This window comes from Massilia mucilaginosa (assembly GCF_011682145.1).
GTDB lineage: Bacteria > Pseudomonadota > Gammaproteobacteria > Burkholderiales > Burkholderiaceae_D > Telluria_A > Telluria_A mucilaginosa.
In genome coordinates this window covers 1-48,064 of sequence record NZ_WHJH01000055.1, presented here as the reverse complement: position 1 = coordinate 48,064, position 48,064 = coordinate 1, and the positions used below count along the sequence as shown (strand labels likewise).

The following is a 48,064-nucleotide window of genomic DNA, read 5'->3' as shown; positions in this document are numbered from 1 at the left end:
AGCTGCTCTGAGGTAGAATTCATGTCGGGCAAGGTGGCGTTTTTGTTGATAGCTGTGTTTCTCGATAACTCACATTTTATCAATCACTTACGGCATTCTTGCCCTTTTTTATGCAAAATTCAGGCTAAGTGCCGCGCAGGGTCTGCAGCGGCGGCTGGCGCAGCACGTTGCGCAGTCCGAGCCAGCCGCCGATGATCGCGCACAGCGCGCCCACCACCAGGCCGGCCAGCCACACCATCGGGCTGAAGGTCCACGGGAACTTGAACTGGTAAGTCGCCAGTGCCCAGCCCAGCGCCGCCGCGCCCGACGCCGCCAGCAGGCCCGCCAGGCCGCCCACCAGCGAAAATTCGATCCACTGCGCGCGCGCGAGCTGCTTGCGCGTGGCGCCCAGCGCCCGCAGCAGGCCCGACTCGCGGGTGCGCTCGTCCTGCGACCCCATCAGCGCCGCGTACAGCACCAGCACGCCCGAGGCCAGGGTGAACATGAACAGGAATTCGACCGCGGTCACCACCTGGTCCAGCACTTCCTGCAACTGGCGGATGATGCCGCTGACGTCGATCACGGTCAGGTTCGGAAAATCGCGCGTCAGGCCGTTGGTGAAGGTGCTCTGGGCCGGCGGCAGGTGGAAGGCGGTCATGAAGGTTTGCGAGGTCTTCTCCATCGCGGCCGGGTTGATGATGACAAAAAAGTTGGCGCGCATCGAGCCCCATTCGAGCTTGCGCAGGCTGGTCACTTTGGCGTCGACCAGGGTGCCGCCGACATCGAAGCGCAAGGTGTCGCCCAGTTTCAGGCGCAGCGTCTTGGCGATGCCCTGTTCGACCGAGGCTTCGGCCACGTCCGGTCCATCCTTGTACCACTGGCCCGCCACGATCTCGTTCGAGGCCGGCATGTCGCTGGTGGTCGAGAGGTTGAATTCGCGGTCGGACAGGCGGCGCGCATTGTCGTCGTCGTAGGTGGCGGCGGTGATCGGCTTGCCGTTGATGGCGGCCAGGCGGCCGCGGATCATCGGGAACAGCTGCGCGTCGTCGACCCTGGCGGCGGCGATGCGCCTGGCCACGTCATCCTTCTGCTCGGGCAGGATGTTGATGATGAAGCGGTTCGGCGCGTCCGGCGGGGTGGCGCTGCGCCAGGCGGTCATCAGGTCGCCGCGCACCACGGTCAGCAGCAGCAGGGCCATGAGGCCGAGCGCCAGCGACACCACCTGCACGATGGTCGCGCCCGGACGGCGCTGCAGCGAGGTGACGGCGAAGCGCCAGCTCTGGTTGTCGATGGCGCCGCGCAGCGTCTTGAGGGCGGCCAGGCCGCCCCACGCCACCAGCGCGAAGACGGCGAAGCCGCCCAGGAAACCGGCCGCGGTGGACAGCGCCAGCTTGACGTCGCCCGCTTGCCACAGCAGCAGGCCGACGAATACCACCAGGCCCAGGCCGTAGGTGGCCAGCGCCATCGGTTTCGGCGCGGCCTGTTCGCGCCGGATCACGCGGTTGTGCGGCACGTTGCGCAACTGCAAGACCGGCGGCAGCGCAAAGCCGACCAGCAGCAGCATGCCGGTGGCGATGCCCTGCACGGCCGGCAGGAAGGACACCGGCGGCAGGTCGGTGCTGAGCATGGCGCCGATCAGCTGCATCAAGACATAGTGGCCGCCGAATCCGACCAGCACCCCGAGCGCGCTGCCGACCAGGCCGATGAGCGCGAATTCGATCAGGTACAGCAGGGTGACCTGGTTCTGGGTCAGGCCGAGGCAGCGCAGCATGGCGCAGGCGTCCAGGTGGCGCAGCATGAAGCGGCGCGCGGCCATGGCCACGGCGACCGCCGCCAGCATGGCCGAGAGCAGCCCGACCAGCGACAGGAAGCGGTCGGCGCGGTCGAGCGTGGAGCGCATTTCGGGACGGCCGTTTTCGAGCGATTCGACGCGCACGCCGCGCACCTTTTCAGCCTCGATGCGCTCGCCGATCCATGCTTCGTAGTCCTTGACCGCCCTGGTGTCCTTGTTCGAGGGGGCGCTCACCTGCAGGCGGTAGGTCACGCGCGAGCCGTTGTCGACCAGGCCGGTGGCATCGAGATCGGCCAGCGGCAGCATCACGCGCGGCGAAAAATTGGCGAACGAGGGGCCGCGGTCGGGCTCCGAGGCGATCAGCTGGGCGATCGTGAATTCCTTGTCGCCGACGCGAATGCGGCTGCCGACGGTCACTTTCAAGGCGCTCAGGATATTGGGATCGACCCATACCGTGCCCGCCGCGGGCGTGGCGTCGGTTTTCTCGCCCAGGGCGGCGCTGGCCTGCTCCAGGCTGGTGGTGATGCGCAGCTGGCCGCGCAGCGGGTAGCCGGGCGAGACGGCCTTGATGGCCGCCAGCTGCGAGACCGACTGCTCGCCCTCGCCCGCCTGCGCCATGCTGGGAAACGTCACCGTATCGGCCAGCACCAGGCCGCGCTTGACGGCTTCGGCGCGCCAGGCCGGATCGAGCGGCTGGTCGGCATTGACCAGCAGGTCGGCGCCGAGCAGCTGGTGCGCATCGCGATTGAGGCCGTTGCGCATGCGGTCGATGAAAAAACCCACCGCCGACAGCGCCGAGACGGCGATGATCAGGGAGATCAGCAAAAAACGCAGTTCACCGGCGCGCCAGTCGCGCGCGGTCATTCGAAGCGATTGAATCAGCATGGCGGGGTGGGCAGTCTGTTAGAGGGAGACGTTGGCGTTGGCGCTGGCGTTGGCGAAAAACTGGTCGACCTCCGCAAGGAAAGCGCGCTTGGCTTCCGGTTCCAAAAAGGCCGCCGTGAAGCTGTTGCGGGCCAGCTGGCGCGCGTGGACGGCGGTGAGGGGCAGCGCCTCGAACACGGCCACGAAGTTATCATTCATGTAGCCGCCGAAGTAAGCCGGGTCGTCCGAGTTGACGGTGGCGACCAGGCCGGCCTCGAGCAGGGTCAGGAGATTGTGTTGTTCCATCTCGCCGAACACGCGCAGCTTGACGTTCGACAGCGGGCAGACGGTCAGCGCGATCCGCTCCCTGGCCAGGCGCGCGCTCAGCTCCGGGTCTTCCAGGCAGCGCACGCCGTGGTCGATGCGTTCGACATTCAATACGTCGAGCGCGGTTTCGATGTAGGCCGGCGGGCCTTCCTCGCCGGCGTGGGCCACCAGGCGCAGGCCGAGCTGGCGGCAGCGCTCGAACACGCGCGCGAATTTTTCGGGCGGATGGCCGCGCTCGGACGAGTCGAGGCCGACGCCGATGAACTTGTCGCGGAACGGCAGCGCTTCTTCCAGGGTGGCAATGGCGTCGTCTTCGCTCAGGTGGCGCAGGAAACACATGATCAGGGTCGCGCTGATCGGACCGTCCTGGCAGGCGCGCCAGATGCCGTTGATCATGGTGTCGAAAGGCACGCCGCGCGCGGTATGGGTTTGCGGGTCGAAAAAGATTTCGGCATGGCGCACGTTGTCGGCGTGGGAACGCACCAGGTAAGCCATGGTCATATCATAGAAGTCCTGCTCCTTGAGCAAGACGCTGGCGCCGGCGTAGTAAATGTCGAGGAAGGATTGCAGGTCGCTGAAGGCGTAGGCCGCGCGCAGCTCGTCCACCGAGGCATAGGCCAGGGAAACACCATTTCTTTGCGCCAGCGCAAAGATCAGCTCCGGTTCGAGCGACCCTTCGATGTGGATGTGCAATTCAGCCTTTGGCATCTGTTGCACAATATTTCTCATCTGGTCGTTCAGCATGGGTTTCTCCGTCGGTAATGGGTGTGTCGTCAGACCGCAGTGTAGCGCAAGCGCACGCCGCAAGCGCAGGCCGCAAGCGCGCCACCGCTAAGGGTCCCCTAAGTGCGGGGCGGAAAATGTGTGTCACGAAGCGTGATTTTCGTGCGCCATCGGTCGCAGAGTTCGTGCACTATCCAATCACCCGCGATGGTGGCGCTGGCGTTCTTTCATTGGTGCAGGAAACCTTGATCAAGACGGCATGCATAACAAACCTCCAAGGCAAAAATGAGACAACAAAATGGACCGTAAACATACTGTTTTTTCTTTTTAAATCAACCACTTGGAACCGTTACATCAGCTTGCTCTACATTACTTTGACTTCCGCAACTATTAGGCACATAATAAATTTCACAGGCGTAAGAAGAGCTTGTCGATACGCGCAAATCACCGGGCAACACCGGTAAAAACAATAAATATCGTTAGCCGTTTTTTGTTTCGGAATTGCTGGAACAGGAAAGCCGGCGGCGGCTCGCAAGGAGCACCCAACAACCAGGGCTGACAGCACGCCTGCGGTAAGACTGCCAGTGACAGTGAAGTAGCACATTAAAGGACATTCAAATGACCATTTTTGACAACTACGCAGCTCGCTACGAGCGTACCCGCGAAGAGGAGTATTCCCTCTCTGAGTATCTGGCACTGTGCAAAAAGGACAAGCTGACGTACGCCAGCGCGCCCGAACGCATGCTGGCGGCGATCGGCGAGCCGACCCTGGTGGACACGCGCAACGACACGCGCCTGTCGCGCATCTTCGCCAATAAGGTCATCAAGATTTATCCGGCCTTCCGCGATTTCTACGGCACCGAAGAAGTCATCGAGCAGGTGGTGTCGTACTTCCGCCATGCGGCGCAGGGGCTGGAAGAACGCAAGCAGATCCTGTATCTGCTCGGCCCGGTCGGGGGCGGCAAGTCGTCGATCGCCGAAAAGCTCAAGGTACTGATGGAACAGGTGCCCTTCTATGCGCTGAAAGGTTCGCCGGTGAACGAATCGCCGCTCGGCCTGTTCAACGAGGAAGAAGACGGCGTCATCCTCGAAGAAGATTACGGCATTCCGCGGCGCTACCTGCGCACCATCCCGAGCCCGTGGGCGGTCAAGCGCCTGCACGAATTCAATGGCGATATCAACCAGTTCCGCGTGGTCAAGCGCTATCCCTCGGTGCTCAAGCAGATCGCCATTTCCAAGACCGAACCGGGCGACGAGAATAACCAGGATATTTCTTCGCTGGTAGGCAAGGTCGATATCCGCAAGCTCGAAGATTATGCCCAGGACGATCCGGACGCCTACAGCTATTCGGGCGGCCTGTGCCTGGCCAACCAGGGGCTGATGGAATTCGTCGAGATGTTCAAGGCGCCGATCAAGGTGCTCCATCCGCTGCTGACCGCCACCCAGGAAGGCAATTACAAGGGGACCGAGGGCTTCGGCGCGATTCCTTTCGACGGCATCATCCTGGCGCACTCGAACGAGTCGGAGTGGAAAACCTTCCGCAACAACCGCAACAACGAAGCCTTCCTCGACCGGATTTACATCGTCAAGGTGCCGTACTGCCTGCGCGTGTCCGACGAGATCAAGATCTACGACAAGCTGATCCGCAATTCCTCGCTGGAGCAGGCGCCGTGCGCGCCCGGCACCATGAAGATGATGGCGCAGTTCGCGATCCTGTCGCGCCTGAAGGACCCGGAAAACTCGAGCGTCTTCTCCAAAATGCTGGTCTACGATGGCGAAAACCTGAAGGACACCGATCCCAAGGCCAAGTCGATGCACGAGTATGTCGATTACGCCGGGGTGGACGAAGGCATGAACGGGCTCTCGACCCGCTTCGCCTTCAAGATCCTGTCCAAGGTCTTCAACTTCGACAATACCGAAGTGGCGGCCAATCCGGTGCACCTGCTGTATGTGCTGGAACAGCAGATCGAGCGCGAGCAGTTCCCGCCCGAAACCGAGCAGCGCTACTTCTCGTATATCAAGGAGCACCTGGCGCAGCGCTATGTCGAATTCATCGGCAAGGAAATCCAGACCGCCTACCTGGAAAGCTATTCCGAATACGGCCAGAACATTTTCGACCGCTATGTGACCTTCGCCGACTTCTGGATCCAGGACCAGGAATTCCGCGATCCCGACACCGGCGAGAGTTTCGACCGCGATTCGCTCAACAACGAGCTGGAAAAGATCGAGAAGCCGGCCGGGATCAGCAACCCGAAGGATTTCCGCAACGAGATCGTCAACTTCGGCTTGCGCGCCCGCGCCACCAACGGCGGCAAGAATCCGGCCTGGACCAGTTATGAAAAGTTCCGCACCGTGATCGAGAAGAAGATGTTCTCGAATACCGAGGAACTGCTGCCGGTCATTTCGTTCAATGCCAAGGCCAGTGCCGAGGATGCGAACAAGCACGCCGACTTCGTGGCGCGCATGGTGGATAAGGGTTACACCGCCAAGCAGGTGCGCCTGCTGTGCGAATGGTATCTGCGCGTGCGCAAGTCGTCGTAAGGCGGCCGGATAGCGGGCCGTCGCGGTCCGCCCGGCACGCTACGGCGCTTGCCCGGGCGCAAACAGGATTTGAAGCAGGAGGCCCGTTTTGACTTACCTCATCGACCGACGCTTGCAAGGCAAGAACAAGTCTGCGATCAACCGAGAGCGCTTCTTGCGGCGATACAAAAGCCAGATCAAGGACGCTGTCGGGCGGGCCATCAAGGGCCGCTCGATCACCGATATCGAGAATGGCGAGAAGGTATCGATTCCCGTCAAGGATGTGAACGAGCCGAATTTCGGCCACGCCCACGGTGGCGTGTGGGAAACCATCAACCCCGGCAACAAGGAATATCAAAAAGGCGATCAATTCAACCGGCCCAAGGGCGGCGGCGGCGCCGGGCGCGGCAAGGCGGGCAACAGCGACCAGCAATCGGAAGACGATTTCATCTTCGAGCTCTCGCGCGAAGAATTCATGAATTACTTCTTCGAAGACCTGGAATTGCCCAACATGGTCAAGACCCAGCTGACCGCCACCACCGAATTCAAGAACCAGCGCGCCGGCTACAATATGTCGGGCACGCCGTCCAACATTCACGTGCTGCGCTCGCTGCGCGGAGCGCTGGGACGGCGCATCGCGGTCGGCGGCAGCTCGCGCAAGGCGGTGCTGGAGGCCGAGAACGAACTGATCGCGCTGCTCGAAGAAGGCACGCCGCTCGACGATCCTCGCGTGGTCGAGCTCAAGCGCCTGATCCATCACCTGCACACCAAGCTGCTGGCGATTCCCTTCATCGATCCGTTCGACCTGCGCTACAGCAACCGCATCAAGGTGCCCAAGCCGATGACCCAGGCCGTGATGTTCTGCATCATGGACGTGTCGGGCTCGATGGACGAGAGCCGCAAAGATACCGCCAAGCGCTTTTTCATCCTGCTGTACCTGTTCCTGAAACGCGCCTACGACAAGATCGAGGTGGTGTTCATCCGCCACCACACGGCCGCGTCCGAAGTGGACGAGGAAGAATTTTTCCATTCGCGCGAATCGGGCGGCACCGTGGTGTCGTCGGCGCTGCACCTGTTGACCAAGGTCATCGGCGAGCGCTACGGCAGCGGCGAGTGGAACAGCTACGTCGCGCAAGCCTCGGACGGCGACAACTGGGACAACGACTCGGTGCTGTGCAAGCAGTTGCTGATCAATACCATCATGCCGGCGGTCCAGTACTACACGTATGTGGAAATCACCGACGGCCCGCCGCAGAACCTGTGGGAGCAGTACGCCGAAGTATCGGACCACCATCCGAACTTTGCGATGCAAAAAATCGTCACGCCGGCCGATATCTATCCGGTCTTCCGTGAACTATTCAAGAAGCAACCGAAATAAGCAACTCGCCGGCACCAGGAGAGCACAGCCATGCCAAGAGACCCCAAACACCCGCGCGCCCTGCCCGAACAGTCGGAATGGACTTTCGACCTGATCGAGCACGCGCACGAAGAAATCCGCCGTGTCGCCAGGAACTTCGGCCTCGACACCTACCCCAACCAGCTCGAGATCATCACCGCCGAGCAGATGATGGATGCCTACACCTCGGTCGGCATGCCGGTTTCGTACAACCACTGGTCTTTCGGCAAGCATTTCCTGTCCACCGAAAAGAGCTACAAGCGCGGCCAGATGGGCCTGGCGTACGAGATCGTCATCAACTCGAATCCCTGCATCGCCTACCTGATGGAAGAGAACAGCCTGACCATGCAGGCGCTGGTGATCGCCCATGCTGCCTACGGGCACAATTCATTTTTCAAAGGCAATTACCTGTTCCGCACCTGGACCGATGCCGACGCGATTGTCGACTATATGGTGTTCGCCAAGAACTACATTGCCGAGTGCGAACAGCGCCACGGTATCGACGCGGTCGAGCTGCTGCTCGACTCCTGCCATGCGCTGCAGAACTACGGCGTGGACCGCTACAAGCGTCCGGCCAAGCTGTCCTTGGCGCAAGAAAATGCGCGCCAAAAAGAACGCGAAGAATATGCCCAGTCGCAGGTCAACGCCCTGTGGCGCACCGTGCCGCGGCGCGACGAAGAAGCGGCCGACGTGGCGATCCCGCGCTTCCCGCCCGAGCCCGAGGAAAACCTGCTGTACTTCATCGAAAAATATGCGCCGCTGCTCGAACCATGGCAGCGCGAAATGGTCCGCATCACGCGCAAGATTTCCCAGTATTTTTATCCGCAGCGCCAGACCCAGGTGATGAACGAAGGCTGGGCCACCTTCTGGCACTACACGATCTTGCAGGAACTATATAAGGAGGGCATCGTCGGCGACGGCTTCATGATGGAGTTCTTGCAGAGCCACACCAACGTCGTCTATCAGCCGCCCGCCACCAGCCAGTACTACAGCGGCATCAATCCGTACGCGCTGGGCTTCGCCATGATGAGCGATATCCGCCGCATCTGCGAGAACCCGACCCAGGAAGACCGCGACTGGTTTCCCGCGATCGCCGGCACCGACTGGCGGGTGGCGCTCGACTTTGCGATGCGAAATTTCAAAGACGAAAGTTTCATTGCCCAATACCTCTCACCGAAACTGATCCGCGACTTCCACTTCTTCGCCGTGCTCGACGACGACAAGAACGAGAAGCTGACCATCTCGGCCATCCACGACGAGCGCGGCTACCGCTACGTGCGCCAGCAGCTGGCCGAACAGTACAACCTGGGCAACCGCGAACCCAACATCCAGGTCTGGCAAGTGAACACGCGCGACGACCGGGCCCTGACCTTGCGCCACACCCAGTTCCAGCGCCGTCCGCTCAACCAGCACGCCCAGGAAGTGCTCAAGCACGTCGCGCGCCTGTGGGGCTTCGACGTCCATCTGGACACGGTCGACCCTTCCGGGAACATCCTCAGCAGCCTCGAATGCAAGCGCGAAAAGCGCAATCGTCCTTAGCGAGCGGGCCGGCGCAAGGCCGGCTGCCGGGCGCTCCACCCGGCCCTACCAGATGAGCGCAACAGAATCGTCCATGTCCGCGCAAAAAAGACTGGTACGCGCGCATCAATATGCTATATTGCTGACGTGATGACAGTCATTAGCCAGGCGCATAGCTTGGCGCGCCAGACTGGTCCGGCATCCCCGCGATGACGACCATTCCGGCGCTGCGCAGCCAGCCTTTCGACAGCAAGTTCCCGGATGCGCAACCGTGGCTTTCAACAGTACGCCCCCCATGACTGAAACTAGCTATAGTTAGCATAATCGCCACGGCGGGGTCGAATGTTATTTGGCGGAGTGTCAGCAAAGTGTAAGAAACAACGGGTTCAATCGATTGTTCCATGCATTTTCTACGTTTTAGCATGCCCTTCACATGACGTAGCATTTTAGTATTGCTTTTTTTACCGGAAGATGCAGGTCATGGCTCTAGCGAGGCCTTTGACAATCGTTTTCACGCTCTGAATCGACCCGGTTTGGCGCCGTAAAAATGTATGGTAAAAAAAGGATTCGTAGGTATAATTCGCCGACGTCCCGGATGCGGCTCAAGGTCTTGTCGTGTTTTGTGGGTTTAGTAGCAACAAAAAGAGTTGGTATTGGAGAAAGCAGGCATGAATTTTTCGCATGATAAGAACCCCGGGAAGAATTTCACTGGCATTGCGGTCGTAATTGCTATTCACGCGTTGGTGGCTTGGGGGATCGTAAGCGGTCTGGGTACCCGCATGGTCACTAAAATGGCTGAAGCAGTGGAAACCAAGATTGTCGAAGAGGTCAAACCGCCTCCTCCGCCGGATGTTCCGCCACCGCCGCCGCCGCCTGAAATGAAGGCGCCTCCGCCTCCGTTCATTCCGCCGGTCGAAGTCAACGTACAGCAGCCGCCACCGGTCCAGAACACGATCGCCGCGGCGACCAATGTCAAGCCGGCCACGACGGAACTGCCACGTCCAGCGCCTCCTGCGCCACCAGCGCCACCGGCGCCGGCCAACCCGAATCCAGTCCGCATCGCTGCGGTCGCCGATTTCAACACTTGCGCAAAACCGGAGTTCCCAAAAGCTTCCTTGCGTAACGAAGAAACCGGCACGGTCACCCTGTCTTTCCTGATCGGTACCGACGGTCGCGTCGCCGATTCGAAAATTGTCAAGTCGAGCGGCTTCAGCGCCCTGGACAAGGCAGCGAAAGAAGGCATCGGAAAGTGCAAGTTCAAGCCAACCATGGTTGATGGCAAGCCGGAACAAGCATGGATGCAAATGCAATACGTCTGGACGCTGGATTAAGAACCGAGGCGGCAGTTTAGTCTCACTACTGTGATTTTCGTTGTCATTATGTTCAGCGAACTGATTATTTTATAAATTTGGAGGAAGCATGTTTAAGAATACCCGTTTGTCCGCTGCACTGGCGGCTGTCCTGTTCTCGGTTACAGCAGCTTCGGCGCTGGTCTCCGCACCAGCTTTCGCTGACGCTCCTGCTCCAGCGGCAGCCCCTGCGGCAGACGCAGCGGCTCCAGCTGCGGCGCCAGCACCGGAAGCGGCTGCTCCAGCAGCGCCGGCAGCTGAGGCTCCGGCAGCGCCAGCAGTCAAAGAAGGCGAAAAAGAAGCGGTGCACAACCCGTACGGTATCGAAGCACTGTGGGCCGAAGGCGACTTCGTTTCCAAAGGCACGCTGATCATCCTGTCGCTGATGTCCATGGGTTCGTGGTACATCCTGATCACCAAGCTGATCGACCAGGCTAAAATTTTCAAGCAATCGAAAGAAGCCCAGGCCAAGTTCTGGAAAGCATCGTCGATCGCAGCTGGTTCGGCTACCCTGAAAGAAGGCAGCCCATTCCGCTTCATCGCTGAAACCGGTACCAAGGCAACCAATCACCACGACGGCGCCCTGCTTGAGCAGATCGACCTGTCGACCTGGGTGACGATGTCGATCCAGCGCGCTGTTGACAAAGTTCAATCGCGTCTGCAAGACGGCCTGTCGTTCTTGGCAACCGTTGGTTCGACCGCACCGTTTATCGGTCTGTTCGGTACGGTGTGGGGTATCTACAATGCACTGACCGCCATCGGTATGTCGGGTAACGCATCGATCGATAAAGTTGCAGGTCCAGTCGGTGAAGCGCTGATCATGACCGCGTTCGGTCTGTTCGTTGCGGTTCCTGCGGTTCTGGGTTACAACTGGCTGGTTCGCCGTAACAAGTCGGCCATGGAAGATGTCCGCTCGTTCAGCGCTGACGTTCACTCGGTCCTGATTTCGGGTGCGATGTCGACCAGCGAAGCTGGCCGTGCTGCCGGCGCTAAAAAGATCGGATAATTCACCATGTCCATGAGCGTCGGCTCCGATAGCGGAGAAGAAGATGCAGTCATGTCAGAAATCAACACGACGCCGCTTGTCGACATCATGTTGGTTCTGCTGATTATCTTCTTGATTACGAGCCCGGTGGTTCTGAAGCTGCAAACGATCGCGTTACCTTCAGAAACCAACCAGGCATTGAAACCTAAGCCAACCACGGTGAACATCGTCGTCAATAAAGAAGGCGACATGTACTGGAACCAGACCCGTTTGAACGATACGAACGAGCTGTTCGAGTTCCTGAAAAAGGAATCCGTCAAGATGCCTCAGCCTGAAGTACACGTACGCGGCGACCAGCAAACGCGTTACGAGTTCATCGGCAAGGTGATGTTCACGGCACAGCGTGCTGGGATTCAGAAGGTCGGCTTCATTACGGAACCACCAGATAAAACTGGTAACACCCGCTAAGCCCTCCTTCAGCAGGGCGCGGGACCAGCGGCACCGGTCCCGCGCCCTGCGGGTTCCAACATTAGAAAAGGAAACATCATGAGTATGAGTGTCGGTTCTCCCGCCGCAGGCGCGGATCCGGAACCAATGATGGAAATGAACATGACTCCCTTGATCGACGTGATGTTGGTCTTGATTATCATGTTGATCATCACGATTCCGAAACAAAACCATGCAGTCAATCTGAACATGCCTGTCGGTCCTGCCTCGGTACCGCCGAAGCCGCCTGTGGTCATCACGATTGACGTCGACTTCGACGGCACGATTCTGTGGAACAACGAGGTCATCGCTGACCGCGCTGCCCTGGAAGCGAAGATGAACGCCGTTGCGGCAATGCCGGATGCGGACCAGCCTGAAGTGCACATGCGCCCTAACAAGCTGGTTGAGTACAAGTATGTTGCCGGCGTGATGGCAACTGCCCAGCGTCTTGGCGTGAAAAAGATTGGTATGGTTGGTAACGAACAGTTCCAATAAGCGCTATTGCTAATTGACGATACGGCAGGGTAATCCTGCCGTTTCGCTTTTGATTGAAAGAGTTCCAATGATCAAGTTTCGTCTCGCACATCTCGGCCTCGCCATGGCCGCTCTTGGCTTTACCGCAGCAACGCCCGTCGTCGGACTGTCCACTGCCTATGCAGCAGAAGCGGTGCGCGCGGAAATTGGTGGTCCTTTGCAGGCTGCCCAGAAAATGATGCAAGCCGGACGCGCGAAGGACGCGCTGAACGAACTGCGCAAGCTCGACAGCAAAAACCCGACCGCGAATGAGCAATACCTGATCGAAAGGGTGCGCGCTGCCGCCGCCTCGACCGCCGGCGACTACGATACGGCCGCCCGCTCGTTCGAAAAACTGATCGACTCGGGCAAACTGTCCGCCAGCGAACGCGCCAATTTCTCCGAAGGCCTGATCGGCATCTACATGCGCGCCAAGGAATTCGGCAAGGCCAACGCCGCCATCCAGAAATCGCTGAAAGAGCGCGACGATCCGAAGCTGCGCGCCTACCTGATCCAGAATTACATGTCGATGGGCAACACCGCAGAAGCCACCAGGCTGCTTGAATCGGATCTGCGCGCCTACGACAAATCCGGCCGCACGCCGCCGGAAGAACCGCTGCAAATGATGGCCAATCTGCAGAACAAGAGTGGCGACAAAGTCGGCTATGTGGCGACCATCGAAAAACTGGCTGCCCACTATCCGAAGGCAAGCTACTGGGCCGACCTGCTCAACCGCATCACCAGCAAGCCTGGCTTCGCCGACCGCCTGCGCGTGGACGTCTCGCGCCTGCAACTGGCCAACAACCTGCTGAAAAAGCCGAGCGAGTACATGGAGCTGGCCCAGCTGGTCCTGCGCGATGGCGCCGCCGCCGAAGCGGTCAAGATCGTCGACAAAGGCTACAAGGCGGGCATTCTGGGTGTGGGCGCCGATGCGCCGCGTCACCAGCGCCTGAAAGACCTGGCCGACAAGACCCTGGCCGAGTTCAACAAGAACATCGCCACCAGCGAAGCTGCGCTGCAAAAGGTCGCCGATAACGACGGCCTGGTCAGCCTCGGCTACGCCCTGGTGCAAGCCGGCCAGGCCGAAAAAGGCCTGGCGATGATGGAAAAAGCCATCGCCGCCGGTAGCCTGAAGCGTCCTGACGACGCCAAGCTGCGCCTGGGTCAGGCTTACGCCGCGGCCGGCCAGAAAGCCAAAGCCATCACCGCCCTCAAATCGGTCGGCGGCAAGGACGGCACGGCCGAACTGGCACGCTACTGGATCATGGCCATCAACCATCCAATGGCTTGATCGTCACCGCGATACGGTAGTCCCCCGAAAGCGCTGTCTGCATCTTGCAGGCAGCGCTTTTTAGCTTTGAACGTATAATCGCTACTTCGATTATTCATGGGGACCTCGAAAACCGTAGCGAGCGGCGCAAGTTTCGTTCGAGAAGCGCAACCGTACGAAGGTACGGTGAGCATCGCAGGACTTTCGTGTCCCGGACTAAAATTGCGCCGCGCAGTAGGTTTTTCGAGGTTCCCTCATGCACAGACATCCCAAGAGCACCCTATGAAGGTTTTTCGCGGTCTTCCCAACGACCGGGCGCGCGCGCCCTGCGCACTCACGATCGGTAACTTTGACGGTGTCCATCGCGGTCACCAGGCATTGTTGGCGCGCGTGTGCGCGGCCGCCTCCGACCTGGGACTGGAAGCGGCCGTGATGACGTTCGAGCCGCATCCGCGCGAATTTTTCGCGCGCCGCGCCGGCGACCTGTCGCGCGCCCCCAACCGCATCGCCAACCTGCGCGACAAACTGCAGTCGCTCTCGAACGCCGGCATCGACCGCGTCATCGTCGAACACTTCAACGAACACTTCGCCGCCATCTCGCCCCAGGATTTCGTCGAGCGCGTGCTGGTCGAAGGCCTGCACGTCAAATGGCTGATGGTCGGCGACGACTTCTGCTACGGCGCGCGGCGCGCCGGCACCGTCGCCATGCTGATCGAAGCGGGCAAGCAGCACGGCTTTCATGTCGAGACGCTGCCCACCGTGATGCACGGCGCCCAGCGCATCTCCTCGTCGGCCGTGCGCACGGCGCTGGCCGCGGGCGACTTCGAGCAGGCCGGCCAGCTGCTCGGCCACCCGTACGCCATGTCGGGCCATGTGATCCACGGCGCGAAGCTAGGCCGCACGCTCGGTTTTCCGACCTTGAACTTGCGCGTGGCCCACCGCCCCGCCCTGTCGGGCATTTTCATCGTCCAGGTGCATGGCCTCGGGCCCGAGCCGCTGCCCGCCGTGGCCAGCCTGGGCGTGCGCCCCACCGTCGACGACAGCGGCCGCGTGCTGCTCGAGGTGCACGTGTTCGACTTCGCCCAGTCCTGCTATGGCAAGATGGTGCGCGTCGAATTCCTCGAAAAGATCCGCGATGAAGAAAAATACACCGGCCTGGCCACCCTGACCGCCGCGATCACGCGCGACAGCGAGCAGGCGCGCGCCTGGTTCGCCCGGCGCGCCGCTGCCCTGACCGCCCTGGACCGAATTTGACGCCGCCCCTGTAAACGCCGCAGAGCGCGTCACGACCCAAGACACCCAGATACACCTCTTTGAAGAAAAATATGTCCGACAATAGCCAAACCAGCAAACCAGAGCAGCAGCAAAACCAGCAAGCCCCCAAGGGCGGCAAAAAAGACGCCAAGCCAGTGAGCAAATACCCGGTCAACATGACCGACACCCCGTTCCCGATGCGCGGCGACCTGGCCAAGCGCGAGCCGGGCTGGGTCAAGCAATGGCAGGACAAGAAAATCTACGAGCGCGTACGCAAGGCGGCCAAGGGCCGTCCGATGTTCGTGCTGCACGACGGCCCGCCGTACGCCAACGGCGACATCCACCTCGGCCACGCCGTCAACAAGATCCTCAAGGACATGGTGGTCAAATCGCGCGGCATCGCCGGCTTCGACGCGCCGTATGTGCCGGGCTGGGATTGCCACGGCATGCCGATCGAAATCCAGATCGAAAAACTGCACGGCAAAAACCTGCCGACCGCCGACGTGCTCACCAAGGCACGCGCCTACGCGCTCGAACAGGTCGACCGCCAGCGCGCCGGCTTCATTCGCCTCGGTGTGCTCGGCGAATGGGACAACCCGTACCTGACCATGGCCTTCCGTAACGAGGCCGACGAACTGCGCTCGCTCGGCACCCTGCTCGACAAAGGCTATGTGTATCGCGGCCTGAAACCGGTGAACTGGTGCTTCGATTGCGGCTCGGCCCTGGCCGAAGCGGAAGTCGAATACCAGGACAAGCGCGATCCGGCCATCGACGTCGGCTTCGCCTTCACCCAGCACGACAAACTGGCCGCCGCGTTTGGGCTGCCTGCGCTGCCGGCCGGCGATGGCTTCATCGTCATCTGGACCACCACCCCGTGGACCATTCCGTCCAACCAGGCGCTCAACGTCAATCCGGAAGTCACCTACGCGCTGGTCGAGACCACGCGCGACGGCAAGCCGCTGCTGCTGATCCTGGCCGCCGACCTGGCCGAATTGTGCCTGGCGCGCTACAAGCTCGAAGGCAAAGTCATCGCCACCTGCCTCGGCGCCGCTTTCGAGGGCATCGCCTTCAAGCACCCGCTGCACGCGTCCGACGCGTTTTTCGACCGCCTCTCGCCGGTCTACATGGCCGATTACGTCACCACCGAAAGCGGCACCGGCGTGGTGCACTCGGCGCCAGCCTACGGCCTGGACGACTTCATTTCGTGCAAGGCGCACGGCCTGAAGGATGACGAGATCCTCACCCCGGTGATGGGCGACGGCCGCTTTGCGTCGACCCTGCCGCTGTTCGGCGGCATGACCATCTGGGAAGCCTCGAAGCCGATCTGCGCGGCGCTGACCGCCGCCGGTGCCCTGTTCGAAGTGAAGATGTTCGATCACAGCTACATGCATTGCTGGCGCCATAAAACGCCGATCGTCTACCGCGCCACCTCGCAGTGGTTCGCCGGCATGGACGTGACGCCAAAAGACGGCGGCCCGACCCTGCGCGAAACGGCCCTGAAGGGCATCACCGAAACGCGCTTCTTCCCGGACTGGGGCCAGGCGCGCCTGCACGGCATGATCGAAAACCGCCCGGACTGGACCCTGTCGCGCCAGCGCCAGTGGGGTGTGCCGATGGCCTTCTTCCTGCATAAGGAAACCGGCCAGCTGCATCCGCGCACACCCGAACTGCTGGAGAGAATCGCCAAGCTGTTCGAAGAGCGCGGCATCGACGCCTGGCTCGACATCGAACCGAAGGACCTGCTCGGCGACGATGCCGACATGTACGTCAAGAACAAGGACACGCTGGACGTCTGGTTCGATTCCGGCTGCACCCACCAGACCGTGCTGCGCGGCTCGCACGCGGCCCAATCGCACTTCCCGGCCGACCTGTACCTGGAAGGCTCGGACCAGCACCGCGGCTGGTTCCACTCGTCGCTGCTGACGTCCTCGATGCTCAATGGCTGCCCGCCGTACAAAGCCCTGCTCACGCACGGCTTCACGGTCGACGCCGAGGGCAAGAAGATGTCCAAGTCGCTCGGTAACACGATGGCGCCGCAAAAAATCTCCGACACCCTCGGCGCCGACATCCTGCGCCTGTGGGTCGCCTCGACCGACTACACGGGCGAGCTGTCGATCTCCGAAGAGATTCTCAAGCGCGTGACCGAATCGTATCGCCGCATCCGCAACACCCTGCGCTTCCTGCTGGCGAACACCTCCGACTTCGATCACGCCAAACACGCGCTGCCGACCGCCGACCTGCTCGAAATCGACCGCTATGCGATTGCCGCCATGGGCGCGCTGCAAAACGACATCGCCAGCCACTACGAGCGCTACGAATTCCACCCGGTCGTCTCCAAGCTGCAGAACTACTGCTCGGAAGACCTGGGCGGCTTTTACCTGGACATCCTCAAGGACCGCCTGTACACGTCCGCCGTCGATTCGCCGGCGCGCCGTTCGGCCCAGACCGCGCTGTGGCACATCACCCAAAGCCTGCTGCGCGTGATGGCGCCGATGCTCAGCTTCACCGCCGAGGAAGCGTGGGCCGTGTTCGCCGACGCCGACGCCTTTGCCGCCAGCGACGAAACCATCTTCACGCAAACCTTCTGGACCATGCCGGACGTCGCCGACGGCGCCGCCCTGCTGGACAAGTACACCACCTTGCGCGCGGTGCGCACCGACGTCACCAAGCAGCTCGAAGAATTGCGCGTGTCCGGCGCCATCGGTTCGTCGCTGCAGGCCGAGCTGACCATCAAGGCCAGCGGCGACAAATACCGCTTGCTGGCGAGCCTGGACGACGACCTCAAATTCCTCTTCATCACCTCGCAGGCGCAAGTGAGCGAAGTGCCCGGGGAAGCGAATGAAGCGATCGAGGTGGCCGCCTCCGGTGCGCCGAAATGCGAGCGTTGCTGGCATTATCGCGCCGACGTCGGCACCCACGCCGAGCACGCGGGCCTGTGCGGCCGCTGCTTCAGCAATTTGTTCGGCGGCGGCGAGAAGCGCGCTTTTGCATAAATTCGCATAGACAAAAACAAGACCAAAACAAGATACCGACCCATGGCCACCAAAAAGAAACAGCTGTTCTCGTCCACGCCGCAAGGCGGTTCCGGCATGATGCCCTGGCTGGGCATCGCCGCCATCGTGATCCTGCTCGACCAGCTCACCAAGATCGCGATCCAGAAAACCTTCGTGTTCGGCGAAGAGAAGGTCATCACGTCCTTCTTCAACCTGGTGCTGGCCTATAACAAGGGGGCCGCCTTCGGCTTCCTGAACAGCCAGCCCGGATGGCAGCGCTACTTCTTCACCGGCGTGGCGGTCATCGCGGTCGGCTTTATCTTGTACATGTTGAAACGCCATGCCGGCCAGCGCCTGTTCTGCTGGGCGCTCGCGCTGATCATGGGCGGCGCCATCGGCAACGCCATCGACCGCCTGGCCTACGGCCATGTGGTCGACTTCCTCGACTTCCACATCGCCGCCCTGGGCCACTTCCCGGCCTTTAACGTCGCCGACAGCGCCATCTGCATCGGCGCCGCGCTGTTCGTCTTCGACGAGCTGCGGCGCGTGAACCGGCAATAAGGAGAGCGCGCATGACGATGGACCTGCAAGGTAAGAAGATCGTCCTCGGCCTGTCCGGCGGGGTGGCCTGCTACAAGGCGGCGGACCTGTGCCGCGCGCTGATCAAGCAGGGTGCCTCGGTGCAGGTGGTCATGACCGACGCCGCCACCCACTTCATCACCGCCGTGACGATGCAGGCCTTGTCCGGCCATCCGGTCCACACCGACCAGTGGGATCCGCGCGTGGCCAACAACATGGCCCACATCGACTTGACGCGCGGGGCCGATGCGATCCTGATCGCACCCTGCTCGGCCGACTTCATGCGCAAGCTGGCGCACGGAGTGTGCGACGACCTGCTCTCGACCTTATGCCTGGCGCGCCCGCAGCGCGTGCCGCTGCTGGTGGCCCCGGCCATGAATGTCGAGATGTGGGAAAACCCCGCCACCCGCCGCAACGCCGCCCAGCTGCGCGCCGACGGCGTCAGGATCTTCGGCCCGGCCGCCGGCGAACAAGCCTGCGGCGAAACGGGCCTGGGCCGCATGCTGGAACCGGCCGAACTGCTCGACGAAGTCATCGCCTCGTTCCAGCTCAAGGTGTTGGCCGGCAAACGCGTCTTGATCACCGCCGGGCCTACTTTTGAGGCGATCGACCCGGTGCGCGGGATTACCAATCTGTCGTCCGGCAAAATGGGCTACGCGATTGCCCGCGCCGCGCGCGAGGCCGGCGCCGAGGTCACCCTGATCTCCGGCCCGACCGCGCTGGCCACACCGCACGGGGTGCGCCGCACCGACGTGCAAAGCGCGCGCCAGATGCACGACGCCGTGATGAACGCCGTCGGCGGCCAGCACGTGTTCATCAGCGTGGCCGCCGTGGCCGACTGGCGCGTTGCCAACGCCAGCACCCAGAAAATGAAAAAACAGGACGACGGCGCCACGCCGACCCTGGAGTTCGAGCAGAATCCCGACATCCTGGCGTCGGTCGCCGCCACCACTTCGGTATCGGGCTGGCCCTACTGCGTGGGCTTCGCCGCCGAATCGGAACGTTTGGCCGAATACGGCGCTGTCAAGCGCGAGAAAAAGGGCATTCCTCTGTTGGTCGGCAATATCGGCCACCAGACTTTCGGCCAGGACGAGAACAGCATCATGCTGTTCGACGACTCCGGCCACACCGTACTGCCGCGCGCCGACAAGCTCACCCTGGCGCGCCAGCTCATTTCAGAAATCGCAAGGCGCATCGAACAGCGCTCCCTGCTCAAGTAAAAAGTATCCGCACCATGAAAACCATTGACGTCAAAATCCTCGACCCGCGCATGAAGGACCAGCTGCCGGCCTACGCCACGCCGGGCAGCGCCGGCCTCGATCTGCGCGCCTGCATCGACGAGCCGATCACCATCGAAGCCGGCGCCACCGTGCTCATTCCCACCGGGCTGGCGATTCACGTGAGCGACCCCGGTTACGCCGCCATGATCCTGCCGCGCAGCGGCATGGGCCACAAGAACGGCATCGTGCTGGGGAATCTGGTAGGCTTGATCGACTCCGACTATCAGGGTCAACTGATGGTATCGACCTGGAACCGTGGCCAGAACGCCTTCACGCTCAACCCCATGGAGCGCCTGGCGCAAATGATCGTGGTGCCTGTCGTGCAGGTTGGATTCAACATCGTCGATGATTTCGACACAAGCGAACGCGGTGCCGGCGGTTTCGGCAGCACCGGAAAACACTAATTGGAGACTTCTATGGCCCGTTTCACTGGTCTGCTTCCGGCTGTGCCGGTAATCTGCCTGGCACTGATGCTGTCGGCTTGCGAGACGACCGGGCCAGCCCCTGATGCCACCCCCACGGTACCCATGCCGCAGCAACCGGCCGAGCCGCCCGCGCGCGTGGTCACGCCGCGCATGGCCGCCGCCGCCGAGGCGCTGACCAGAATGGCGTCCCTGCAGGAACGCCTGTACCGCATCGCCGCCCCGCTCCTGATCAACAACGCGGACCTGTGCAAGTCGTCCACGCGCAACCTGCTCGGTTTCACCGCGCGCAACCGCTACTGGTATCCGGGCGAGTACAACGAAGCGGCCCAAATCGCGTTCGACATGGGCGAGCGCCTGCAGGTCACCGGCGTACTGGCCGGCAGCGGCGCGGCGCGCGCGGGCCTGCGCCGCGGCGACAACCTCATCTCGGCCAGCGGCAAGGCGCTGCCGGTCGGCCCCAGCGCGTCGAGCACAGTCGGTTCGGTATTCGGCCCGCTGGTCGCCAAACAGGCCAGCCTGGCGCTGCAGATCGAGCGCGACGACAAGACCCGCGAACTGACCGTGCCGGTCACGCGCGCCTGCGGTTTCGTGATCGAACTCGGAAACGCCGACAACATCAATTCCTACGCCGACGGCTCGCGCGTGATGGTCACCCGCGGCATGCTGCAGTTCGCGAGAAACGACGACGAAGTCGCCTACCTGCTGGCCAAGGGCATGGCGCACAACATCCTCGGACACGCCACCTCGCAGCGCCACGTCGGCACCATCGGCAGCATCATCGACAACCTGACCAACGTGCGTCCCGATACCTCGATGCTGATCGGCAGCGGCGGGATCAAGGCCATGCCGCCCGAACTCGACGCCGCCGCCGATCATCTGAGCATGTACCTGCTGGCGCGCGCCGGCGTGAGCATCGATGGCGCGGCCCCGTTCTGGAAGCGCCTGGCCGCGACCTATCCGGCCACGGTGTTGAACGGCTACGTCGCCAACCACCCGGGTACCAGCGCGCGCCTGGCGGCGATCGACAAGGCCACGGCCGACATCAAGGCCAAGCAGGCGGCCAAGAAGACCATCGCGCCATGAAAAAGCTGCTGCTCGCCTGCCTGATGACCCCATTGCTCGCGCAGGCGGCGCAATGGGTCAAGGTCCCGGTCGGGTCGAGCGCGGGCAGCCAGTCGTACATCGACAGGAGCAGCATCATCAGGAGCGACAAGAGCTACAAGGTGTGGTCGCTGGTATCGTACGCAAAAGAGCAGGCTACGCCCGAAGGCACGCCCTACCTGTCGATGAAGGCGCTGCACCTGTATTCGTGCGCGGAGCGCACCACCACCTTGCTCAGCCAGGTGTACTACGCCGAGGCGATGGGCAAGGGGCCGGTATCGCAAAGCTTCAAGTACGAAAAATTCGCACCCGAAGACGTCGTGCCCGACAGCGTGTCGGACGGCGCGCTGCAGGTGATCTGCAAGCGCAGAAAATAGAACGGCGGACTGCTAGCTCGGGAAATCCGGGAAGTACGTCCCCATGATCCACGTCAGCACGCCGCAAAACACCACCACCGCCACGAGGACGATCAGCAAACGGCCGAACTTCGGCGAACCGTCGTCATTTTTTGTATCATTGCTCATCTTCCCACCCACCATGTGCTCGATTCAGGAGCGCCAGTATATTCGATTCAATGGACAGCATAGACCTGGAAGTATTAAAGACCGCCTCGGCGTGGATCGCCGCCGGTCACCGCTGCGAGTTGATCACCGTGATCAAGACCTGGGGCTCGAGCCCGCGCCCGATCGGCGCCACGCTCGCCATCTGCGACGACGGCCGCGTGGTCGGCTCGGTCTCGGGCGGGTGCATCGAAGATGACCTGATCGAACGCGTGCGCCGGCACGGCATCACGCGCGCCATTCCCGAGGTGGTCAGCTACGGCATCAGCGCCGACGAAGCGCACCGTTTCGGCCTGCCCTGCGGCGGCACCATCGAACTGGCGATCGAACCGCTGTCGAACGCCAGCGCCATCGACGAACTGCTCGCGCGCCTGGAAGCGCACGAACTGCTGGCGCGCCGGCTCGACCTGGCTACCGGTACGGTCAGCCTGACGCCAGCGCAGTCGGGCGATGCGCAGTTGCTGGCCAACGGCGTGCTGACCACGATTCACGGCCCGCGCTGGCGCCTGTTCATCATCGGGGCCGGCCAGCTCTCGCGCTTCCTGGCGCAGATCGCCACGGCGATGGACTACTACGTGACCGTGTGCGACCCGCGCGAAGAATACCGCGCCGGCTGGAACCTGCCTGGGGTGCAGCTGGTGCACACGATGCCGGACGACCTGGTGCTCGAATCGCACCTGGATCACCGCAGCGCCGTGGTGGCGCTCACGCACGACCCCAAGCTGGACGACCTGGCGCTGATGGAGGCGCTCAAGTCCAAGGCGTTTTATGTGGGCGCGATCGGCTCGCGCCTGAACAACGCCAAACGGCGCGAGCGGCTCAAGCAATTCGACCTGTCGGACCAGCAGCTGGCGCGCCTGCACGGCCCGATTGGCCTGTACATCGGCAGCAAGACGCCGTCCGAGATCGCGATTTCGATTCTCGCGGAACTCACCGCCATCAAGAACGGCGTGCCGGCCGAACTGCAGGTGCGCCATGCGGCGGCGCTGGAGCCGGCCGGCACCGAGGTGTGCGCGTTCTAGCTGGTTGAATAGCAACAAGCGGCTTTCCCGCATGCGGCCGGCGGTGGACAATACCGCTTCGTATCTGGAATACGCCCCATGAACACAGCCAACCTGCTTCGCCTGATCGTCCTCGCCGCCATCTGGGGCAGTTCCTTCCTTTTCATGCCGGCGCGTTCTGGTCGCGCCAGGCCATCGCCGGCAAACAGATACTCGGCCTGGCGCTCGGCACCTGCGGCATTGCCCTGCTGGTCGGTTTGGACGATGTCACAGCGCGGCCCGGGGCGCCGCTCGCCATCGCCGCCGCGCTGCTGGCCGCCTTTTGCTACAGCGTGGCCAGCACCTACGCCAAGTCGGCCAAAGCGGTCGAACCTTTCGCCAACGCGCACGGCAGCATGTGGGCCGCAACCTTGCTGGTGATTCCCGCTCTGCCGTTCTTCCCCGCGCCCGCCGTGGCCACGCCTGGCATCATGGCGGCGGCACTGGCGCTCGGGTGCTGTGCAGCGGGATTGCCTACATCATGTATTTCAAGCTGATACAGCAAGTCGGCCCCACTTCGGCGCTGACCGTCACCTTCCTCAGTCCCCTGTTCGGCATCTTGTGGGGCGTGCTGTTCCTGTCCGAACATGTGGGCTGGCATACGGTTGCCGGCGCCGCCGTCGTCATCGCCGGCACGGCGCTGGTGACCGGGTTCACGCCGTTCGGGCCGCGTGCTATCGTTGCGCCCTCTCCCCACAGCAAATAGGTCCGCAACTTGCAGAAGTCGATTCCTCTTCCGGCGGGTTACCGCAGCGCCGACGTCCTCGCCTTCCACAGCCGCGATCTTGAAGGCATGGCCGAACAGGTGGCACCGGCGCGCATCCGCAAGGGCGTGATGATCGGCGCCGTGCCGGTGCTGCTCGACATCGCCCTCGGCCCGGACGCGGCACTGTGCACGGTCGATGCCGACGGCGCGCTCACGCCCGCCTACGTGCGCCAGGCCGACGATGCCCTGCTCAACATCCTGGCGCTGCGGATCGACCCGGCGCCGTTTCTGGCGGCGGTGGCGGGCGACCCGCTGCTCGGACCCGTGGTGCGGCGCCAGCCCGGCTTGCGCATCGTGCAGTCGGCCACGATTTTCGAGGCGCTGACCTGGGCCATCATCGGCCAGCAAATCAACCTGACGTTCGCCATCGCGCTGCGCCGCACGTTCATCTTGCAGGCCGGCCGCCAGCACAGCAGCGGCTTGTGGTGCTACCCCGAAGCGGGCGATGTGGCGCGCCTCGATGCGAACGCGCTCACCACCCGCAAATTCTCGCGCTCCAAGGCCGACACCTTGCTGCGCCTTGCGCAACTGGTCGACAGCGGCGCACTGGTGCTCGATCGCCAGCATGACGCGGGACACGTCGCGGCATCGCTGCTGGCCGTCAAAGGCATCGGCCCATGGACCGTCAACTACGCCCTGCTGCGCGGCTACGGCTACCCCGACTGTTCGCTGCATGGCGACGTCGCCATCCGCACGGCCTTCCAGCACCTGCTGGGCGAAGACGCCAAACCGGACATGGCGCGCACCGAAGCGCTGCTGGCCAACTACGCGCCGCACCGGACCATGGCGGCTGCCCATTTGTGGGCGAGCCTGCATCCGCGCCCGAGCGATTAAACCGCTTGACCCTGACGCCACGTCAGACTCCAGACTGTGTTCACGCATGAAGACAAGGAGCGATTCGATGAAGTTAAAAATAGGCGAGCTGGCGAAACGGTCGGGACTGACGGTGCGCGCGCTCCATCATTACGATGCCATCGGCCTGCTCTGTCCTTCGGCGCGTTCCGAGGCCGGCTACCGCCAGTACAACCGCGACGACATCGCCCGCCTGCACCAGGTGCAGGCACTGCGCCGCTTTGGCGTGTCGCTGGCCGACATCGGAACCTTCCTGGCCAATCCGGCCTCCAGCCTGTCGAACATCGTGGAGCAGCAGATCGCCGCGCTGACCCGCCAGATCGACCAGGCCGGCATCTTGCGCGCGCAGCTGACAACGCTGCACAGCGAACTCGATGCCGGGGTGGAGCCGGACCTGGCCGCGTGGCTGACCACTTTGGAGTTAATGACCATGTACGATACCTATTTTTCAAAAGAAGAACTGAAACAGCTGCCATTTTTCGCCGGCGACGCCGCTTGCATCGCCGAGTGGGACGCGCTGGTGGCGCGCTTCAAGCAGATGATCGCCGCCGGCACGCCACCGTCGGCACCTGCGGCGCAATTGCTGTCGCAGGAATGGATGCTCAAGCTGGAGCGCGATACCAACGGCGACCCGGACGTAATGGTCCGCATCCTGGCCATGCAGGCGCGCGAGCCCGCCATGCGCGAGCAGAACGGCGTCACGCCGGAAGTCGAGGCGTTCTTGAAGGAAGCCTTTGCGCAGTCGCGCCTGGCGATGTTCAAGAAATACGTCTCGCCTGCGGAGTTCGCGTACATGAACGCGCACTACCGCCTGCGCATGGACGAGTGGCCGGCGCTGATCGCGCGGGTGCGCAAGGCGATCGCCGACGGCGCGGCACCGCACGATCCGCAGGTGCGCCAGTTGATGCGCGAATGGATCGACTTGTCGGAATCGTCCATCGGTACCGATCCCGCCACCCACGAGAAAATGCGCATCGCTTACGAAAAGGAACCGCTGCTGATGATCGGCAGCTGGATCACCGATGAGATGAAGGCATACATCGGGCAGGCCATGGCGGCCATGCGCCAGCCTGTGAACCAGCCAGGAAAATAGCGTCAACCTCGTCCGCCCTCAACGGACAAGGGAATCCTCCGTGCCCGCCACAGTCGCTGGCACGGTGGATCTCCACGCAGAACACAGGTAGATTCATCCGTTCGAAAGAGATGGCCGATTTTCACATCGGCCAAGGACATCAAGGAATTGGTCGATGTCTCGATCGGCAAGGCTCGGCCCCGCGCGAGCAGAGTGCCGGCATCAACCAGGTTAACGATGCTGTGACGCAAATGGGTGAAGTGACGCAGCAAAATGCCGCACTGGTGGAAGAAGCGGCCGGCGAGGCTGATCGCCAGCCCTGACGCAACAACGGAAAAAGCCCTCGACTCTTTGCAGAATCAAGGGCTTTTCGAATTTGGTTGCGGGGACAGGATTTGAACCTGTGACCTTCGGGTTATGAGCCCGACGAGCTGCCAGACTGCTCCACCCCGCGTCTGTATGTAGCTATTATAGGGGCCTTTTCAGAATTAGGCAATATTAATCCAATCAAGATGCGCGATAGCGGTAAGGCAAACGCGGGCGCAGGGGCGTCAGCGCGCTTTTACGCCCCGCGCACACCGCATTTGGCCTGCAATCGGTGTACAGTAAGCGAACATCATTCTTCCCACACTCTTTCCACCTTCTATGAAATTTTGTTCCGAGTGCGCCCATCCCGTCGACCTGCTCATCCCCGAGGGCGACAACCGCCCACGCTATGTCTGCAAGCAATGCGCGGCGATCCACTACCAGAATCCCAAACTCGTCGTCGGTTCCATTCCTGTGTGGCAACCAGAACGCGAGGAAGTGCGCGTGCTGCTGTGCAAGCGCGCGATCGAACCGCGCCACGGCTACTGGACCTTGCCGGCCGGCTTCATGGAAAACGATGAAACCACCGCCGAGGCCGCCGTTCGCGAAACCGAAGAGGAAGCCGGCGCCGACATCGAGATCGGTAACCTGTTCAGCCTGCTTAATGTCGCCCAGGTGCACCAGGTCCACCTGTTCTACCTGGCCCGCCTGCGCAGCCTGGACTTTGCGCCCGGCATCGAAAGCCTGGACGCGCGCATGTTCGCCGAGCACGAGATTCCGTGGGACGACCTGGCCTTCCCCACCATCCGCACCACCCTGGAACTGTTTTTCGCCGACTGCGCCCGCATGCGCGACGGCGGCGGCTTCGGTTTCCACACGCACGACGTGGTGCGGGCGATGCGTATTTCCAGCGATCCCGACTAAGCCATGATTCCCTGGCTTGAGACCGACTCGCCGTTTCCCGACGTTTCCTCAGCGCTCACCTCGGACGCGCCGGGCCTGCTGGCGGCCGGGGCCGACCTGTCGCCCCAGCGCCTGCTGAGCGCCTACCGGCACGGCATCTTCCCCTGGTTTTCCGAAGGCCAGCCCATTCTCTGGTGGAGCACCGACCCGCGCATGGTGCTGATGACTGAAGATTTTCGCATCAGCAACAGCCTGCGCAAGGCCCTGCGCCGGGTCGAACGCAGCATGCAAGAAGGCGGACGCTGGCAGGTGCGCTTCGACAGCGCTTTCGAAGACGTGATGCGCGCCTGCGCCGCCCCGCGCAAGGATGGCCCGGGCACCTGGATTTCGGACGACATCGTCGACGGCTACAGCGGCCTGCACGCGATGGGTTACGCCCACTCGTCGGAACTGTGGCTCGATGGCGAACTGGTTGGCGGCGCCTATGGCGTGTGCATCGGCCGCATGTTCTATGGCGAATCGATGTTCGCGCGCGTGACCGACGGCTCCAAGATCGCGCTGGCCTTCCTGGTCGCCTTTTTGCGCGGCCAGGGCGTGGCCATGATCGACTGCCAGCAGGAGACCGGCCACCTGGCCTCACTGGGCGCGGCGCCGATCCCGCGCAGCGCCTTCCTGGCGCATTTGCGCGACGCGATCGCCAAACCCGGCATCGCGCAATGGAAACCGGGATCGCCATTTACACAGATGGCGTAAACAGCGTAAAGTTTGGCTACAATAGAACCGAAGGAAGCAACCAGGGCCACCGTTCGCAACCACGCCGTATCGAAAGCGACTGCATGACGCACTTAAACGACCTGCCTTTCTCGACGCTGCAGTTCTACACCACAGCGCCCTACCCGTGCAGCTATCTCGACGCACGGCAAGCGCGCTCGCAAGTGGCCACCCCTTCGCACCTGATCAACGCCGACGTCTACTCCGAGCTGGTGAAAAACGGCTTCCGGCGCAGCGGCATCTTCACCTATCGCCCTTACTGCGACGGCTGCAACGCCTGCATCCCGGTGCGCGTGCGCGCCGCCGAATTCGCCCCCAGCCGCGGCCAGCGGCGCGCCTGGAGTCGCCACGCGGCGCTGGTGGCCACGGTCGCCAACCTGAGTTTTTCGGACGAACACTACGCGCTCTACCTGCGCTACCAGACCACGCGCCACGTCGGCGGCGGCATGGACCAGGACAGCCGCGACCAGTACGCCCAGTTCCTGCTGCAAAGCCGCGTCAACACGCGCCTGGTGGAGTTCCGCGACGGCGACGGCGTGCTGCGCATGGTCTCGATCATCGACGTGCTGTCGGACGGCCTGTCGTCGGTGTACACCTTCTTCGACCCCGACGTCGCCGGCGCCTCCTTCGGCACCTACAACGTGCTGTGGCAGATCGCCCAGGCCAGCGAACTGAAACTGCCGTTCGTGTACCTCGGATACTGGATCGAACAAAGTCCCAAGATGGCCTACAAGATCAACTTCCGGCCGCTCGAAGCGCGCATCGACGGCATCTGGAGCGTGCTCGATCGCTAGCCGATAGCGAGCGGGCAGCCCCGGCTCACGGTAAAATGCCGGGACCCGCACCAACCCGAGCACTCCATGTCCCAGAAACTGCTGTATGCCTTAGGCCGTCCCCTGCTGTTCACCGTCAAGCCGGAAACGGCGCACAACGTCACCCTGCCCTTCCTGCGTAGCGCGGCCGCGCTGGGCCTGACCGGCCTGTTAAGCAAACCCGCGCCCGATCCGCGCACCGTCATGGGCATCACCTTCCCCAACCCGGTCGGCCTGGCCGCGGGGCTGGACAAGGATGGCGCCTACATCGACGGCCTCTCAAGCCTCGGTTTCGGCTTCATCGAAGTGGGCACGGTCACGCCCAAACCGCAGCCGGGCAATCCCAAGCCGCGCATTTTCCGCATCCCGGCCAAGCGCGCCGTGATCAACCGCATGGGCTTTAACAATGGCGGCGTCGATGCCTTCGTCGCCAATGTGCAGGCCTCGAAGTTTTACCAGGACAAACAGGGCGTGCTTGGCCTGAACATCGGCAAGAACGCCAGCACCCCGATCGAAAACGCGGTCGACGACTATCTGCACTGCCTCGAAAAAGTCTACCCGTACGCCAGCTACGTGACGGTCAACATCTCCTCGCCGAATACCGCCAACCTGCGCCAGCTGCAGGGCGCGTCGGAACTGGACGCGCTGCTCTCCCGCCTGAAAGACGCGCAACTGCGCCTGGCCGACCAGCACAAGCGCTACGTGCCGCTGGCGCTCAAGATCGCGCCGGATGTCGACGGCGACCAGATCAAGGATATCGCCGGCGCCCTGCTGCGCCACAAGATAGACGGCGTCATCGCCACCAACACCACCCTCAGCCACCGCGAGGTCGAGCGCATGAAGCACGGCCAGGAAACCGGCGGCGTCTCGGGCGATCCGGTATTCGAGCTGTCGAACATCGTGATCCGCGCGCTGCGCCAGGAACTGGGCGACGCCGTGCCGATTATCGGCGTGGGCGGCATCATGCGCGGCGCCGACGCCAAAGAAAAGATCCATCTCGGCGCCTCGCTGGTACAGTTGTACACCGGCCTGATTTACCAGGGACCGGGCCTGATCCGCGAATGCGCGCAGGCCCTTCGACCATAAGGAACGCACCATGATCAAGACCAGGCTCGGACGCACGCCGCTCGAGGTATCGAAGATCTGCCTCGGCAGCATGACCTTCGGCGAGCAGAATAGCGAAGCCGACGCCCACAGCCAGCTCGATTACGCGCTCGAACGCGGCATCAATTTTGTCGACACGGCAGAAATGTACCCGGTCATGCCGCGTCCGCAGACGCAGGGCGACACCGAGCGCTTTATCGGCAGCTGGCTGAAAAAGACCGGCCGGCGCGGCGAGATCGTGCTGGCGACCAAGGCCGCCGGCCCGAATCCGAACCTGCACTGGGTCCGCGAAGGAAAGCAGAACCTCGATGGCGCCAGCCTGCGCGCGGCGGTCGAAGATAGCCTGCGGCGCCTGCAGACCGATCATATCGATTTGTACCAGTTGCACTGGCCGAGCCGCAATGTGCCGATCTTTGGCGCCACCGCGTTCGACCCGGCCAAGGAACGCGCGGCCATTCCCATCGAAGAGACCCTGGCCGGATTGCAGGAACTGATCGACGCCGGCAAGATAGGCCATATCGGCCTGTCGAACGAGAGTGCGTGGGGCGTGAGCGAATTCGTCAAGCAGGCCGAGATGAAAGGGCTGCCGCGCATCGCCAGCGTCCAGAACCTGTACAACCTGACCGCGCGCACCTTCGAGACCAGCCTGATGGACGAAACCTGCTTTCGCGAAGATGTGGGCTTGCTCGCTTACAGCCCGCTGGCGTTCGGCCAGTTGAGCGCGAAGTACCTGGACGATCCCAAGGCCAGTGGACGGCTGACGATTTTCCCGGCGTCGTGGAGCCCGCGCTATCTGCGCGCGCCGGTGCTGGCGGCGGTCAAGGAATACGCGGCGCTGGCACGCGCCAACGGCATGACGCCGACCCAAATGGCGCTGGCGTGGTGCTACTCGCGCTGGTTCGTGGCCTCGACCATCATCGGCGCGACCAGCCTGGCGCAGTTAAAGGAAAATATCGACGCCATGGCGGTGACCCTGGCGCCGGAAGTGGTGGCGGAGATCGACGCGATCCACGCGCGCATCACCAACCCGGGCGCATAAGCGACGCGCATAAACCAGCCGCTGGCGGCGGCCAGCGGCTTCACACGGTTTTCACATCCGATATCGTACCTTGGGGTCTTTCCACTTCCGCAAGGATGCCCCATGAAATCGCTGTTCCCGCTCATCGTTCTGTTCTGCGCCTCGATTCCCGCCACGGCGCAGGAACAGCGGCTGGTCCATCAGGACGTGAAGCGCAAATTCATCGTCTACACGCCCGCCTCGTACGCCGCCAATCCGCAACAGCAGTTCCCGGTCGTGATCAACTACCACGGCGGCGGCATGACCATGCGCGAGCAGATGCTCTACACGCGCATGAACCAGAGCGCCGAGCGCGAAAATTTCATCGTGGTGTACCCGCAGGGCATCAAGCAAGACTGGAACGTCAACCTGGCGCGCGACAGCAAGGAGAGCAGCGACGATATCGGTTTCACCGAAGCGATGCTGGCCAAGCTGAAAGCGGACTACCGCATCGACCAGCGCCGCGTGTACGCCACCGGCCTGTCGCGCGGCGGCTTCTTCAGCTTGCGCGTGGCCACCGAACTGCCCCATCTTTTTGCGGCGGTGGCGGTGGTGGGCGCGCAGACGCCGCAAACGGTCATCGACCAGCAGGCCAAACCGGGCAAAATCGGGGTCATGCACATCGCCGGCACGGCCGACACGATCGTCGCATTCGACGGCAAGGCGGGTCATTATCTATCCGCCGCCGAGTCGCACCGCTACTGGCTCAAAAATAGCGGACTCGATGGCGCGCCCGCGAGCGAGCGCACGGCCGATAGCGACAAGCGTGACGACACCGAGGTGACGCACCTGGAACAAAGCCGCGACGGCGTGAGCGCGGCGCTGGTCACTGTCAGGAACGGCGGCCATACCTGGCCCGGCGCCGACGCCTTCAACGTCGGCCTGCCGCTCGGCAGGACCAGCCGCGATATCGACGCCAATGCCGTGATCTGGGAATTCCTGGCCAAGCACCGCAAATAGGCGCCGTGTCCGCGAACCGGCTGCAAGACGGCGGGACCCTACGCGGCCAGAATGGCGATCTGGCGCAGCCCGCGCGAAAAACTGGTGCTGCTCGGATTTTCCACGAACACGCACTGCTTGCCGGTGCGCTTGCAGTGCTCCTTCACGCGCCAGTACGCATTGTGGCTGATGCAGCCGGTCTGGCAAATCACCAGGTCGGCCGCCGCCAGGTTGGCGTCCAGCAGATCGGCGCCGTGCTCCTGTCCACCGTCATGGTGCGCGAACCTGGCGCCCGCCTCCTCCGTCATGCAGCGGTAACTGGCCACGCTGGCGCTCCTGCCGCCCACGCACAGCAAGGTCTTGTCGACCAGCTGCGCGGCGGCGATGGCCTCGGCCGCGTCTTCCTCGCACACCAGCGCGTCCACCGGCCGCGCCGCCTGCAAGGCGTCCAGCTGGCGCGTGGACGCCGCCAGTTGCTGGCGCAGCTGCGCCAGCTGCGCATCGCGCGCGCCCAGGCGCTGCGCCGCTTCATCGAGTTTTTGCTTGAGCCGCGTGCGCGCTTCCAGGTCCGGCACCGAGGCGCTCAGCTCCGCCATGTCGGCCTGCAGGAACGCGACCTTGCTCTCGCGCGCCACCAGCTCGGCGCGCGCAGTCATCAACTGCGCCTGCACCTGTTCCAGCTCGCGCGCCTTGTCGGCCAGGGTGCGCACATGGCGCTGCTGCGACTGCGCCAGTTCGGCCGCCAGCGCCGCATTCTCTTCCTGCAGTTCCAGGTAGCGCGCATGGTCGATGCGGGTCGTCGCCCCGGCCTGGTGCTGGATCATGTGCATTTCGCGCAGCACCGTGTCCTGCACCAGGAAGTCGCTGCGCGGGTGCGTCAGCGCGGCCCAGAAGGCGCCCGCCACGTCGCCCTGCGCGATCGCCTGGCGCCACAGCTGCATGACGGCATCGCCGCTGCGCGCATCCTTGAAGCGCAGCAGCACCAGCGCGTAACGCTGGTCGAGCGCGTCCTGCAGCAGGTTCGAGATGCGGTTGCGGTTGGCGCATTCGGCCACCGCGCCGACGTGGATTTCGTAGTCGTCGGCCAGGGCCTGGCCGCGCACGCCCTTGTTCACCAGTTTGCGCAGCACGCCGAGGGGCAGGCACACGCCGATCACCGGGCAGTGGGTATTGGCCGGCAGCTCCCACAGGCGCTGGCGGCGCGACGACGAAGTGCGCGAAGCCGCTTCGCCGTCGGGAGGGAAGAACCGCGCGAGCGGCTTTTTGGCATCGTGGTCGCACATACGCTTCTCCTTAATGCAGCTTGGGGCCGTGGCGCGCTTCGTCGATGACGGCGGCGGCAGCGGCGGCGGCATTCGACTGGGCCACGTGGTCGAGGCGCGCCTGGGCGTCGCCGACCATGCCCGAGAGCGCGCGGAACGCTTCCGGCGTGAAGCGCACCGAGACGTGGTTCAGCGACAGGTGCAGCACACTGCATTCGGGGCAGATGCTGACGTGGCCGATGGTGCTGTCGGCGATCGTCACATGCTGGCAAGGCTCGCTTGGATTCTGTGGATGTTTGCTCGACACGATGCTTCCTTGACGGTGTGCAGTGGCTGGCGACGGCGGCGGGCTATGCGTGGGTGGATGGCTTGCTGAACTTAGAGCCTGTTTCGGTAGGCCGGAGTCGCAGTTGGCGCGCCTGGCAGGCGGGGGCGGCGTTGCTCGTCGTTGCATGGCTAGCCATGCGGCCTCCTCGCGCCTTGCCCGCGCCCGCCAGGCATCGCCCCCTGCTTCCCCCGGCCCACCGAAACAGGCTCTAAGTATAAACGAGAATCATTCGCATTTGCAAGCAATCACTCGCCCAGGCTAACTTTCACGCGGCGCGTCGGCGTCGAGCGCGCGTTCGATATCGGCGCGCGAGACATCCGGCGCGAACTGTTCGATGAAGTGATACGCATACGCGCGCAGATACGCGCCGCGCCGCACCGCCAGGCGCGTCACGTTGGGCGCGAACAGGTGCGACGCCTCCACCGCGCGCAAGCCCATGTCGCGGCCATGATCGAAGGCCATCGAGGCCACGATCCCCACGCCCATGCCCAGGCTCACATACTGCTTGATCACGTCCGAATCCATCGCGGTGAGCACGATGTCGGGGCGCACCCCGGCCTTGGCGAACGCCGCGTCGATATGCCCGCGCCCCGTGAAGCCGACGTCGTAGGTAATGAGCGGATAGCCGGCCAGGTCTTCCAGCCGGATCGGCGAGCAATTGAGCAGCGGATGAGCGTCCGGCACCACGATCAGGTGGCTCCAGCGGTAGCACGGGAACGACACCAGGTCGGGGAACTGCGACAGGCCCTCGGTGGCGATGCCGATATCGGCCTTGCCCGACAAAACCCATTCGGCGATGTGATCGGGTGCGCTCTGCTGCAGCGCGATGCGCACTTCCGGAAAATCGTTGCGGAACGACTGCACCACTTTCGGCAGCGCGTAGCGCGCCTGCGTGTGGGTCGCCGCGATGGTCAGGGTGCCGCTGTTCTTGCCCGCGTATTCCATGCTGGCCTGCTGCAGGTTCTCGGCCTCCACCAGCAGGCGGTCGATGATCTTCAGGATGCCCTTGCCCGGATCGGTCAGGCCGGTCAGGCGCTTGCCGTTGCGCTCGAAGATCACCACCCCAAGTTCGTCTTCGAGCTCGCGGATCTGGCGGCTCACGCCCGGCTGCGACGTGAACAGGGCATTGGCCACCTCGGTCAGGTTGTAGCCGCGCCGGGCCGCTTCGCGGATGGACCGCAGTTGTTGAAAATTCATATCGCCGCTCCCTGGTCGACAAACACCTGCATCCGGCGCGGACGCACCACCAGCGTTTCGCCTTCCTTCAAGCCGAGCTGGCGATAGCGCTCGTTGGGAATGACCGCTTCGATCAATTCGGCATTGTCGGCGCGCTCCAGATCGAGCTGCGCCAGCGGGCCGATCGCATGCGCGCGGCGCAGCTTGACGACGATGCCCTCCGCGCCCGGCGTGTAGCGGTCGATATCAAGGTCGTGCGGCCGCACGTAGGCGGTGCCCTGCCCGTTGCTGGCCGAGGCATGCTCCGGCACCAGGAAGCTGGCGTCGCCGCTGGCCATGACGCCGTCGTTGACGCGCCCGTGGAACAGGTTCACGTTGCCCAAAAAGCCGTACACGAAGGGCGAGGCCGGATTGTTATACACCTGCTCCGGAGAGCCCAACTGCTCGACCCGGCCCTTGTTCATCAGGACCACCTGGTCCGACACTTCCAGCGCTTCTTCCTGGTCGTGGGTCACAAAAATGCTGGTCACATGCAGGTCGTCGTGCAAGCGGCGCAGCCAGCGCCGCAATTCCTTGCGCACCTTGGCGTCGAGCGCGCCGAACGGCTCGTCGAGCAGCAGCACGCGCGGTTCGACCGCCAGTGCGCGCGCCAGGGCGATGCGCTGGCGCTGCCCGCCCGACAGTTGCGGCGGATGGCGGTCGGCCAGCCAGTCGAGCTGCACCAGTTCGAGCAGCTGCTGCACCTTGTGGCGGATCTGCTGTTCGCTCGGACGCTCCTTGCGCGGCTTGACGCGCAGCCCAAAGGCCACGTTCTCGAACACCGTCATGTGCTTGAACAGCGCGTAGTGCTGGAACACGAAGCCGACCTGGCGCTCGCGCACATGGCGGTCGGACGCATCCTCGCCATCGAGCAGCACGCTGCCCCGGTCCGGATGCTCCAGCCCCGCGATGATGCGCAGCAGGGTGGTCTTGCCGCAGCCCGAAGGCCCCAGCAGCGCGGTCAGTTCGCCCGAAGGGAACTGCAGCGTGACGTTGTCGAGGGCGACGAAATCGCCGAACCGCTTGTTGATATTCTTGACTTCGATCGTCATGATCCGTGCTCCATGTTGCGGTCTGCGGCATGCAGCGCGTGCGTTTCGCGCAGCCGCCATTCGACAAAGGTTTTGATCGCCAGGGTCACCAGCGCCAGCAATGCCAGCAGCGAGGCGACGGCAAAGGCGGCCGCGAAGTTGTATTCGTTGTAGAGGATTTCGACGTGCAGCGGCATGGTGGTGGTCTCTCCGCGGATGTGGCCCGACACCACCGACACCGCGCCGAATTCGCCCATGGCCCGCGCGTTACACAGGATCACGCCGTACAGCAGGCCCCATTTGATGTTCGGCAGGGTCACGCGCCAGAACGTGGCCCAGCCCGAGGCGCCCAGCACCAGCGCGGCTTCTTCTTCCTCGTTGCCCTGCGACTGCATCAGCGGAATCAGTTCGCGCGCCACGAACGGGAAGGTGATGAACACCGTCGCCAGCACGATGCCCGGCACCGCGAACAGGATCTTGATGTCGTTCTTGGCCAGCCATTCGCCGAACCAGCCCTGGGCGCCGAACATGAGCACATAGATCAAACCGGCGATCACCGGCGAGACCGAGAACGGCAGGTCGATCAAGGTGAGCAGGATCGATTTTCCCTTGAATTCGAACTTGGCGATGCACCACGCGGCGCACACGCCGAACACCAGGTTGAACGGCACCGAGATGAGGGCGGCGATGACGGTCAGCTTGATGGCCGAGACGGCGTCCGGATCGGTGATCGCCGCGATGTAGGTGTCGATGCCCTTCTTGAAGGCTTCCGCGAACACGGCCGCCAGCGGAATGAACAGGAACAGGGTCAGGAAAATCAGGGCGATGAGTTTCAACAGCGCGCTGACCCAGACCGGTTCGAGCGGGTGCGAGCGGCGCAGGAACAGCTCCCAGAACGAACGGCGCGGGCGGCGCTCTTGAGGCGACGTGGCCTGGCTGATCACGGTGCTCATTTTTTACCGGTCCTGGCGCGGGTCCACGCCTGTAGCAAATTGATGGCCAACAGCAGCGCGAACGAGGCCACCAGCATCACCACGGCAATCGCGGTGGCGCCGGCGTAGTTGTACGCTTCGAGCTTGATGTAGATGAGGAGCGGCGTGATTTCGGAGATCATCGGCTGGTTGCCGGCGATGAAAATGACCGAGCCGAATTCACCGGTGGCGCGCGCGAACGAGAGCGCAAAGCCGGTCACCAGGGCCGGCATCACAGCCGGGAACACCACGCGGGTAAACGTCTGCCAGGCGTTGGCGCCCAGGCTGGCGGCGGCTTCTTCGAGTTCCTTTTCCAGGTCTTCCAGCACCGGCTGCACCGTGCGCACCACGAAGGGCAGGCCGATGAAGGTCAGCGCGACCACCACGCCGAGCGGCGTGTACGAGACCTTGATGCCAAGCTCGGTGAAGTACTTGCCGATCCAGCCGTTGGACGAGTACAGCGCGGTGAGCGTGATGCCGGCCACCGCGGTGGGCAGCGCGAACGGCAGGTCGACCAGCGCATCCATGAAGCGCTTGGCCGGGAATTCATACCGCACCAGCACCCACGCGACGATGCCGCCGAAGAAGGTGTTAATCAGCGCCGCAATGAAGGAGGCGCCGAAACTGAGGCGGTAGGAAGCGATCGCCTGCTCCGACGCCACCACTTCCCAGAACGCCGGCCAGGTCATGCTGAAGGTCTTGAGGAACACCGACGAGAGCGGGATCAGGACGATCAGGCACAGGTAGAAGACCGTGAAGCCGAGCGTCAGGCCGAAGCCGGGCAACACCCGGCGCGGGGTTTTGACATACAGCCAGCGGAAAAGCCAGTCGAGGCCGGGAACGATCCGAGGCAGCTTTTCGCCGGGAGGTGAAGGGGACATGGGGCCTCTTATTACAAATTCGTCTAATAGGCGGCAATAATCGCACTAGAACCTCATAACGCAAACGAAGCATTTCTTATTTGCATAGATGGATAGGCTATTAGGATTGCGCCGACCGCCCCGGATGCGGTCGGCTTGAGCGGGCGCAAAGGCCCACTTGAACGGCTGAACCCGGCTCGTCCCGGCGCTGTCTGACATGCAGCGATCAGGAGGAACCATGGACAAGCATGAAGGTTTGCAAGGTAGTGGCGGCGCGCCGGACAGTTGCCGGGCAGCGCAAAAGGAAACCGTGCTCAGCGTCAGCGTGCCGCCCGGGCTGCGCGCCATCTTCCAGGTCTGGTCGCAGGAGTGCGATCCGGCGCCGATGCTGCCGCGCGGCGGCGACATGCGGGCGCTGGTGGCGGCCTACGTGCGCCTGGGCGCGGCGGCCGGCGCGGCGCCGGTCGAACGCGAACTGCTGGTGCGGGTGTACGTGAATGCGGCGCTCAACTGCGAATTTGCGCTGTGGACCGAACTGCGCCATGAAGCGGCGACGGTGCTGCGCTGGCTGGCGCCGATCGTCGCCGCCGACCCGCTTCTGCGCGCGCAGGTGGCGCTGGCCTGGCCCTGCCCGCCGTGAGTGGCGCTCGTCAGAGCGCGATCAATACACCAGCTTGACCGCCACCAGCGTGAGCGTGGTCGCCAGCAAGCCGCGCAAGAAGCCTTCCGGCACAGATTTGGCCACCCAGGAGCCGATGGTAATGCCAGGCAGCGAGCCGATCAGCAGCATGGCGAGCAAGGTCCAGTCGATCGACCCGAGCCACCAATGGCCGAAGGCGGCGATCGCGGTCAGCGGTACGGCGTAGGCGATGTCGGTGCCGGCCACTTCGGCCGGGCTCATGCGCGGATACAGCATGACCAGCAGGGTCGCGCCGATGGCGCCGGCGCCGATCGAGGAGACCGTGACCAGCACCCCCAGCACCGCGCCGGAAACAATGGTGGCGACCATCAGCGGCCTGCCCTGCAACTGACGCTCGGGCTTGGCGTTAATCCACGCCATCATCTTGCCTCTGAACAGCAGCGCAATCACGGTCAGCATGACCGAACCGGCGATCGAGTAACGGATGAGCTGGCCGATTTCCTTGTCGAGCGCGCCGAATTGCTTGAGCGCCAGGGTGGCGGCCACGGCGGCCGGCAAGGCGCCGAAGCAGAGATGGCGCACGATATCCCAGCGCACCGTGCCGCGCAGGCGGTGGGTGAAGGTACCGGCCGATTTGGTGATGGAAGCGAACGCGAGGTCGGTGCCGACGGCGACCGAGGGCGGCACGCCGAACAGCAGCGTGAGCAGCGGCGTCATGAGGGAACCGCCGCCGACGCCGGTCATGCCGACCAGCAGGCCGACGGCGAAACCTGAAACGATATACGTAAGTTGCATGAATGAGTCCCTAGAATACATTCAGGGTATAGGGACTCAGCCGTGATTCAAACAACGGAAAGCTTATTTGCTTATGCGTTTCGAACCAGCGTGGTGAAAATGGTAATGCCGGGATGCCGACGCCGCCCCTGGCGCAATCGGCCTCCCGCGCAGGGGGTCCTTACTTGTTCGGCTGCGGCGTCAGGCGCAGATAGGCGCGCTCGGCGGTGTAGCCCTTGGGATACTTTTGCTTGATCAGTTCCGGATCCTGCACGCTCAGCGGGATGATGACATCGTCGCCATCGCGCCAGTTGCCGGGCGTGGCCACGGTGTAGGCATCGCTCAGCTGCAGGGCGTCGAGGACGCGCAGCACTTCGTCGAAGTTGCGCCCGGTGCTCATCGGATAGGTGATCGACAGGCGGATCTTCTTCTTCGGATCGATCACGAACAGCGAGCGCACCGTGGCCGTGGCCGACTGTTCCGGGTGGATCATGTCGTACAGGGCGGCGACCTTCTTGTCGGCATCGGCGATGATGGGAAAGCCGACCACGGTCTTTTGCGTCTCTTCAATGTCCTTGATCCAGGTTTTATGCAGCTCGGCCGGATCGACCGAGAGGGCAATGGCTTTCACATTGCGCTTGTCGAATTCAGGCTTGAGCTTGGCGGTCAGGCCCAGCTCGGTGGTGCAGACGGGCGTGAAGTCGGCCGGATGCGAAAACAGCACCACCCACGAGTCGCCCGCCCATTGGTGAAACTTGATTGTTCCCAGCGAAGAATCCTGCTCGAAATCGGGAGCGGTATCGCCCAGACGTAAACTCATTGTGATCTCCAATCGTTCATCGAAAGTTGTTCGAACCTTGTTCGAAATGTATACGCGGATGTCAATCATGCCGAAAAGGCCAGCACCCTATTGTGCGCCAATTCGGCCAAACGCTGCAAATAGTTGTAACCGGACGGCCAGTCGCCCAGGCCGGAATCGGCATTGATGTGGCCCAGCCGGCCCAGCTCGATCAGCTCGCTTCCCCAGCGGCGCGCCCACAGGGCCGCGTGCGATGCGCTCATCCACGGATCGTTGGCGCTACTGACCACTTTGCTAGGGCAGTCGAGCGACAGCGCGGGCAGGCGGTCGGACACGCCGAACTTGTCGGGATCGGCCGGCGCGACCAGCAGCGCGCCGGCCACGCCCTCGCTGCGGCGGGCGATGCTGTGCACCGCGGTCAGGCAGCCGAAGCTGTGCGCCACCAGCAGCGCGGGACGCGGATCGGCGCGCCGCACCTGGTCCAGGCGCGCGGCCCAGGCGGCCAGGTCGGGCTGGTCGAAGTCATCCTGGCGCACGCGCACGAATTCCGGGTGCAGGCGCTGCCAGCGCGACTGCCAATGGCCCGGTCCGCTGTCATGCAGCCCGCTGACCACGATTACTTGAAAATGGGGAAAGAGTTCCGTCATGGCGCCACCTCCTGGACCGCCAGAGTACGGCGCGACGGGAAGAAAACGAAGGAATCGTTTCGCGGTTCGATATGCGGTGTGCGCATAAGGCGGGCCGATAGGGCGGGAATCGCTGCTGAGCCTGATCAACACCGCATCGGCTGAACTACCCGACTATCCGACTATCCGCCCGGGCCGGTGCCTTGCCAGTCCAGTGCACTCGACCCTGCCGGACAGCGATGCGCGCGACGGATCACGCGCGCCATCGCGCTTCCCATCCCCGGCCGCCGTGGCGCGGCAAGCCAGGCCTGCTTGATCCGATGACCACTGAAACGATGTGGGATGGAGCTAATCATGATTACCAGCAATGAAAGAGGCTTCGACGATGAGAGCCGCAGCGCGCCTGAACAGCGCGCGTCCGGGGCGGGCATGCGGCGCCTGGCCTTGCTCTGTCTGATCCTGGCCACGGCACTCGGCGTCTGTGCACCCTCGTTCGCGCAAGCGCCGGGGGACAACTTCGGCTACCGCGCCACGCCCATCTGGGGCCAGATTCCCGTCCTGACCATTTTATGGCAATTCTCGGATACCGAACCGTTTCCCTCCGACTACAGGACGACCTACTCCCAGCTGGTGTTTGGCGGCACGGCGACGCTCAAGCCCAGCCTGGCGGGAGAGCTGGGCTTCTTCGACCAGGCCAGCAATGGCAGCTTCAACTTCGCCAACGCCGGCATCGTCGGGCCGCTCTACGCGCGCGACATTCCCGGAACCGCGCTCGACGAAAGCAAGCTGGCCTCGGCCGACCCCGCCACCTACTTCACGACCATCAGTCGCGCCGCGGAAGCTGCGGGTTTCAATTTCCGCGCATTCGACAGGAACGGAGACGGGACCCTCACCCGCGACGAACTGGTCATCAACACCATCCATTCCGCGCGCCAGAGCCACGAATTCATCGCGACCACCCATCCCGCATGGATTCCGCCGCCGACACCGGTCGTCGGCCCCGTGTTCAACGAACTCGGTTACGCCTTCACCAGGCTGCTGGGATACGTCTACCGCGCCGATTCAAGCACCTCGCCCACGACCACGCGCCCCTTGAACTTGTGGTTCAACGGCGCCACCGGCGACAATTACTCAACCGGGACCAGCGCAACGATTCCCGCCGGATACGGCCTGGTCGGCGCGCTGGGCCGCATGTTCAACCCGGCGGCGCTCGCTCCCCTGAACACCGTCGCGGTCTACATCTGGCGCAACAACCTGCGCAAGGACTACCTCTTGACGACGACCAGCCCGACTGGCGCTGAAGCTACCGCGCTACAGGCCAAGGGCTACGTGTTCATCCGGCAAGACGGCTTCATTTTCGACCCGGCGCGGGCGCAGCCTCCGGGAACCGTCGCGCTCTACTTGTGGGAAGGCCAGGGAATGATCGGCGGAGGCCAGAACCGGGGAATCGACTTTACCCTGGCCAGCGGCCTGCGGGTCCGCTCGCAGTCGGTCAGCATCGCGCAGGACGTGATCCACAACCTGAGCGGGCTGGCGCACGAGATGACCCACTACGCCGGAGGCGTCGACGTGTACGGTGCGGGCTTCGCGAAGAACTTCCGCTATTCGCTCATGGGGGCGCTGCAGGCTGGCCGGCGGGTGTCGCACCCCGACCCGATGAACAAGATCATTGCCGGCTGGGTGAAGCCAACGGTGCGAACGATAGGAACGAGCGGGACCTTCGACATCCTCGCGAGCGCGATATCGAAAAACGAGCAGAAGGCGGTCGTCTTCTACCACCCCACGCGCGGCAACAAGGAATTCTTCCTCCTCGAGTACCGCTACAAAGCCCAGCTCAGCGCAAGAACCGACATCGAGCCGCTGTACGGCCTCTGGAACGCCGCCACCGCCGACAACTGGAACACCACGAGCCGGATCGGCGGCGCGCTGTTCGACGCCCGCAATCCGGCAGCGAAGTACGCGAGGACGGACGGATTCATCTTCAAGGCGTCGCTGCCCCGCCCCGTGGGAACGATCCCCTTGTACTCCTGGTACAACGCCAGCAACGGCGACCACTTCTCCACCACCAACCCGGTGTGGGCAGGCACGCCTTTTGAGACCAGGGGCGGTTACGTGATGCAGGCGATCAGCGGCTATGTGCATGACCCGGCCCGGCCGCAACCACCGAATACCTTGCCCTTGTATTCATGGTTCAGTCCCTCGCGACAAGACAACTTCATGACCACGGACAAAGGCTGGACCGGCACGCCCACCGTATCGACGCGCGCCCCCGACTACACCTGCATTCGGCTGGAAGGCTATCTCGAGCAAGGCGCTTACTTCAATTACGACGGCGCGGCGTTCACGAACTTGCATGGGATCCCGGATGCCGGGCTGGCGATCTGGTACGTGAAGATCGGCGCCGACGGCATTCCATTGATTGTGCCCGCCCGCGATGGATCGGGCGCGACCTTGCCTGGAGAGATAGACCGGGCGGTGTATATCTATCCGCGCGACCGGCGCTACGGGTTTTCCCAAGAGCTCTTCAAACAAAGCGATGGCATCGTGACGGTCAACTGGCCTGACGGCACGCCGAGCGGATTGCGTCTCGAGGTACTGACGACCGACCTGACCCAGCCGTCGCTCAGGGTCAGGGCCTGGTAGCCGGCTCGGCCGGCAATACCAATCGGACTTAGTAGAAACGGTTGAACAGCACCACCGCCCACGATGCCACGGCAATCATGACCGCCAGCATCACGGCGGCGCTGCCGAAATCCTTGGCGTTCTTCGACAGCGGATGGCGCTCCAGCGAGATCCGGTCGACCACGGCTTCGATGGCCGAGTTGATCAGTTCGACGATCAGCACCAGCACCAGCACGGCGATCAGGAACAGTTTCTGGAAGGAAGAGATTGGCAGCACCAGCGCGATGATGGCGCCGATAACCACCGTGAACAGTTCCTGGCGGAAGGCATGCTCGCTTGCCCAGGCCGATTTGAAGCCATCGATCGAATAGCCGGTGGCCGCCACGATGCGTTTGAGGCCGCTTTTGCTCTTGAATTCACTGACAGGCTCGGTCATGGAGTCTCTTCAAAATAACAGGTAAAACGCATTATGCCCCGCCCCGCCGCTAGCGCGCCACCTTTGCCGCGCGGCGCAGGGAAATTGCCAATCCTTTTCACATTGTGGTATAAAGAACGGACATATACTGCACTGCACCAACCACATCATGAAAATCGACACCGTTGAAGCACCCAAAACCTCGATCCAGGTGATCGAGCGCATGGTGGCCCTGCTCGACGCGCTGGCCAACTATACCGATCCGGTGAGCCTGAAGGAATTGTCCAAGGTATCCGGACTGCATCCCTCGACAGCGCACCGGATTCTGAACGACATGGTCATCACGCGCTTCGTGGACCGGGTCGAGCCGGGCACCTACCGTCTCGGCATGCGTTTGCTGGAGCTGGGCAACGTGGTGAAAAGCCGGCTGTCGGTGCGCGAAGCGGCGCTCGACTTCATGCGCTCGCTGCACAAGAAGACCCAGCAGACCATCAATCTGTCGGTGCGCCAGGGCGATGAGATTGTCTACATCGACCGCGCGTTTTCGGAGCGCTCCGGGATGCAGGTGGTGCGCGCGATCGGCGGACGCGGTCCACTGCACCTGACCTCGACCGGGAAGCTGTTTTTGTCGGTCGATGAACCGAAGGCGATCCGGGCCTATGCCACGCGGACCGGGCTGGCCGGGCATAACAAGAATTCGATCACCGATCTGGGCAAGCTGGAACGCGAGCTGAGCGTGGTCAGGACGCGCGGTTATGCGCGCGATAACGAAGAACTGGAACTGGGCGTGCGCTGCATGGCGGCGGGCATCCATGACGATTCGGGCAAGCTGATTGCGGGCTTGTCGATTTCGGCGCCGGCCGATCGCCTTCAGGAGGAATGGCTGGAAGATCTGGTGACGACGGCGAGCCAGATTTCGGCGACCCTGGGATATACAGGACCGGCCTGAACCGTCGATGCCGCCGAAGGCGGTAACGACGGTTCAATCGCTACTTCAAGACAAGCCCGGCGGCCGCAAGGCCTCCAGCCAGCGCCGCATGCGTCCCGCATCGGCGGTGCGCGATTGCTTGCCCTTCGAATCCAAAAACACCATGATCACCGCGCGCCCCTGGATCACGGTCTGCATCAGCAGGCAACGCCCCGCTTCATTGATGAACCCGGTCTTTTGCAAACCGATATCCCAATCCGGCATCGCGACCAGATAGTTGGTATTGTTGTAATGCATCATCCGGTCGCCCGCATCGACCGTCGATTTCGGATCGGTCGAATACTGGCGCAGCAGCGGCTGGTTGTAGGCGAACATGGCCAGCTTGGCCAGGTCGCGCGCACTGGCGACGTTGCGGCTGGACAGCCCGCTCGAATCGACATAGCGCGTATCGTTCATGCCCAGCTGGTGCGCCTTGGCATTCATGGCCTCGACAAAGCCCGCCACGCCGCCCGGATAATTGCGCGCCAGCGCAGACGCCGCCCGGTTCTCCGAACTCATCAGCGCGATATGCAGCAGGTCGGCGCGCGTCATCCTGGAACCGATGCGCAGGCGCGAACTGGTGAATTTTTCGTGATCGACGTCATCGTCGGTGATGGTGAGCACTTCGCCCATGTCCTGCTGCGCTTCCACCACGATCAGGCCGGTCATCAGCTTGGTGATCGAGGCGATCGGCAAGGCGATATTCGCGTTCTTCTCGAACAATACCTCGGCATTGTTCTGGTCGAGCACGAAAGCGACGTTGGATTTGAGATCGAGCGGGTCGGACGTCTGGTTCAGGCCGGCACGGTCGCCAGCACTCTGGCGTACCCGTTCGGGCAGCGAGGCGGCAACGATCACGCGCTGGTACACGGCCTTGCGTTTGCCGCGCACCATGACGGTGCGGCGCACCATCGTGTTGCGGCTTTCGGCCACCACGCGCGGCGCGATCTCGCGCCGTTTGAAGCGCGCTTTGCCGACGGACTGCTTCTTGACCTTGCCCGCACTGACGCCGGCCTTGGCTTTGGCCTTGACCTTGGCTTCGACCGGCGGCGTGAAGACTAACAGCAGGGAAGCGATAGCGCCCAAGACAAACTTATACATCTGAATTCCTTTGAAGCGAGCTGACCTTTATATCGCTGAAGTCTAGCAAAGTACTCAGCAATCGCAAACGAATTTGACATTCGGAGGAAGTCTTGTGCTGGGCTACAACGTCGGTAGCCAGCACGCTCCTTGCATCCGTCACAGTGTACGCGTTTATTCCATAAAGCGAACAAAGCTTGCCACAGCTTCGCGCGCGGTCACCAGGCTGTTCTCGATCTTGTCCGGATCGGCGAAGCCGAGCGCCATGCCGCATACCAGCATCTCAGTGGGGGGCAGCTGAAGATACGCGGCAATGACCTTGTGATACGGGGTAAACGCCGCCTGCGGACAGGTATCGAGCCCGCGCCCGCGCGCAGCGACCATGATGTTTTCCAGGAACATGCCGTAATCGAGCCACGAACCCTGCTCCAGCACCCGGTCGATGGTGAAAATGAGCCCCACGGGCGCATCGAAGAAGCGGTAGTTGCGGCCGAACTGGGCGTGCATGCCGGCCTTGTTGTCGCGCTCCAGGCCCAGCAGCGAATACAAGTCCAGGCCCACCTTGCGGCGCCGCTCGATGTAGGGCGAGGTCCATTCGCGCGGATAGTACGGATACTCCTCCGTGTGCAGCCTGGCCTGCTCGGGATCGTTGTGGACCGCCAGGATGGCCTGCGACAGGCTCTCCTTGGCCTGGCCGGTCAGCACGGTGACCTTCCACGGCTGGATATTGGTGCCGGACGGGGCGCGCGCGCTCACGGCCAGGATCTGCTCGATATCTTCGCGCGCGACCGGGGTCGGCAGGAAGGCACGGATCGAACGGCGCGAGCCGATGGCGGCGTCGACGATTGCTTGTTCATTACTAGCCAACATTGTTTCTCCTATTTTTTGACGACACACACCACACCGATCACCGCCACCAGCATGCCGGCCACGCCGAGCCAGCTGAAGGCCTCGCCGAACATCAGCCAGGCCATGACCGCCGTGGTCGGCGGCGTCAGGTACAGCAGGCTGGTCACCTGGGTCGCATCGCTGCGGCGGATTAACTGGAACAGCAGGAAGATGGCGCCGATCGACAGCGCAAACACCGACCACATCCACGCGCCGATGAAACGCGGCGTCCATGTGATGCTGCTGAGCGACCAGTCGAGTCCTTCGAACAGCAGCGCGACCGGCAGCAGCACCGCCACAGTGGAGGCGAACTGGATCACGGTGCCGGTGCGCAAATCGAAGCGCGGACAAAAGTGCTTCTGGTACATCGTACCAGCGGTGATCGACAGCAGCGCCAGGACGCTGAAGCCGATCGCCAGCGGCGACAGGCCGACCAGGGTGATCTTGGCATACACCACCAGCGCCACGCCGGTCAGGCCGAACAGCAAGCCCAGCCACTGGCGCGGACGCACGGTTTCGCCGATCAGGGGCGCGCAGGCGGCGGTCAGGATCGGTTGCATGCCGACGATCAGGGCGGTGACCCCGGCCGGCATGCCGAGCTTGATAGCGCACCAGACCCCACCCAGGTAACCCGCCTGCAGCAGCAAGCCGGCCACGGCGATATGGCCGATGCAGCCCTTCGGCCACGGTGCCTTCCAGATCAGGACGATGGGCAGCAGCACCGCCAGCACCGCCGCGCAGCGCAGCAGCAGAAAGGTCAGCGGCGGCGCGTACGGCAGGCCGAACTTGGCCACGATGAAACCGGTACTCCACAACAGCACGAAAAACACCGGCATCGGCGACAGCCAGGGCGCACTGTGGCGCGGCGCAACATTTTTAGACGTTTCGTTTGACATATATCAAGGGTCGCGCTCGACGCCGAAACGTCAATACGCCGCATCAACAGGTGGGACAGCGCGAATAGCGAGTCTAGCATGGGCCGCGTTGCCATGTTACCAAGGCCGGTTTTGTCTATGACAGACGAGGCGCATGTCGCTCTGGAATCGACTTGCGCAATATTGTCAAGCACATCAATTTGGATTGATCGCGAGTGATTTGTGCACTGCACAAAATTCGCTTGACTCTGATCAGGAAATCATTAAAATAGACTTTGTTGCGCTGCACAATCCTATTGTTCAGCCTTGGCTTGACAGATTTTTCTGCCTCACCGGTTCAACGCAGCATTTATCAACAATACTATTAATCAATATTTGGAGAATATATATGTTTGCAATCCCTGAGCAGTTTTCGAACGCCACCAAAGCCAACTTTGAATCGCAGTTTGCGCTGTACTCGTCGCTGACGACCAAGGCCTTCGAAAGCATTGAAAAGCTGGTCGAGCTGAACATCACCGCTGCCAAGGCAACGCTGGAAGAGTCCTCGATCGCTACCAAGCAGCTGCTGTCGTGCAAGGATCCACAAGAATTTTTCTCGCTGACCGCCGCCCAGGCTCAGCCGACCGCTGAAAAAGCGATGTCGTACAGCCGCCAGCTGGCCGCAATCGCCACCGGCACCCAGGCTGAATTCAGTAAAGCTGCCGAGTTCCAGATCGCCGAAACCAACCGCAAAGTCATTTCGCTGGTTGACGAAGTGAGCAAGAATGCTCCTGCCGGTTCGGAAAACGTGGTTGCCGCGATCAAGGCATCGATCGGCAACGCCAACGCCGGCTACGAGCAGATGAGCAAGACCGCCAAGCAGGCGAAAGAAGCCCTGGAAACCAATGTGAACGCAGCGGTATCGCAGTTCACCCAGGCTGCACAGAACGTTGCTGCACGTACCACCGCCAAGCGTTAATTTGGCGCGGTATTGCTGAGGTGCAGCTACGCACCTCACAAAAAAACCCGGAGAATCACGATTCTGCGGGTTTTTTGCCGTTTACGCCTGCTAGCCTGAATTTTGCATAAAAAAGGGCAAGAATGCCGTAAGTGATTGATAAAATGTGAGTTATCGAGAAACACAGCTATCAACAAAAACGCCACCTTGCCCGACATGAATTCTACCTCAGAGCAGC

The 48,064-nt window shown here is 62.8% G+C and carries 46 protein-coding genes, 1 tRNA gene and 1 pseudogene; 31 read left to right on the top strand and 17 right to left on the bottom strand.

What is annotated here, in order from left to right:
• Nucleotides 1–124 precede the first annotated feature (124 nt).
• Both F2P45_RS28455 and F2P45_RS28450 read right to left on the bottom strand, forming a co-directional pair.
• Nucleotides 125–2,656, bottom strand: coding sequence for an ABC transporter permease (locus F2P45_RS28455; RefSeq protein ID WP_166881584.1), 2,532 nt, complete (start codon nt 2,654–2,656; stop codon nt 125–127).
• A gap of 18 nt (nt 2,657–2,674) precedes the next feature.
• Nucleotides 2,675–3,706 carry an adenosine deaminase gene (locus F2P45_RS28450; protein WP_166881583.1) on the bottom strand — a complete coding sequence of 344 codons (1,032 nt, stop codon included), beginning with the start codon at nt 3,704–3,706 and terminating at the stop codon, nt 2,675–2,677.
• A 597-nt stretch (nt 3,707–4,303) separates the two neighbouring features.
• On the opposite strand from F2P45_RS28450, the gene F2P45_RS28445 reads away from it, so the two are divergent.
• The 15 genes from F2P45_RS28445 to F2P45_RS28375 all read left to right on the top strand — a co-directional run bounded on the left by F2P45_RS28445 (nt 4,304) and on the right by F2P45_RS28375 (nt 21,731).
• Nucleotides 4,304–6,226, top strand: a complete 1,923-nt coding sequence (locus tag F2P45_RS28445) for a PrkA family serine protein kinase (RefSeq protein ID WP_166881582.1) — start codon at nt 4,304–4,306, stop codon at nt 6,224–6,226.
• 88 nt (nt 6,227–6,314) lie between these two features.
• Nucleotides 6,315–7,583: a YeaH/YhbH family protein gene (locus F2P45_RS28440; protein ID WP_166881581.1), complete on the top strand. Its 1,269-nt coding sequence runs from the start codon at nt 6,315–6,317 to the stop codon at nt 7,581–7,583.
• Between the two features lie 30 nt (nt 7,584–7,613).
• Complete coding sequence (locus F2P45_RS28435) at nt 7,614–9,140, top strand: SpoVR family protein (protein ID WP_166881580.1); 1,527 nt, start codon at nt 7,614–7,616, stop codon at nt 9,138–9,140.
• Nucleotides 9,141–9,787: 647 nt separating this feature from the next.
• Nucleotides 9,788–10,450, top strand: coding sequence for an energy transducer TonB (locus F2P45_RS28430; RefSeq protein ID WP_166881579.1), 663 nt, complete (start codon nt 9,788–9,790; stop codon nt 10,448–10,450).
• Nucleotides 10,451–10,538: 88 nt separating this feature from the next.
• Nucleotides 10,539–11,474, top strand: a complete 936-nt coding sequence (locus F2P45_RS28425; protein WP_223164848.1) for a MotA/TolQ/ExbB proton channel family protein — start codon at nt 10,539–10,541, stop codon at nt 11,472–11,474.
• 6 nt (nt 11,475–11,480) lie between these two features.
• Nucleotides 11,481–11,921, top strand: coding sequence for an ExbD/TolR family protein (locus F2P45_RS28420; protein ID WP_166881578.1), 441 nt, complete (start codon nt 11,481–11,483; stop codon nt 11,919–11,921).
• A 78-nt stretch (nt 11,922–11,999) separates the two neighbouring features.
• Nucleotides 12,000–12,434, top strand: coding sequence for an ExbD/TolR family protein (locus F2P45_RS28415; protein WP_187367242.1), 435 nt, complete (start codon nt 12,000–12,002; stop codon nt 12,432–12,434).
• 67 nt (nt 12,435–12,501) lie between these two features.
• Nucleotides 12,502–13,743, top strand: a complete 1,242-nt coding sequence (locus tag F2P45_RS28410) for a tetratricopeptide repeat protein (protein WP_166881577.1) — start codon at nt 12,502–12,504, stop codon at nt 13,741–13,743.
• Nucleotides 13,744–14,004: 261 nt separating this feature from the next.
• Nucleotides 14,005–14,976 (top strand): bifunctional riboflavin kinase/FAD synthetase, encoded by a 972-nt coding sequence (locus tag F2P45_RS28405; protein ID WP_166881576.1) that lies wholly within the window; start codon nt 14,005–14,007, stop codon nt 14,974–14,976.
• A 71-nt stretch (nt 14,977–15,047) separates the two neighbouring features.
• The gene (gene ileS, locus F2P45_RS28400; protein ID WP_166881575.1) at nt 15,048–17,969 is read left to right on the top strand and encodes an isoleucine--tRNA ligase; all 2,922 of its coding nucleotides are present in this window, start codon (nt 15,048–15,050) and stop codon (nt 17,967–17,969) included.
• 42 nt (nt 17,970–18,011) lie between these two features.
• Nucleotides 18,012–18,530 (top strand): signal peptidase II, encoded by a 519-nt coding sequence (gene lspA / locus F2P45_RS28395; protein WP_166881574.1) that lies wholly within the window; start codon nt 18,012–18,014, stop codon nt 18,528–18,530.
• A gap of 17 nt (nt 18,531–18,547) precedes the next feature.
• Entirely contained in the window at nt 18,548–19,768 is a 1,221-nt protein-coding gene (gene coaBC, locus F2P45_RS28390; protein WP_166881587.1) for a bifunctional phosphopantothenoylcysteine decarboxylase/phosphopantothenate--cysteine ligase CoaBC, read from the top strand.
• Between the two features lie 14 nt (nt 19,769–19,782).
• Nucleotides 19,783–20,232 (top strand): dUTP diphosphatase, encoded by a 450-nt coding sequence (dut, locus tag F2P45_RS28385; RefSeq protein WP_166881573.1) that lies wholly within the window; start codon nt 19,783–19,785, stop codon nt 20,230–20,232.
• 123 nt (nt 20,233–20,355) lie between these two features.
• The gene (locus F2P45_RS28380; RefSeq protein ID WP_229505351.1) at nt 20,356–21,336 is read left to right on the top strand and encodes a M48 family metallopeptidase; all 981 of its coding nucleotides are present in this window, start codon (nt 20,356–20,358) and stop codon (nt 21,334–21,336) included.
• Nucleotides 21,333–21,731 (top strand): surface-adhesin E family protein, encoded by a 399-nt coding sequence (locus F2P45_RS28375; protein WP_166881571.1) that lies wholly within the window; start codon nt 21,333–21,335, stop codon nt 21,729–21,731. Before F2P45_RS28380 ends, F2P45_RS28375 begins: the two co-directional genes overlap by 4 nt.
• Nucleotides 21,732–21,743: 12 nt before the next feature.
• Here the strand turns inward: F2P45_RS28375 and F2P45_RS36840 are convergent, their stop codons facing one another.
• Nucleotides 21,744–21,878, bottom strand: coding sequence for a hypothetical protein (locus F2P45_RS36840; protein ID WP_267877383.1), 135 nt, complete (start codon nt 21,876–21,878; stop codon nt 21,744–21,746).
• 50 nt (nt 21,879–21,928) lie between these two features.
• On the opposite strand from F2P45_RS36840, the gene F2P45_RS28370 reads away from it, so the two are divergent.
• From F2P45_RS28370 to F2P45_RS37065, 6 genes and pseudogenes are all read left to right on the top strand, one after another.
• Nucleotides 21,929–22,936 carry an XdhC family protein gene (locus F2P45_RS28370; RefSeq protein WP_166881570.1) on the top strand — a complete coding sequence of 336 codons (1,008 nt, stop codon included), beginning with the start codon at nt 21,929–21,931 and terminating at the stop codon, nt 22,934–22,936.
• A gap of 236 nt (nt 22,937–23,172) precedes the next feature.
• Nucleotides 23,173–23,451: a hypothetical protein gene (locus F2P45_RS36470; RefSeq protein WP_229505350.1), complete on the top strand. Its 279-nt coding sequence runs from the start codon at nt 23,173–23,175 to the stop codon at nt 23,449–23,451.
• Nucleotides 23,436–23,660 carry an EamA family transporter gene (locus F2P45_RS36465; protein WP_229505349.1) on the top strand — a complete coding sequence of 75 codons (225 nt, stop codon included), beginning with the start codon at nt 23,436–23,438 and terminating at the stop codon, nt 23,658–23,660. The genes F2P45_RS36470 and F2P45_RS36465 overlap by 16 nt, the downstream gene beginning before the upstream one ends.
• 9 nt (nt 23,661–23,669) lie before the next feature.
• Complete coding sequence (locus F2P45_RS28360) at nt 23,670–24,554, top strand: DNA-3-methyladenine glycosylase family protein (RefSeq protein WP_229505348.1); 885 nt, start codon at nt 23,670–23,672, stop codon at nt 24,552–24,554.
• Between the two features lie 67 nt (nt 24,555–24,621).
• On the top strand, nt 24,622–25,665 hold the full coding sequence (locus F2P45_RS28355; RefSeq protein ID WP_166881569.1) for a MerR family transcriptional regulator: 1,044 nt from the start codon (nt 24,622–24,624) through the stop codon (nt 25,663–25,665).
• 173 nt (nt 25,666–25,838) lie between these two features.
• Nucleotides 25,839–25,952 (top strand): annotated as a pseudogene (locus tag F2P45_RS37065) (methyl-accepting chemotaxis protein); the annotation flags it as partial.
• A gap of 69 nt (nt 25,953–26,021) precedes the next feature.
• Here F2P45_RS37065 and F2P45_RS28345 read toward each other — a convergent pair.
• A tRNA-Met gene (locus tag F2P45_RS28345) sits at nt 26,022–26,098 on the bottom strand.
• A gap of 191 nt (nt 26,099–26,289) precedes the next feature.
• Between F2P45_RS28345 and F2P45_RS28340 the strand changes: the two genes are divergently transcribed.
• The 6 genes from F2P45_RS28340 to F2P45_RS28315 all read left to right on the top strand — a co-directional run bounded on the left by F2P45_RS28340 (nt 26,290) and on the right by F2P45_RS28315 (nt 31,557).
• Nucleotides 26,290–26,874: an NUDIX hydrolase gene (locus F2P45_RS28340; RefSeq protein ID WP_166881568.1), complete on the top strand. Its 585-nt coding sequence runs from the start codon at nt 26,290–26,292 to the stop codon at nt 26,872–26,874.
• A gap of 3 nt (nt 26,875–26,877) precedes the next feature.
• A complete protein-coding gene (gene aat, locus F2P45_RS28335; protein WP_166881567.1) occupies nt 26,878–27,606 on the top strand; it encodes a leucyl/phenylalanyl-tRNA--protein transferase in 729 nt (242 codons plus the stop codon).
• An 83-nt stretch (nt 27,607–27,689) separates the two neighbouring features.
• A complete protein-coding gene (locus F2P45_RS28330) occupies nt 27,690–28,418 on the top strand; it encodes an arginyltransferase (RefSeq protein ID WP_166881566.1) in 729 nt (242 codons plus the stop codon).
• A 66-nt stretch (nt 28,419–28,484) separates the two neighbouring features.
• Nucleotides 28,485–29,522 carry a quinone-dependent dihydroorotate dehydrogenase gene (locus F2P45_RS28325; protein WP_166881565.1) on the top strand — a complete coding sequence of 346 codons (1,038 nt, stop codon included), beginning with the start codon at nt 28,485–28,487 and terminating at the stop codon, nt 29,520–29,522.
• Between the two features lie 10 nt (nt 29,523–29,532).
• A complete protein-coding gene (locus F2P45_RS28320; RefSeq protein WP_166881564.1) occupies nt 29,533–30,579 on the top strand; it encodes an aldo/keto reductase in 1,047 nt (348 codons plus the stop codon).
• 102 nt (nt 30,580–30,681) lie between these two features.
• Nucleotides 30,682–31,557 (top strand): CE1 family esterase, encoded by an 876-nt coding sequence (locus F2P45_RS28315; RefSeq protein ID WP_166881563.1) that lies wholly within the window; start codon nt 30,682–30,684, stop codon nt 31,555–31,557.
• 38 nt (nt 31,558–31,595) lie between these two features.
• On the opposite strand, the gene F2P45_RS28310 is transcribed toward F2P45_RS28315, so the two are convergent.
• The 6 genes from F2P45_RS28310 to cysT form a co-directional block, all read right to left on the bottom strand.
• The gene (locus F2P45_RS28310) at nt 31,596–32,819 is read right to left on the bottom strand and encodes a DUF2325 domain-containing protein (protein WP_166881562.1); all 1,224 of its coding nucleotides are present in this window, start codon (nt 32,817–32,819) and stop codon (nt 31,596–31,598) included.
• Nucleotides 32,820–32,829: 10 nt separating this feature from the next.
• Complete coding sequence (locus tag F2P45_RS28305) at nt 32,830–33,105, bottom strand: hypothetical protein (protein WP_187364125.1); 276 nt, start codon at nt 33,103–33,105, stop codon at nt 32,830–32,832.
• 279 nt (nt 33,106–33,384) lie between these two features.
• A complete protein-coding gene (locus tag F2P45_RS28300) occupies nt 33,385–34,323 on the bottom strand; it encodes a CysB family HTH-type transcriptional regulator (RefSeq protein WP_166881561.1) in 939 nt (312 codons plus the stop codon).
• On the bottom strand, nt 34,320–35,393 hold the full coding sequence (locus F2P45_RS28295) for a sulfate/molybdate ABC transporter ATP-binding protein (RefSeq protein WP_166881560.1): 1,074 nt from the start codon (nt 35,391–35,393) through the stop codon (nt 34,320–34,322). The genes F2P45_RS28300 and F2P45_RS28295 overlap by 4 nt, the downstream gene beginning before the upstream one ends.
• Nucleotides 35,390–36,325, bottom strand: coding sequence for a sulfate ABC transporter permease subunit CysW (gene cysW, locus F2P45_RS28290; protein WP_166881559.1), 936 nt, complete (start codon nt 36,323–36,325; stop codon nt 35,390–35,392). Before cysW ends, F2P45_RS28295 begins: the two co-directional genes overlap by 4 nt.
• On the bottom strand, nt 36,322–37,224 hold the full coding sequence (cysT, locus tag F2P45_RS28285; protein ID WP_166881558.1) for a sulfate ABC transporter permease subunit CysT: 903 nt from the start codon (nt 37,222–37,224) through the stop codon (nt 36,322–36,324). The genes cysW and cysT overlap by 4 nt, the downstream gene beginning before the upstream one ends.
• Nucleotides 37,225–37,441: 217 nt before the next feature.
• Here cysT and F2P45_RS28280 point away from each other — a divergent pair, with 217 nt between their 5' ends.
• The gene (locus F2P45_RS28280) at nt 37,442–37,843 is read left to right on the top strand and encodes a hypothetical protein (protein ID WP_166881557.1); all 402 of its coding nucleotides are present in this window, start codon (nt 37,442–37,444) and stop codon (nt 37,841–37,843) included.
• A 21-nt stretch (nt 37,844–37,864) separates the two neighbouring features.
• Here F2P45_RS28280 and F2P45_RS28275 read toward each other — a convergent pair whose 3' ends face one another.
• The 3 genes from F2P45_RS28275 to F2P45_RS28265 all read right to left on the bottom strand — a co-directional run bounded on the left by F2P45_RS28275 (nt 37,865) and on the right by F2P45_RS28265 (nt 40,063).
• A complete protein-coding gene (locus tag F2P45_RS28275) occupies nt 37,865–38,638 on the bottom strand; it encodes a sulfite exporter TauE/SafE family protein (protein ID WP_166881556.1) in 774 nt (257 codons plus the stop codon).
• A gap of 160 nt (nt 38,639–38,798) precedes the next feature.
• Nucleotides 38,799–39,437, bottom strand: coding sequence for a peroxiredoxin (locus tag F2P45_RS28270; protein WP_166881555.1), 639 nt, complete (start codon nt 39,435–39,437; stop codon nt 38,799–38,801).
• A 65-nt stretch (nt 39,438–39,502) separates the two neighbouring features.
• Entirely contained in the window at nt 39,503–40,063 is a 561-nt protein-coding gene (locus F2P45_RS28265; protein WP_166881554.1) for an RBBP9/YdeN family alpha/beta hydrolase, read from the bottom strand.
• 333 nt (nt 40,064–40,396) lie between these two features.
• Between F2P45_RS28265 and F2P45_RS28260 the strand changes: the two genes are divergently transcribed.
• Entirely contained in the window at nt 40,397–42,685 is a 2,289-nt protein-coding gene (locus F2P45_RS28260) for an EF-hand domain-containing protein (RefSeq protein ID WP_166881553.1), read from the top strand.
• 28 nt (nt 42,686–42,713) lie between these two features.
• Here the strand turns inward: F2P45_RS28260 and F2P45_RS28255 are convergent, their stop codons facing one another.
• A complete protein-coding gene (locus F2P45_RS28255) occupies nt 42,714–43,100 on the bottom strand; it encodes a diacylglycerol kinase (RefSeq protein WP_166881552.1) in 387 nt (128 codons plus the stop codon).
• 148 nt (nt 43,101–43,248) lie between these two features.
• Between F2P45_RS28255 and F2P45_RS28250 the strand changes: the two genes are divergently transcribed.
• Nucleotides 43,249–44,028 (top strand): IclR family transcriptional regulator, encoded by a 780-nt coding sequence (locus F2P45_RS28250; RefSeq protein WP_166881551.1) that lies wholly within the window; start codon nt 43,249–43,251, stop codon nt 44,026–44,028.
• A 45-nt stretch (nt 44,029–44,073) separates the two neighbouring features.
• Here the strand turns inward: F2P45_RS28250 and pbpG are convergent, their stop codons facing one another.
• From pbpG to F2P45_RS28235, 3 genes are all read right to left on the bottom strand, one after another.
• Entirely contained in the window at nt 44,074–45,147 is a 1,074-nt protein-coding gene (pbpG, locus tag F2P45_RS28245) for a D-alanyl-D-alanine endopeptidase (RefSeq protein ID WP_166881550.1), read from the bottom strand.
• 153 nt (nt 45,148–45,300) lie between these two features.
• Nucleotides 45,301–45,996: a nitroreductase gene (locus tag F2P45_RS28240; RefSeq protein WP_166881549.1), complete on the bottom strand. Its 696-nt coding sequence runs from the start codon at nt 45,994–45,996 to the stop codon at nt 45,301–45,303.
• Nucleotides 45,997–46,004: 8 nt separating this feature from the next.
• The gene (locus tag F2P45_RS28235; protein ID WP_229505347.1) at nt 46,005–46,850 is read right to left on the bottom strand and encodes a DMT family transporter; all 846 of its coding nucleotides are present in this window, start codon (nt 46,848–46,850) and stop codon (nt 46,005–46,007) included.
• Between the two features lie 427 nt (nt 46,851–47,277).
• Here F2P45_RS28235 and phaP point away from each other — a divergent pair, with 427 nt between their 5' ends.
• On the top strand, nt 47,278–47,847 hold the full coding sequence (gene phaP / locus F2P45_RS28230) for a phasin family protein (protein WP_166881585.1): 570 nt from the start codon (nt 47,278–47,280) through the stop codon (nt 47,845–47,847).
• The last annotated feature ends 217 nt before the right edge of the window (nt 47,848–48,064 follow it).

Coding starts and splice junctions, on each gene's coding strand:
- F2P45_RS28455 (WP_166881584.1), bottom strand. CDS start 2,656: ATGCTGATTCAATCGCTTCGAATGACCGCGCGCGACTGGCGCGCCGGT.
- F2P45_RS28450 (WP_166881583.1), bottom strand. CDS start 3,706: ATGCTGAACGACCAGATGAGAAATATTGTGCAACAGATGCCAAAGGCT.
- F2P45_RS28445 (WP_166881582.1), top strand. CDS start 4,304: ATGACCATTTTTGACAACTACGCAGCTCGCTACGAGCGTACCCGCGAA.
- F2P45_RS28435 (WP_166881580.1), top strand. CDS start 7,614: ATGCCAAGAGACCCCAAACACCCGCGCGCCCTGCCCGAACAGTCGGAA.
- F2P45_RS28430 (WP_166881579.1), top strand. CDS start 9,788: ATGAATTTTTCGCATGATAAGAACCCCGGGAAGAATTTCACTGGCATT.
- F2P45_RS28425 (WP_223164848.1), top strand. CDS start 10,539: ATGTTTAAGAATACCCGTTTGTCCGCTGCACTGGCGGCTGTCCTGTTC.
- F2P45_RS28420 (WP_166881578.1), top strand. CDS start 11,481: ATGTCCATGAGCGTCGGCTCCGATAGCGGAGAAGAAGATGCAGTCATG.
- F2P45_RS28415 (WP_187367242.1), top strand. CDS start 12,000: ATGAGTATGAGTGTCGGTTCTCCCGCCGCAGGCGCGGATCCGGAACCA.
- F2P45_RS28410 (WP_166881577.1), top strand. CDS start 12,502: ATGATCAAGTTTCGTCTCGCACATCTCGGCCTCGCCATGGCCGCTCTT.
- F2P45_RS28405 (WP_166881576.1), top strand. CDS start 14,005: ATGAAGGTTTTTCGCGGTCTTCCCAACGACCGGGCGCGCGCGCCCTGC.
- ileS (WP_166881575.1), top strand. CDS start 15,048: ATGTCCGACAATAGCCAAACCAGCAAACCAGAGCAGCAGCAAAACCAG.
- lspA (WP_166881574.1), top strand. CDS start 18,012: ATGGCCACCAAAAAGAAACAGCTGTTCTCGTCCACGCCGCAAGGCGGT.
- coaBC (WP_166881587.1), top strand. CDS start 18,548: ATGGACCTGCAAGGTAAGAAGATCGTCCTCGGCCTGTCCGGCGGGGTG.
- dut (WP_166881573.1), top strand. CDS start 19,783: ATGAAAACCATTGACGTCAAAATCCTCGACCCGCGCATGAAGGACCAG.
- F2P45_RS28380 (WP_229505351.1), top strand. CDS start 20,356: ATGCCGCAGCAACCGGCCGAGCCGCCCGCGCGCGTGGTCACGCCGCGC.
- F2P45_RS28375 (WP_166881571.1), top strand. CDS start 21,333: ATGAAAAAGCTGCTGCTCGCCTGCCTGATGACCCCATTGCTCGCGCAG.
- F2P45_RS36840 (WP_267877383.1), bottom strand. CDS start 21,878: ATGAGCAATGATACAAAAAATGACGACGGTTCGCCGAAGTTCGGCCGT.
- F2P45_RS28370 (WP_166881570.1), top strand. CDS start 21,929: ATGGACAGCATAGACCTGGAAGTATTAAAGACCGCCTCGGCGTGGATC.
- F2P45_RS36465 (WP_229505349.1), top strand. CDS start 23,436: ATGTATTTCAAGCTGATACAGCAAGTCGGCCCCACTTCGGCGCTGACC.
- F2P45_RS28355 (WP_166881569.1), top strand. CDS start 24,622: ATGAAGTTAAAAATAGGCGAGCTGGCGAAACGGTCGGGACTGACGGTG.
- F2P45_RS28340 (WP_166881568.1), top strand. CDS start 26,290: ATGAAATTTTGTTCCGAGTGCGCCCATCCCGTCGACCTGCTCATCCCC.
- aat (WP_166881567.1), top strand. CDS start 26,878: ATGATTCCCTGGCTTGAGACCGACTCGCCGTTTCCCGACGTTTCCTCA.
- F2P45_RS28330 (WP_166881566.1), top strand. CDS start 27,690: ATGACGCACTTAAACGACCTGCCTTTCTCGACGCTGCAGTTCTACACC.
- F2P45_RS28325 (WP_166881565.1), top strand. CDS start 28,485: ATGTCCCAGAAACTGCTGTATGCCTTAGGCCGTCCCCTGCTGTTCACC.
- F2P45_RS28320 (WP_166881564.1), top strand. CDS start 29,533: ATGATCAAGACCAGGCTCGGACGCACGCCGCTCGAGGTATCGAAGATC.
- F2P45_RS28315 (WP_166881563.1), top strand. CDS start 30,682: ATGAAATCGCTGTTCCCGCTCATCGTTCTGTTCTGCGCCTCGATTCCC.
- F2P45_RS28310 (WP_166881562.1), bottom strand. CDS start 32,819: ATGTGCGACCACGATGCCAAAAAGCCGCTCGCGCGGTTCTTCCCTCCC.
- F2P45_RS28300 (WP_166881561.1), bottom strand. CDS start 34,323: ATGAATTTTCAACAACTGCGGTCCATCCGCGAAGCGGCCCGGCGCGGC.
- F2P45_RS28295 (WP_166881560.1), bottom strand. CDS start 35,393: ATGACGATCGAAGTCAAGAATATCAACAAGCGGTTCGGCGATTTCGTC.
- cysW (WP_166881559.1), bottom strand. CDS start 36,325: ATGAGCACCGTGATCAGCCAGGCCACGTCGCCTCAAGAGCGCCGCCCG.
- cysT (WP_166881558.1), bottom strand. CDS start 37,224: ATGTCCCCTTCACCTCCCGGCGAAAAGCTGCCTCGGATCGTTCCCGGC.
- F2P45_RS28280 (WP_166881557.1), top strand. CDS start 37,442: ATGGACAAGCATGAAGGTTTGCAAGGTAGTGGCGGCGCGCCGGACAGT.
- F2P45_RS28275 (WP_166881556.1), bottom strand. CDS start 38,638: ATGCAACTTACGTATATCGTTTCAGGTTTCGCCGTCGGCCTGCTGGTC.
- F2P45_RS28270 (WP_166881555.1), bottom strand. CDS start 39,437: ATGAGTTTACGTCTGGGCGATACCGCTCCCGATTTCGAGCAGGATTCT.
- F2P45_RS28265 (WP_166881554.1), bottom strand. CDS start 40,063: ATGACGGAACTCTTTCCCCATTTTCAAGTAATCGTGGTCAGCGGGCTG.
- F2P45_RS28260 (WP_166881553.1), top strand. CDS start 40,397: ATGATTACCAGCAATGAAAGAGGCTTCGACGATGAGAGCCGCAGCGCG.
- F2P45_RS28255 (WP_166881552.1), bottom strand. CDS start 43,100: ATGACCGAGCCTGTCAGTGAATTCAAGAGCAAAAGCGGCCTCAAACGC.
- F2P45_RS28250 (WP_166881551.1), top strand. CDS start 43,249: ATGAAAATCGACACCGTTGAAGCACCCAAAACCTCGATCCAGGTGATC.
- pbpG (WP_166881550.1), bottom strand. CDS start 45,147: ATGTATAAGTTTGTCTTGGGCGCTATCGCTTCCCTGCTGTTAGTCTTC.
- F2P45_RS28240 (WP_166881549.1), bottom strand. CDS start 45,996: ATGTTGGCTAGTAATGAACAAGCAATCGTCGACGCCGCCATCGGCTCG.
- F2P45_RS28235 (WP_229505347.1), bottom strand. CDS start 46,850: ATGCCGGTGTTTTTCGTGCTGTTGTGGAGTACCGGTTTCATCGTGGCC.
- phaP (WP_166881585.1), top strand. CDS start 47,278: ATGTTTGCAATCCCTGAGCAGTTTTCGAACGCCACCAAAGCCAACTTT.